The sequence below is a fragment of the Ruegeria sp. BF6 genome, from assembly GCF_056538665.1.
Genome location: NZ_JBQFTN010000017.1, coordinates 1 through 56,968 on the forward strand (window position 1 = coordinate 1; position 56,968 = coordinate 56,968).

General features: G+C 58.2%; 50 protein-coding genes, 1 tRNA gene and 2 pseudogenes. 26 read left to right on the top strand and 27 right to left on the bottom strand.

Translation table 11 applies throughout. The annotated features are described in order from the left end of the window. Positions 1-684: 684 nt before the first annotated feature. From ACR0IM_RS21170 to ACR0IM_RS21185, 4 genes are all read left to right on the top strand, one after another. Complete coding sequence (locus ACR0IM_RS21170) at positions 685-1,404, top strand: TetR/AcrR family transcriptional regulator (RefSeq protein WP_480683155.1); 720 nt, start codon at positions 685-687, stop codon at positions 1,402-1,404. Continuing rightward, positions 1,376-2,974, top strand: coding sequence for a DUF1254 domain-containing protein (locus ACR0IM_RS21175; protein ID WP_480683156.1), 1,599 nt, complete (start codon positions 1,376-1,378; stop codon positions 2,972-2,974). Before ACR0IM_RS21170 ends, ACR0IM_RS21175 begins: the two co-directional genes overlap by 29 nt. Before the next feature lie 828 nt (positions 2,975-3,802). Next, positions 3,803-4,330, top strand: a complete 528-nt coding sequence (mauJ, locus tag ACR0IM_RS21180) for a methylamine utilization protein MauJ (protein ID WP_480683157.1) — start codon at positions 3,803-3,805, stop codon at positions 4,328-4,330. A gap of 245 nt (positions 4,331-4,575) precedes the next feature. Further along, entirely contained in the window at positions 4,576-5,421 is an 846-nt protein-coding gene (locus tag ACR0IM_RS21185; protein ID WP_480683158.1) for a hypothetical protein, read from the top strand. A 680-nt stretch (positions 5,422-6,101) separates the two neighbouring features. Here the strand turns inward: ACR0IM_RS21185 and ureG are convergent. From ureG to ACR0IM_RS21230, 9 genes are all read right to left on the bottom strand, one after another. Further along, positions 6,102-6,746, bottom strand: a complete 645-nt coding sequence (ureG, locus tag ACR0IM_RS21190; protein WP_480683159.1) for an urease accessory protein UreG — start codon at positions 6,744-6,746, stop codon at positions 6,102-6,104. Beyond that, positions 6,743-7,396, bottom strand: a complete 654-nt coding sequence (locus ACR0IM_RS21195) for an urease accessory protein UreF (protein WP_480643382.1) — start codon at positions 7,394-7,396, stop codon at positions 6,743-6,745. The genes ureG and ACR0IM_RS21195 overlap by 4 nt, the downstream gene beginning before the upstream one ends. Next, positions 7,380-7,832: an urease accessory protein UreE gene (locus ACR0IM_RS21200; protein ID WP_480683160.1), complete on the bottom strand. Its 453-nt coding sequence runs from the start codon at positions 7,830-7,832 to the stop codon at positions 7,380-7,382. The genes ACR0IM_RS21195 and ACR0IM_RS21200 overlap by 17 nt, the downstream gene beginning before the upstream one ends. A 34-nt stretch (positions 7,833-7,866) precedes the next feature. After that, positions 7,867-8,091: a hypothetical protein gene (locus tag ACR0IM_RS21205; protein ID WP_480595347.1), complete on the bottom strand. Its 225-nt coding sequence runs from the start codon at positions 8,089-8,091 to the stop codon at positions 7,867-7,869. Between the two features lie 130 nt (positions 8,092-8,221). Further along, on the bottom strand, positions 8,222-9,931 hold the full coding sequence (ureC, locus tag ACR0IM_RS21210; protein ID WP_480683161.1) for an urease subunit alpha: 1,710 nt from the start codon (positions 9,929-9,931) through the stop codon (positions 8,222-8,224). Beyond that, positions 9,931-10,236 (bottom strand): urease subunit beta, encoded by a 306-nt coding sequence (locus ACR0IM_RS21215; protein WP_480595345.1) that lies wholly within the window; start codon positions 10,234-10,236, stop codon positions 9,931-9,933. The genes ureC and ACR0IM_RS21215 overlap by 1 nt, the downstream gene beginning before the upstream one ends. Then, entirely contained in the window at positions 10,233-10,394 is a 162-nt protein-coding gene (locus ACR0IM_RS21220) for a peptidase M23 (RefSeq protein WP_480595344.1), read from the bottom strand. The genes ACR0IM_RS21215 and ACR0IM_RS21220 overlap by 4 nt, the downstream gene beginning before the upstream one ends. Positions 10,395-10,409: 15 nt before the next feature. After that, positions 10,410-10,712, bottom strand: a complete 303-nt coding sequence (locus tag ACR0IM_RS21225; RefSeq protein WP_480595343.1) for an urease subunit gamma — start codon at positions 10,710-10,712, stop codon at positions 10,410-10,412. 1 nt (position 10,713) lies between these two features. Then, positions 10,714-11,511: an urease accessory protein UreD gene (locus ACR0IM_RS21230; protein ID WP_480643385.1), complete on the bottom strand. Its 798-nt coding sequence runs from the start codon at positions 11,509-11,511 to the stop codon at positions 10,714-10,716. Between the two features lie 419 nt (positions 11,512-11,930). Here ACR0IM_RS21230 and urtA point away from each other — a divergent pair, with 419 nt between their 5' ends. From urtA to urtE, 5 genes are read left to right on the top strand one after another with little or no spacing between them, the layout of a single operon-like run. Further along, positions 11,931-13,211 (top strand): urea ABC transporter substrate-binding protein, encoded by a 1,281-nt coding sequence (gene urtA, locus ACR0IM_RS21235; protein WP_480643387.1) that lies wholly within the window; start codon positions 11,931-11,933, stop codon positions 13,209-13,211. A 60-nt stretch (positions 13,212-13,271) separates the two neighbouring features. Then, positions 13,272-15,224, top strand: a complete 1,953-nt coding sequence (urtB, locus tag ACR0IM_RS21240; protein WP_480683162.1) for an urea ABC transporter permease subunit UrtB — start codon at positions 13,272-13,274, stop codon at positions 15,222-15,224. A gap of 3 nt (positions 15,225-15,227) precedes the next feature. After that, the gene (gene urtC / locus ACR0IM_RS21245) at positions 15,228-16,457 is read left to right on the top strand and encodes an urea ABC transporter permease subunit UrtC (protein WP_480683163.1); all 1,230 of its coding nucleotides are present in this window, start codon (positions 15,228-15,230) and stop codon (positions 16,455-16,457) included. Next, a complete protein-coding gene (urtD, locus tag ACR0IM_RS21250; protein ID WP_480683164.1) occupies positions 16,454-17,194 on the top strand; it encodes an urea ABC transporter ATP-binding protein UrtD in 741 nt (246 codons plus the stop codon). Before urtC ends, urtD begins: the two co-directional genes overlap by 4 nt. A gap of 3 nt (positions 17,195-17,197) precedes the next feature. Next, positions 17,198-17,893: an urea ABC transporter ATP-binding subunit UrtE gene (urtE, locus tag ACR0IM_RS21255; protein WP_480595337.1), complete on the top strand. Its 696-nt coding sequence runs from the start codon at positions 17,198-17,200 to the stop codon at positions 17,891-17,893. Positions 17,894-18,492: 599 nt separating this feature from the next. Here the strand turns inward: urtE and gph are convergent. Further along, a complete protein-coding gene (gene gph, locus ACR0IM_RS21260; protein WP_480683165.1) occupies positions 18,493-19,170 on the bottom strand; it encodes a phosphoglycolate phosphatase in 678 nt (225 codons plus the stop codon). 225 nt (positions 19,171-19,395) lie between these two features. On the opposite strand from gph, the gene hemP reads away from it, so the two are divergent. Then, positions 19,396-19,563, top strand: a complete 168-nt coding sequence (gene hemP / locus ACR0IM_RS21265) for a hemin uptake protein HemP (protein WP_480595335.1) — start codon at positions 19,396-19,398, stop codon at positions 19,561-19,563. Beyond that, on the top strand, positions 19,560-20,036 hold the full coding sequence (locus ACR0IM_RS21270) for a hypothetical protein (RefSeq protein ID WP_480683166.1): 477 nt from the start codon (positions 19,560-19,562) through the stop codon (positions 20,034-20,036). Before hemP ends, ACR0IM_RS21270 begins: the two co-directional genes overlap by 4 nt. Positions 20,037-20,087: 51 nt before the next feature. Here the strand turns inward: ACR0IM_RS21270 and ACR0IM_RS21275 are convergent, their stop codons facing one another. The 7 genes from ACR0IM_RS21275 to ACR0IM_RS21305 form a co-directional block, all read right to left on the bottom strand. Beyond that, positions 20,088-23,153 (bottom strand): aminotransferase class III-fold pyridoxal phosphate-dependent enzyme, encoded by a 3,066-nt coding sequence (locus ACR0IM_RS21275; protein WP_480683168.1) that lies wholly within the window; start codon positions 23,151-23,153, stop codon positions 20,088-20,090. A gap of 70 nt (positions 23,154-23,223) precedes the next feature. Beyond that, positions 23,224-24,096 carry an NAD(P)-dependent oxidoreductase gene (locus ACR0IM_RS21280; RefSeq protein ID WP_480683169.1) on the bottom strand — a complete coding sequence of 291 codons (873 nt, stop codon included), beginning with the start codon at positions 24,094-24,096 and terminating at the stop codon, positions 23,224-23,226. Between the two features lie 96 nt (positions 24,097-24,192). Beyond that, positions 24,193-24,582 carry a Cu(I)-responsive transcriptional regulator gene (cueR, locus tag ACR0IM_RS21285; protein ID WP_480683170.1) on the bottom strand — a complete coding sequence of 130 codons (390 nt, stop codon included), beginning with the start codon at positions 24,580-24,582 and terminating at the stop codon, positions 24,193-24,195. Continuing rightward, positions 24,579-27,056, bottom strand: coding sequence for a heavy metal translocating P-type ATPase (locus ACR0IM_RS21290; RefSeq protein ID WP_480683171.1), 2,478 nt, complete (start codon positions 27,054-27,056; stop codon positions 24,579-24,581). The genes cueR and ACR0IM_RS21290 overlap by 4 nt, the downstream gene beginning before the upstream one ends. Before the next feature lie 102 nt (positions 27,057-27,158). Continuing rightward, positions 27,159-27,320 carry a hypothetical protein gene (locus ACR0IM_RS21295; RefSeq protein WP_480683172.1) on the bottom strand — a complete coding sequence of 54 codons (162 nt, stop codon included), beginning with the start codon at positions 27,318-27,320 and terminating at the stop codon, positions 27,159-27,161. A gap of 44 nt (positions 27,321-27,364) precedes the next feature. Next, positions 27,365-27,985 (bottom strand): pyridoxamine 5'-phosphate oxidase family protein, encoded by a 621-nt coding sequence (locus tag ACR0IM_RS21300; RefSeq protein ID WP_480595328.1) that lies wholly within the window; start codon positions 27,983-27,985, stop codon positions 27,365-27,367. 11 nt (positions 27,986-27,996) lie between these two features. Further along, complete coding sequence (locus tag ACR0IM_RS21305; RefSeq protein WP_480595327.1) at positions 27,997-28,461, bottom strand: nuclear transport factor 2 family protein; 465 nt, start codon at positions 28,459-28,461, stop codon at positions 27,997-27,999. A gap of 258 nt (positions 28,462-28,719) precedes the next feature. Between ACR0IM_RS21305 and ACR0IM_RS21310 the strand changes: the two genes are divergently transcribed. After that, positions 28,720-29,283 (top strand): TetR/AcrR family transcriptional regulator, encoded by a 564-nt coding sequence (locus tag ACR0IM_RS21310; RefSeq protein WP_480595326.1) that lies wholly within the window; start codon positions 28,720-28,722, stop codon positions 29,281-29,283. 109 nt (positions 29,284-29,392) lie between these two features. After that, positions 29,393-30,550, top strand: coding sequence for an acyl-CoA dehydrogenase family protein (locus tag ACR0IM_RS21315; protein WP_480595325.1), 1,158 nt, complete (start codon positions 29,393-29,395; stop codon positions 30,548-30,550). Between the two features lie 96 nt (positions 30,551-30,646). On the opposite strand, the gene ACR0IM_RS21320 is transcribed toward ACR0IM_RS21315, so the two are convergent. Then, positions 30,647-31,546, bottom strand: coding sequence for a LysR substrate-binding domain-containing protein (locus ACR0IM_RS21320; protein WP_480595324.1), 900 nt, complete (start codon positions 31,544-31,546; stop codon positions 30,647-30,649). Positions 31,547-31,707: 161 nt separating this feature from the next. Here ACR0IM_RS21320 and ACR0IM_RS21325 point away from each other — a divergent pair, with 161 nt between their 5' ends. The 3 genes and pseudogenes from ACR0IM_RS21325 to ACR0IM_RS21335 all read left to right on the top strand — a co-directional run bounded on the left by ACR0IM_RS21325 (position 31,708) and on the right by ACR0IM_RS21335 (position 36,251). Continuing rightward, entirely contained in the window at positions 31,708-33,900 is a 2,193-nt protein-coding gene (locus tag ACR0IM_RS21325) for a dehydrogenase E1 component subunit alpha/beta (protein WP_480683173.1), read from the top strand. After that, a complete protein-coding gene (locus ACR0IM_RS21330) occupies positions 33,897-34,931 on the top strand; it encodes an ACP S-malonyltransferase (protein WP_480595322.1) in 1,035 nt (344 codons plus the stop codon). The genes ACR0IM_RS21325 and ACR0IM_RS21330 overlap by 4 nt, the downstream gene beginning before the upstream one ends. A 78-nt stretch (positions 34,932-35,009) precedes the next feature. Beyond that, positions 35,010-36,251: pseudogene (locus ACR0IM_RS21335) on the top strand (NAD(P)/FAD-dependent oxidoreductase). Position 36,252: 1 nt separating this feature from the next. Here the strand turns inward: ACR0IM_RS21335 and ACR0IM_RS21340 are convergent. Next, positions 36,253-37,155: a LysR family transcriptional regulator gene (locus tag ACR0IM_RS21340; protein WP_480643410.1), complete on the bottom strand. Its 903-nt coding sequence runs from the start codon at positions 37,153-37,155 to the stop codon at positions 36,253-36,255. A 75-nt stretch (positions 37,156-37,230) separates the two neighbouring features. On the opposite strand from ACR0IM_RS21340, the gene ACR0IM_RS21345 reads away from it, so the two are divergent. The 5 genes from ACR0IM_RS21345 to ACR0IM_RS21365 all read left to right on the top strand — a co-directional run bounded on the left by ACR0IM_RS21345 (position 37,231) and on the right by ACR0IM_RS21365 (position 44,407). Beyond that, positions 37,231-40,443, top strand: a complete 3,213-nt coding sequence (locus ACR0IM_RS21345) for a reductive dehalogenase (RefSeq protein WP_480683174.1) — start codon at positions 37,231-37,233, stop codon at positions 40,441-40,443. Between the two features lie 128 nt (positions 40,444-40,571). Beyond that, positions 40,572-41,438 (top strand): FAD binding domain-containing protein, encoded by an 867-nt coding sequence (locus tag ACR0IM_RS21350; RefSeq protein WP_480643413.1) that lies wholly within the window; start codon positions 40,572-40,574, stop codon positions 41,436-41,438. After that, positions 41,435-41,914: a (2Fe-2S)-binding protein gene (locus ACR0IM_RS21355; protein ID WP_480683175.1), complete on the top strand. Its 480-nt coding sequence runs from the start codon at positions 41,435-41,437 to the stop codon at positions 41,912-41,914. Before ACR0IM_RS21350 ends, ACR0IM_RS21355 begins: the two co-directional genes overlap by 4 nt. Continuing rightward, on the top strand, positions 41,914-44,169 hold the full coding sequence (locus ACR0IM_RS21360) for a xanthine dehydrogenase family protein molybdopterin-binding subunit (protein ID WP_480683176.1): 2,256 nt from the start codon (positions 41,914-41,916) through the stop codon (positions 44,167-44,169). Before ACR0IM_RS21355 ends, ACR0IM_RS21360 begins: the two co-directional genes overlap by 1 nt. Next, a complete protein-coding gene (locus ACR0IM_RS21365; RefSeq protein WP_480595315.1) occupies positions 44,162-44,407 on the top strand; it encodes a MoaD/ThiS family protein in 246 nt (81 codons plus the stop codon). Before ACR0IM_RS21360 ends, ACR0IM_RS21365 begins: the two co-directional genes overlap by 8 nt. Here the strand turns inward: ACR0IM_RS21365 and ACR0IM_RS21370 are convergent. Then, the gene (locus tag ACR0IM_RS21370; RefSeq protein ID WP_480595314.1) at positions 44,404-45,111 is read right to left on the bottom strand and encodes a lysophospholipid acyltransferase family protein; all 708 of its coding nucleotides are present in this window, start codon (positions 45,109-45,111) and stop codon (positions 44,404-44,406) included. The genes ACR0IM_RS21365 and ACR0IM_RS21370 overlap by 4 nt on opposite strands. Before the next feature lie 143 nt (positions 45,112-45,254). Between ACR0IM_RS21370 and ACR0IM_RS21375 the strand changes: the two genes are divergently transcribed. Next, positions 45,255-45,330, top strand: a tRNA-Trp gene (locus ACR0IM_RS21375). Positions 45,331-46,011: 681 nt separating this feature from the next. Here ACR0IM_RS21375 and ACR0IM_RS21380 read toward each other — a convergent pair. The 3 genes from ACR0IM_RS21380 to ACR0IM_RS21390 form a co-directional block, all read right to left on the bottom strand. After that, the gene (locus ACR0IM_RS21380) at positions 46,012-46,533 is read right to left on the bottom strand and encodes a GNAT family N-acetyltransferase (protein WP_480683177.1); all 522 of its coding nucleotides are present in this window, start codon (positions 46,531-46,533) and stop codon (positions 46,012-46,014) included. A 117-nt stretch (positions 46,534-46,650) separates the two neighbouring features. Further along, on the bottom strand, positions 46,651-47,157 hold the full coding sequence (locus ACR0IM_RS21385; protein WP_480683178.1) for a GNAT family N-acetyltransferase: 507 nt from the start codon (positions 47,155-47,157) through the stop codon (positions 46,651-46,653). Positions 47,158-47,181: 24 nt separating this feature from the next. Continuing rightward, positions 47,182-47,439 (bottom strand): YjhX family toxin, encoded by a 258-nt coding sequence (locus ACR0IM_RS21390; protein ID WP_480595311.1) that lies wholly within the window; start codon positions 47,437-47,439, stop codon positions 47,182-47,184. Positions 47,440-48,687: 1,248 nt separating this feature from the next. Here ACR0IM_RS21390 and ACR0IM_RS21395 point away from each other — a divergent pair. Then, positions 48,688-49,107, top strand: a pseudogene (locus ACR0IM_RS21395) (transposase). A 1,525-nt stretch (positions 49,108-50,632) separates the two neighbouring features. On the opposite strand, the gene ACR0IM_RS21400 reads toward ACR0IM_RS21395, so the two are convergent. After that, a complete protein-coding gene (locus ACR0IM_RS21400) occupies positions 50,633-50,917 on the bottom strand; it encodes a hypothetical protein (RefSeq protein WP_480595310.1) in 285 nt (94 codons plus the stop codon). A 33-nt stretch (positions 50,918-50,950) separates the two neighbouring features. Here ACR0IM_RS21400 and ACR0IM_RS21405 point away from each other — a divergent pair, with 33 nt between their 5' ends. Both ACR0IM_RS21405 and lptF read left to right on the top strand, forming a co-directional pair. Continuing rightward, positions 50,951-51,145, top strand: a complete 195-nt coding sequence (locus ACR0IM_RS21405; protein WP_480643595.1) for a hypothetical protein — start codon at positions 50,951-50,953, stop codon at positions 51,143-51,145. A gap of 1,109 nt (positions 51,146-52,254) precedes the next feature. Beyond that, positions 52,255-53,394, top strand: a complete 1,140-nt coding sequence (lptF, locus tag ACR0IM_RS21410) for an LPS export ABC transporter permease LptF (RefSeq protein WP_480643593.1) — start codon at positions 52,255-52,257, stop codon at positions 53,392-53,394. Here the strand turns inward: lptF and ACR0IM_RS21415 are convergent. Continuing rightward, complete coding sequence (locus ACR0IM_RS21415) at positions 53,391-54,218, bottom strand: LysR family transcriptional regulator (RefSeq protein ID WP_480683179.1); 828 nt, start codon at positions 54,216-54,218, stop codon at positions 53,391-53,393. The genes lptF and ACR0IM_RS21415 overlap by 4 nt on opposite strands. A gap of 101 nt (positions 54,219-54,319) precedes the next feature. On the opposite strand from ACR0IM_RS21415, the gene ACR0IM_RS21420 reads away from it, so the two are divergent. Beyond that, the gene (locus tag ACR0IM_RS21420) at positions 54,320-54,910 is read left to right on the top strand and encodes an HD domain-containing protein (RefSeq protein WP_480683180.1); all 591 of its coding nucleotides are present in this window, start codon (positions 54,320-54,322) and stop codon (positions 54,908-54,910) included. Here ACR0IM_RS21420 and speB read toward each other — a convergent pair. Together speB and nspC are read right to left on the bottom strand one after the other, a co-directional pair. Further along, positions 54,907-55,749, bottom strand: a complete 843-nt coding sequence (gene speB, locus ACR0IM_RS21425) for an agmatinase (protein ID WP_480683181.1) — start codon at positions 55,747-55,749, stop codon at positions 54,907-54,909. The genes ACR0IM_RS21420 and speB overlap by 4 nt on opposite strands. Further along, positions 55,746-56,915, bottom strand: coding sequence for a carboxynorspermidine decarboxylase (nspC, locus tag ACR0IM_RS21430; protein WP_480643591.1), 1,170 nt, complete (start codon positions 56,913-56,915; stop codon positions 55,746-55,748). The genes speB and nspC overlap by 4 nt, the downstream gene beginning before the upstream one ends. Positions 56,916-56,968 lie beyond the last annotated feature (53 nt).

Here is a 56,968-nt window from a genome sequence, read left to right on the forward strand (position 1 = left end):
CCGGTAGCTCGTCAGGCTCATAACCTGAAGGTCGCAGGTTCAAATCCTGCTCCCGCAACCAAACTAAACGGTCGGAAAACAAACACTTAGCGCCCCAAGGGGCGCTTTTTGCGTTCTGGACTCCAACGTCCGGTGCTACAGCGGTGCCACGCCAGAAAGCAAACTACGGTAAGCGTTGCATCTGACCCCCAAATTGGCGTCTTCCGGCATAGGCATCTAAAGCCTATATTGGCGCTACGCGCCAATACGGAAACTCATATTTGTGTCCTTCGGCCCTTAGCTGCCGTTGGTCGGTCTCTGTGGTTTCTGCAGTCGCTGCCCGCATTCCAGACATTCGCTGCGGCCGCTCGGTTTGTGGGGAGCTGGATGACTGGATGGCGGACTTTGTTGCCGTTCCCGGCGCTGACTGATGGGTCCGTATTCTGCGCAAAGCTGCCGCTGACCAGATGCGGAACCTCGCACACGCAGCAAGGTTTTCGGGTGTCGTGAACGGCTCGCAGCGGACTTCTAGGATCAAGAACTGAAATGCGTTTTTCGCGTGATGTCGTTCTTGATTTGCAACCGCGCCTTGCCGCCGCGCCGCGCATCGACGGCTAAAAATCCGCAACGCTTGCTAAGATGTATGAAGGCACCCAAGCGTAACTTTTTATGGACAATTGATACCACGTCACTAATTCTGACACGATGTCAGGAAATCAAAAATCCAATCTCGTTCGGAAACAGACGGCGGCAAGGGCTTCGGCACCGAGCAAGGCGGCGCAGACGCGTTCAGCAATTCTGGATGCTGGAAGGGCTTTCTTGGCACGACATCCTTTTCGAGACCTCACAGTCGGTGGCCTGATGGCCGACACCGGCTACAGCCGGTCAGCGTTCTATCAGCACTTCAATGACCTGCACGGGCTGATGGAAGCCCTGCTTGATGAAGTAAAAGGGGGCATCGTCGAAGGTGCGCAACCCTGGCTCGGTGGAGCTGGAGACCCGGTTTCTAGTTTGCAGAAAAGTCTGACCGCCCTTGTAGATGTCGGCCACGAGCACGGATCAATCCTGCGCGCTGTGGCGGATGCCGCGCCCAGCGACGACCGGCTCGAATATGTTTGGCAGTCCTTTCTGGGATCGTTTGACGAGATCGTCGCTGCGAGAATTGCCGAAGACCAGGTGGGCGGGCTGACGCCGGACTTCGACCCCATGCCCGTGGCGCGTGCCCTCAACAGGATGGATGCCAGTTATCTGATCATGGCTTTTGGTGGACCCGAGAAGTCGGACAAGGAAGATGTCCTGTCGGCCATTCGCCGAATCTGGCTTTTGACCCTGTACCCGTTCGATACCGCATCCGTTTTCTTGACCGGAACAGCAAAGGATCCTCCGGAACGCGCCGATGATCACAATCGAAACGACAAATTATGACTGGAAAAACAGGACAATCAGGGAGTTTCCGAAAATGAAAACCATGCAAAGGCTGATAACTCCAGCCATCACCGCAGCTATATTGAGCGCGTCGACGACCGGCATTGTGTCGGCTCAGGATGCTACAGTGTTCGAGTTTACAACGGAGATCCCGGACGGGATAACGACGCCGGACAACATCGAAACCCGGCTCGGTGAACTCAACTTCTTTGACGGCGTGCCGGATGCAGTGTCGACCGAGAAGATCTATAACCTGCTCGATTTCCACCATGCCCTGGAGGCTTATCTCTCCGGTATCAAGATCGCCTCCATGGATGCGATGCGGCGCGGGATCGAGGACTATGGCCCAGCGAACACTACGGTTCTGCAATTCGCGGATTTGATGGACTCTCGGGCGCTGTTCCTAACCCCGAACACCACAAGCGTCTATCAGACAGCGTGGCTCGATCTTGGCGAAGAGCCGATGGTGATGGAGACACCGCCAAATGTGCTCGGCCTGGTCAATGACGGCTGGTTCAAATACGTGGCCGACTTCGGCAATCTCGGTCCCGACGAAGGGCAAGGTGGCAAGTTCCTGATCGTGCCGCCAGGCTACGAGGGCGAGGTGTCCGAGGACGGCTACACCGCCGTGATGCGTCCAAGTACCTTCGGCAACTGGCTCTTGTGGCGAGGCTTTACCGTCGATGGTTCAACCGAGCAGGCCGTGACGCAAACACAGGAGATGTTCAGGCTGTATCCATTGAGCCAAGCTGACACACCGCCGGAGATGACTTTCGTCAACGTGTCGGGCGAGAATTTCAACACGATCCATGTGATGGATGCTCGGATGTTTGAAGAGATCGACACCGTGATCCAGAATGAGCCGCTCGACGGAGAAAGTCCCGAAATCCTCGGCCATCTCGCCTCAATCGGCATCGTCAAGGGCGAGGAGTTTGCCCCGGACGAACGGATGGAGGGCATACTGGACGCGGCCGCCTCCGCAGGGAGTGTGATCGTGAAAACGCTGGTGTCGAAGCCCCGTGACGAACGTGCATTGTGGTATCCCGGCGAAAGCTACTGGCAGAACGCCTTCCCTGGAGGAGCCTACACCTGGATGCTTGACGGAGTGACCCTGCATGATTTCCGCTCGATGTTCCACTTCTATGCAACAGGGATCACGCCGGCGATGGCTGTGAAAGCAGTGGGCAAGGGGTCACAATACGCGTTCACCTATCGCGACGCCGACGGCAATGCGCTCGACGGGTCGAAGTCCTACAAGGTTATCGTGCCGCCTAACCCGCCCGCAGAAGACTTCTGGTCGTTTACCCTCTACGACAACCAGACGCGGTCAATGTTGCAGACCGACATGCAGTTTCCCGCCATTGGAAGCAACACGGCCGGCGTCAAGCAGAACGACGACGGCTCGACCGACATCTATTTCGGACCGGAAGCGCCGGAAGGCTGGGAAAGCAACTGGATTCAAACGATCCCGGGTCGAGGATGGAACACGATCCTGCGCCTCTACGGTCCGCTCGAACCTTGGTTCGATCAGACCTGGCGGCCGGGCGAGATCGAACTTGTAGGAGAATAATCACCATACTCGGGCGCTCCGTTTCTCAATATCGGAGCGTCCGTATCGCTGTTTGCCGGTTTAGGGTAGCTGCCCTTTCGGAAGTTGTCGCGATCTCCCACGCGGTCCCACAAGCAATCACTGCGACGACTTTTTTGCCCATTGGTTGCGTGGGGGCTGCAACATTCGACTAGAAGTACTTGGTGTTCGAGCCATCGGCGAAGGATGACTGCTGGCTGCCGTTCGTACCATCTGTTGCATCCGAGTGAGTTCGGATTTCGCGCTCGCAGCGAACGGCAGCAAGGTCGGCAATCTACCAGTTTGATCAGACCGCAGCATTCGTGACTTTGGGCTCGAAGCCGTCGCTACACCATGCGCAGCATGTCGCCCCATCGCGGCGACCGCCAAACGTAAGGACGGCCCAATCCGGACATCTACCACGTTGCCTAGATGCCGCAGTTGCAGCCTACATTCCGGACTTTCGTTGCGCCTATCAGGTGCAAGGGCTTGCACCCTGCGCCGACAGCCTCAAAGTGGTTGCAATTATTGGTTGAGCAAATTTGAGGCCCCAAATGGCTCGAAGAATAACGGACGAAGAAATTGGCTTGATCAAAGCCTTGTTGGCGCGCGGTGAACGGAACGTGGACATTCAATTCTATTTCAATCGCCAAGACCGCCCAGTTAACTCGGGTAGAATCAGCCAAATCCGAAACGGGACCTACGGTCCCAAAATTCCATCAGCAACGGATCAAGAGCTTGATGCGTTCCTGAACGACTTCAAAGCTGGCGCAGTCGGAGTCGCCATCAACGAACAAGACGCGAAACCACCCACAATCGCTGAAACTGCCATTGCGCTATTTGAACAACATGCTGACGGAAGTTGGAGGCAACCCCGTACCCGTGCCCGTGCCAAGGCGTGACATGGCATCTTCCACAATGATCGAATGGATGTTCTATCGCTCAATGCCGGAAGATGAAACGTTGCTAAATTGCCTTTCCTACTACCGGGAAGGATTGAATGTTGCAGAGGCTGAAATTGCATCACAGGAAGTCCTGAGTTTCTTCAAAGTCTTCGAAATGAGGCGCGACGCTCGGAAGGCAAAGAACTGGATAAAGCGCGTATTCTCGGATGCTTGCGCCGATGTCCATGACCGTACTTTGGAGCAGTTTCATTCAGATAGAAAAGAACTCGAAATTGAGGATTATTGCTACAATAGTCGTGTCGCAGCCGGTCATGTCTCCAAAAAATTCAAATCCGATGCAGATATATCCGCTGAAACGCGTAGGTTATCAGTTGCCGCCGAAATCACGCGGGCTTTGGCAAGGCACTATATACGAACGAAATATGGCTTCTCGGAGACTTACTTGAGCGAATAAAGATCGATAGCCGCCATTCGCGCACATGCCAGAATCGATCAGTTTAGGCTAGGAGCAACCACTGTCTACAGTGGGTACAGATAGGTGGTTTGAGCCCAGAGTTACGCTGTTTCTGCTCTGCGGCCAATGACCGCTTTTCGGAAGATGCTAAGAAATAACACAAGGACTTTCGATCCAGATTTTCTCTTTTTACCTACGAGAACAAGTTCTTTGAAACCTGCGTGCCCACAAGGTAGCGTGGCGCAATGAGCATTCGTATCCGGCCCACTCTTTTCCTCTGCACCAAAAATAGGATGATAGAGCGATACGGGCGCACTGGGCCAGATCAACCTGCATTTGAACTGGATAACTGGACTGTACAGGAAGTAAGGTTCTTAGCCGCAATGTACTTAGGACATGGGGAGAGCTCAGGTGTCAGGCTGTACCCACTACCAATTTTTAGAGACATCGATGAGTGCTCTGTCGATGCTGTCGTAGAAGATGGGGCACTGCTCAAACCGCTTCTTAAAGCAGCGGCAACTGATGACTACTTTATGTCCGGAAATCATGGCTTGCTGCCGAGCAAACTTGCTCAATATCAGTTCTTCGATTGGGATTATCGGCGTTTAGAGCAAGCAACGATCTTTTTCAGAGCAGTCGACGTCGATGATCCTGTACTTATCCGTGGACTTCATGCGCTACTAAAATCGGAAATGCTGTTCAATCACTTCCAATTTCGGGACGCTTCTTTGGCTTCTTCGCATATCGCACTGGACGCTGCTTACAGCGTGATATTGCAAAGACTGAAAAAGTCGGGTGCCAAAAATCCCAGTTCTCATGATGCGCAGGCGTATAAGGACGAGCTCTACGGGGTGCCACACACGAAGCGCAAGTTCTTCGAGGACTATTATTCAGATCGGGTGCGTAACTTTCATACGGACAGTAGATACGGTCCGGAATCAATTCCCTTCTTCAGCATAGATGACATCTGGCATCTGAATTCCGCGTTGAAGGGGCTATTCTACCTTCTAGCAACTGGCGAACTTCATGATGAAAACAGATGGGATCGAGACCAGTACCTAAAACACAACATGATTGAAAACGGACCTTGATCTCCGAATTATGAACGACAGCCATGGTCCGCCAACCTGCCTTAGGTCACTAGTAACACTAATGTCCTAATTGACCCCGTTCACGACTTGCTGCTTGGGCGAAGCCTCAAAGTGCGGTGAAGTTCTGGTAAGGGCTCAGGGCTGCCCACGAACACATAGCTGCGAACGACTGTTAAGGGGCGGACCACAGGGGTGATTTAGGGGGTCAAATGCAACGCTTACAAACTACGGCTACGTATCACATACGAAACTGAGGCTGATTCTTTTCCTAATGAAAACCAATGCGCCTCCACCGTCAGTGCTGTCAGCACCGTCAGCCAAGTGAAACTGCAATACCCGAAGACGTACACATCGGGGTTTTCTCCCTTCCCAGGGTATACGCGGGGCCGGGTATACCCCAGGTAGGGAGAAACTACGGTCCAAGACGATATCTCGAATCGCGGCTGCGAGCCCATACTTCCCGATGCTGCGAGACTTTTGAACGTCTGCTGATCAGCCCCACCTGAGTGGTCCAATTTGATTGTTAGTGCATGACCGGTCTTTGTTCGATCTGGACGATGGTTTCGGGTGCCGGAGGGCGGTAGCCCAGAGCACTTTGTGGTCGTTTGGTATTGTAGTGCTGTCTGACGTGCGTTTTGCGCGTAGTCTCGGTAACAGTGGCTCCAGACGCGCTATCTGAACTAGGATACGACCGCTTCCTCTTTAACCGGTATGTCCAGCCCGCTAATCTGTCCAAGAAGAGTCACAATGGAATCAATGCCCTGTCTCTGCCGCAGGGATGAGAACACAAACGGCCTCCCGTTTCGCATGCGGGTGGCGTCGCGGTCCATTACCTCAAGCGAGGCACCGACATGGGGGGCAAGATCTGTCTTGTTGATGATCAGGACGTCGGATTTTGTGATCGCGGGGCCGCCCTTGCGGGGAATCTCTTCGCCAGCTGCCACGTCGATCACATAGAGCGTGACATCCGCCAGTTCGGGGCTGAACGTGGCCGACAGGTTGTCGCCGCCGCTTTCAATTAGCACCACCTCTACATCCGGGTGCCGCTTTTGCATTTCAGCCACTGCAGCCAAGTTGATTGAAGCGTCCTCGCGGATTGCCGTATGCGGGCAGCCACCTGTTTCTACACCGATGATCCGGTCCTGAGGCAGGACCTGCATACGCATCAGCGCTTCGGCATCCTCGCGGGTGTAGATGTCGTTAGTGATCACTCCGATCGAGACCCTGTCACGCAGCGCCTCGGACAACGCTGCGGTCAGGGTGGTTTTGCCTGCGCCCACCGGGCCGCCGATGCCCACGCGCAGTGGGCCGTTCATACTGCTCATGTTCGGAACATCCTTGAGTATTGAGTTTCGTGTTTCATCGACGCGATGTCGGACAGGAAGGCGGTTGATCCCAGATCGTCCAGCCCTGTCTCAATCGCTTCGCTTGCGGCCCGCTGGCAGAGCGGCGTCAGATCGCGGATCAGCCGTTGTCCATCGGTTTGGCCCAGCGGCACCAGTCGTGTCGCGCAGGCCATCAGATTGGCCATGAAGGCCTGTAGATACATTTGCGCCGTCAGGCCAAGTGGCAGGTCCAGGACGTCTGCGGCATGACCAATGGCGACAGGGTAGGTCAGGCTGCCCATATTCACCGCCCAGACCTCTGAGGTCACACCGCAAAACGCCTCGCCCAGCAGGCGTAACTCCATCAGCCGTTCAGACGAGGCGGAAAACGCCCGCGCGGTCTGGTCGATTTCTGCCAGCGTATCGTAAGAGCCAGCCCGATACGCTGCGGCCAAAAACACACAATCGTTGCGTCCTGATCCATGCTCGATCACGTCCGCAATCCAGTCGCCCGTTTCTGCAATGCACTTAACAGTGCCGCTTTCAATGGCCCATTCCAGCCCGTGCGAATAGGCGAACCCGCCCACCGGGTAAGCGGGTGACAGCCATTGCGTCAGAGTCAGGATTTCAGCTTCAGTGAGAGTGGCCATGGGTCCTGCCGTGGCCATACGCTCCACCTTCGGGAGTGAAGGGTTCGACGGTTTCCCGGATTTTGGCACCGAGTTTCACCAGCATGTCGCGGATAACATGGTCTACCTGGATAAGCAGGCGGCTCTTTTCAACCTGGCAGGGCGTGTGCCGGTTGCCGATGTGCCATGCAATGCGGGTCAGATCGGGGGCAGTAATCTCCAATAGCGCCTCGGGGGCGGCCTGAATTTCGATTTCTCGCCCGTCTTCGAGAATTAATACACCGCCGTGATCAAGAGATGTCGTGTTAGTCAGATCGACAAGTATTTGCTCACCACCATCGCAAGTCAGAACCTTTCGGCGCAGGAAACGGTCTTCATAGGTTAGCGAAAGGTGATCCGCCGGATCTCCGTGCATATGATTGGAATACTGACGAGCAGTGCAAAGAAAGGCGTTCATGCGCACGCCTCCCTCGCAAAGTGAAGCGCGCCAGTCAGATACCCATACGGTCGGCAAACACGTGATGAACAATCCGATCGCGTGCGATACCACGTTTGGCGAGTTCGTCGTCGCTCAGTGATTGCAGGAACTCGATCTTCTTCACGCGAGACTGAGACTCGGCTAACTGCTCTAAGGCCGAATAGATTGACCTTCCGACTGCGGAAAGAATACCGGCAACGGAAAATCCGGAAGTGGTTTGATTTGCTGTATGTGCCATTAGGACCCTCGAAATCTTGAGTTACGTTGGTCCTCCCATGGGTTTTATAATTTGGCATTTCGGTCTCACTGTATAGAGGGTGATTGGTCATGGCCGGGATGCGCATGCTGCAACGCGGCGCAAATTTTGATCAAAATAGAAAGTACCTCTGCGCCATCGGCAGCACTTTGGCGGGATGGCAGATCAGCAGTTCGCCATCGGCGCGCACTTCGTAGGTTTCAGGGTCAACCTCGATATGGGGGGTCGCGTCGTTCAGCAGCAGGTCGCATTTGCCGATGTTGCGGGTGTTTTGCACGGCGACGGTTTGCTTGGCCAAACCAAGTGTATCACCAATCCCCTCGGACTGCGCAGCCTCGGAAACAAAAGTGATCGCCGAATTTTCAACCGAGCGGCCATATGCTCCAAACATCGGCCGGCTGTAAACCGGCTGCGGTGTTGGAATCGAAGCATTGGGGTCTCCCATCTGGGCACATGCGATGGTGCCACCCAGCAGAACCATTTCGGGCTTCACGCCAAAAAAGGCCGGGTTCCACAGGACCAGGTCAGCCCTTTTACCTTCTTCTATACTGCCGATCTGATGGCTGAGACCGTGGGCAATGGCCGGGTTGATGGTGTACTTGGCGATATAACGGCGGACGCGCAGGTTGTCGTTGTCGCCGATTTCTTCAGGCAGGCGACCGCGTTGTTTCTTCATCTTGTCAGCGGTTTGCCAGGTGCGGATCAAAACCTCTCCGACCCGCCCCATGGCCTGACTGTCCGAGGCAATGATCGAGAATGCGCCCATGTCGTGCAGAATGTCTTCGGCTGCAATCGTTTCACGTCGGATGCGGCTTTCGGCAAAGGCGACGTCCTCAGGTATGGACTTATCGAGGTGGTGGCAGACCATCAGCATATCCAGGTGTTCCTCGACCGTGTTCACGGTGAAGGGACGCGTCGGGTTGGTCGAGGAGGGCAGAACGTGGTTCTCGCCGCAAATCTTGATAATGTCGGGGGCGTGGCCGCCGCCTGCTCCTTCGGTGTGAAAGGCGTGGATAGTGCGGCCTTTCATGGCGGCCACGGTGTTTTCCACGAAGCCAGATTCGTTTAGTGTGTCAGTGTGGATCATCACCTGAACATCCATCGCATCCGCCACCGAAAGGCAGCAGTCGATGGCGGCGGGCGTCGTGCCCCAATCCTCATGCAGTTTCAGAGCGCAGGCGCCTGCCTTGACTTGTTCTTCCAATGCTGCTGGCAGTGAGGCATTGCCCTTGCCTGCGAATGCCAAATTCATCGGGAAAGCATCAGCGGCCTGCAGCATCCGCCCGATATGCCAGGGGCCGGGGGTGCAGGTGGTCGCCAGTGTGCCATGCGCGGGACCGGTGCCGCCGCCCAGCATGGTAGTCAGGCCGGAATGCAGCGCGTCCTCGATCTGTTGTGGACAGATAAAATGGATATGGCTGTCGAACCCCCCGGCGGTCAGGATGCGGCCTTCACCGGCAATGGCCTCGGTGCCAGGGCCAATGATAATGTCGACGCCGGGCTGTGTGTCCGGGTTTCCGGCCTTGCCGATCTTGGAAATGCACCCGTCTTTCAGGCCGACATCTGCCTTGTAGATGCCCGAATGGTCCACGATCAGCGCATTGGTGATGACGGTATCCACAGCCCCCTCGGCGCGCGTGACCTGAGACTGCCCCATTCCGTCGCGGATCACCTTGCCGCCACCGAACTTGACTTCTTCACCATAGGTGGTCAGGTCGCGTTCGACCTCAATGACCAGATCGGTATCGGCCAGCCGCAGCTTGTCACCCGTGGTGGGACCGAACATGGCGGCATAGTCAGAGCGTTTGATTTGTGCTGGCATCAAAGCTCCCCCATGACCTTTTGATTGAACCCATAAACCTTGCGTGCTCCGCCGATCGGGATCAGCAAAACTTCACGCTCTTGTCCTGGTTCGAACCGCACGGCGGTGCCCGGTGCGATGTCCAGACGAAGCCCTCGAGCGGCGGTGCGGTCGAACTCCAGAGCCGGGTTGGTTTCGGCGAAGTGATAGTGCGAGCCCACCTGCACCGGGCGGTCGCCAGTATTGGCAACCATCAGGGTCACCGCTTCGGCGTCGGTGTTCAGGGTAATCTCGCCCTCGGCCGGGAAAAGTTCACCGGGGATCATTTCGGCAGTTTCAAAATCAGGATGGTTGCAGCCAATGCGATCACCGCCAGGCCAAGGCCCAATGCGGCATAATCAGTGCCATGGGCGTGGATATGGGCGTCGGTATGAGCAGCGGCGGGACCAGCGAGGATTAGGGCGGGGAAGAGCATACGGATCATGTCTGTGTTCCTTTTTCAGCGGATGGGGTTGTGGACGGTTACCAGCTTGGTGCCGTCGGGAAAGGTGGCCTCGACCTGAACTTCTTGGATCATCTCGGGCACGCCTGTCATGCATTGCTCACGGGTGATCACATCGGCCCCGGCCTGCATCATGTCGGCGACCGAACGCCCGTCGCGTGCTCCTTCGACGACGGCGTCGGTGATCAGGGCGATCGCTTCGGGGTGGTTCAGCTTGACGCTGCGGGCCAGCCGTTTGCGTGCGACCTCGGCGGCCATGGCGACCAGCAGTTTATCTTTTTCTCTGGGGGTCAGGTTCATGTCAGATCATCCAGCATCGGGGAAGAGTGTCGTTGTTCAGGTGCAGTAGCACCGGCATCAGCGCGCGGCGCAGGGCAAAGCTGTTTTTGGCCAGCAGTCGGATCACCAACAGATCGTTCTGGATCAGCGTTGCACCAGCACTGTCGGGCAGCATCCGGCGAACCGGCGCCAACTGCCCCTCTGCCGTGGTAGAGGCAAAGACGACCAGCGCCATGGCTCCGGCACCATTGGCGATATGGGGTTTCGCCAGATGGGCATTCAGGTCACCTTCAAACCGCATGGCATCCAGAAAGACCTGCGCGCCGTCGCGCCTGATCTCGATCCGGTCGCGCAGGCGGATATTGGTCAGCGTCTCGCCCATGGCGTTGCGGCCAAAGACCAGCGGCTCAACCATCAGCGCAGAGGCGGCCGGGGCCAATTCGATAAGCAAGCGCCGGTCCAAAGCGCTGCCGTTGAACAGAATGGTTTCCTGCGGCAGCCAGTTCAGCCTGGCAACAGCATCGGCGTGCAGGTGGTTGGTGATCTGGCCCTGAGAGCCGGGCTGCGCCTTGTAGGCACGCTCGCAGGCTTGGGTCGTCAGGGTTACGGTCGTACCCGCGGCGGCGTGCCCGGTGAACCGGAAAGAGTCGCCGCCGGTAATCCCACCCGCTGTGTTCAGCAGAACCGCATCCAGGCCGGTGTCGTCAGACCGCGGGAACAGGCACTTGAAAGACCCCGACTGGCGAAACCCGTCCAGAACCGATCTGTCGCCCAATTGCTTGGCACTCAGACGAATCGCGCCCTTGGCCCTCGGCGGCATCACGCCCTGCTTGGGCAATATGGAGGCAAGTTGAGTAATGGCGCACCTGCAGAATTCAGACTTCTGCCACTTGTTTCACCGCTGGGGCGTCGGAACTCTATTCCGGGGTGCCGCATTTGGGAGATTTTCCGATGCGCGTGATTAAATTTTAGACGCGAACCTCGCCGGTAGGTCGAAAATTAAGCAGATGGGGTCAAATTTACGAATTGGCAGGGTCTGCAATTTGCCAAGTTTGCCGCAATGCAGAAACCGTATGGGTGCCCGCCGCGGGGACGAACCCAGGGGGTGTGTGACGGCTGCGCGAATTGGACCTCGGACACAACCGCCACACGGAACGCAACAACAGTTGCGGGGATCAGGTAGAAGAAGAATGCGCCTATGCGCAAGCCTTCTGCCACGGAACCCGCCAGGAGGATTAAATGAAATCTCTCAAAGCCACACTCGCCGGTTCGGCGGTTTTCGCAGCCATGGCGACAACTGCCCTGTCGGCCGAAGACACCATCAAAATTGGCGTTCTGCACTCGCTGTCGGGCACCATGGCGATCTCGGAGACCACGCTTAAAGACACCATGCTGATGCTGATCGAACAGCAAAACGCCAAGGGCGGCCTGCTGGGTAAACAGCTTGAGGCCGTTGTGGTCGACCCTGCTTCAGACTGGCCCCTGTTCGCCGAAAAAGCGCGCGAGCTGCTGACCGTGCATGAGGTGGACGTGATTTTCGGCAACTGGACCTCGGTTAGTCGCAAGTCGGTCCTACCGGTGATCGAAGAGTTGAATGGCCTGCTGTTCTATCCGGTTCAGTATGAGGGCGAGGAATCCTCGAAGAACGTGTTCTACACTGGTGCCGCGCCGAACCAACAGGCGATCCCTGCGACCGACTATTTCCTGGACGAACTGGGGGTCGAGAAGTTTGCGCTGCTGGGCACTGACTACGTTTACCCGCGTACCACCAACAACATCCTCGAAAGCTACCTGAAAGGTAAGGGCATTTCGGACGAGGATATCTTCGTCAACTACACCCCCTTTGGTCATTCCGACTGGTCCAAGATTGTAGCCGACGTGGTCGCGTTGGGCGCGGATGGTAAGAAGGTCGGAGTAATCTCGACCATCAACGGCGACGCGAACATTGGCTTTTATAAAGAGCTTGCCGCCGCAGGTGTTTCGGCGGATGACATTCCGGTCGTGGCCTTCTCGGTCGGTGAAGAGGAACTGTCGGGGCTGGACACGGCCAACCTCGTTGGTCACCTCGCGGCATGGAATTATTTCCAGTCGGCGGATACCGAGGCCAACGCTGAATTCGTCGAAACATGGAAAGCCACAATGGGGGACGAGCGCGTGACCAACGACCCGATGGAGGCGCATTACATCGGCTTCAATATGTGGGTGAACGCTGCGACTGAGGCTGGCTCGACCGAAGTCGACGCCGTGCGCGCCGCAATGTACGGGCAGGAATTCCCGAACCTGACCGGTGGAACCGCCGTGATGCTGCCGAACCATCATCTGGCGAAACCGGTTCTGATCGGTGAGATTCAGGAAGACGGTCAGTTCGACATCGTCAGCGAAACCGACGTTGTGCCGGGCGACGCCTGGACCGACTTCCTGCCGGAATCGGCGGTTCTGAAATCGGATTGGAAAGACCTGGGCTGCGGTATGTACAACACCCAAACCGAGACCTGCGTTCAGACCCTGTCGAACTACTAATCCTCTCGCAAGGCGGGTGTGACCACCCGCCTTGCCCCAAAGACATTCGGGTTTCTCCACATGTTACGACTTTTCCTTGCGGGCCTCGCAATCCTGTGCGCCTGCCTGACCGCCAACGCGCAAGAGGGTGGGCTGCAACCGATCCTGCAAGAGCATCGGGAGATCATCGCCAAAAGCTCGCGCAAGACGATCAAGCCGGCGATTGATGCGATTGCCGCCAGTGGTTTGCCGCAGGCGCAAGTGATGCTTGAGACATGGGCCGCCAAGAACATGTGGATGCGCAAGTCGGATGGTCACTATTTCGCAGGCACAAAGGCCGAGGGTCGGTCGTATGAATTGACCGACTTCGATAGCGGCGAGGTTGTCGGCACATTTGAGAAATCCGACCTGAAACAGATGAAACCCAACAGCGGTGTCCGTGCGATGATCGGCACCGCGCTGGTGCAGTTCCAGCTGATGGACCCGAGCCGCGCCAAGCGTTCTGCGGCATTGCGTTCTATTCAGCGTGATCCTGATGGGGCCTTACTGGAACCTCTGCGGGCCTCGATCAACGATGAGCCCGATGCTGACCTGATAGCGCGGAAACAACGGCTCGAGCGGCTGCTGACCATCGGTTATGACGAAGATACGACGGCGCGCGTAGCTGCGATTGAAGAAATGTCGGGCGATCTGGGCGTTGACGTCCGCGCGGCTTTGAACCCTCTGGTTGTGACCAAACGGCAAGTCGCTGTCGAGATTCCAACGGATGCCAACATCTCCGCCATACTTGTGCCGGGCGCAGACGCGCTGAGCGCCGCCGAGGCTTATGACCTGTTGGTTGCGCGCGATCTGGCTGCTCCGCGGGTTTCTCCTGATGATATTCGCATCGCGTTGTCCGCCAATATCGACGGTGGGCGGGTCGGAGGCATCCCTGTCGCGCAATTGAACTCTGACGCATCACGTACGCAAGCCTATACAGCGCTTGCTGAGGCCGGGGTGGTGCCCGATCTGGTCACGCAGGCCGATATTGACACGGCGCTGGGCACGCATGTGTTCTTTGAAACTTATGTGGAGCCTTCGCCTGAAGTCACCGCCGCCGCCGAAAAGGCGCTGGAACAGATCGAGTTGAAGGTCGGCCTGAACCAGACGCTGGACCTGACGCTGGACGCGATCTCACTGGCTTCGATCTATTTCCTAGCCGCTATTGGCCTCGCTATCACCTTCGGCGTGATGGGCGTGATCAACATGGCTCATGGCGAGTTCATCATGATGGGCGCGTACACAGGTTACGTCGTGCAGCAGTTCATCCCCGACCACACGCTGTCGATCATCGTAGCGATCCCGATGGCCTTTGCCGTCACCTTCGCCATGGGCGTCGCGATGGAGCGTCTGGTGATCCGTTGGCTCTATGCCCGCCCGCTGGAAACGCTGTTGGCGACGTTCGGCATCTCGATCGCGCTGCAGCAGTTAGCCAAGAACATCTTTGGCACGCAGGCTCGCCCGCTGACCGCGCCCGGCTGGCTGGACGGGGCATGGGTTCTGAACGATGTTGTCTCGATCAGCTATATCCGTATCGCGATCTTCGTGCTGGCGATGATCTTTTTGGGGCTGTTCCTTTACATTATGAAACGTACCCGGCTGGGGCTTGAGATGCGCGCCGTGACGCAGAACCCGCGCATGGCTGGCTCGATGGGCATCAATCCGGGACGGGTGAATATGCTGACCTTCGGCCTTGGTTCCGGAATCGCCGGAATCGCCGGGGTTGCCATCGGTCTTTTTGCCAAGGTCACCTCCGATCTGGGCAGTGATTATATCGTGCAAAGCTTCATGACCGTGGTCGTGGGCGGTGTCGGCAACATCTGGGGGGCGCTGGCAGGCGCCGGGATGATCGGCTTTCTGCAAAAGGGGATCGAGTGGATGAACCCGTCGAACACCCTTGCAGCCCAAACTTACATGATCATCTTCATCATCATTTTCATTCAATTCCGGCCAAGGGGGATCATCGCCCTCAAAGGCCGCGCGGCGGGGGATTGAGCCATGGAACGCAGCTTTGTCGCCAAGAACCCGTCCGTGTTGGTCTTTCTGGCCATCCTGTCGCTGTTCACGTTGGGCGTAACCGTCCTGTCCGAAGGGTTCGGGATCGGCGTGATCTCGACCAGTTTCGTCAAGACGCTGGGTAAAACTCTGTGCCTGTGCCTGATCGCCGTGGCAATGGACTTGGTCTGGGGCTTCACCGGTATCTTGTCGTTGGGCCATTTCGCTTTCTTCGGGCTGGGCGGTTACATGATCGGCATGTGGCTGATGTACGAACGCACCCGCTTGATTGTAGTCGAATCGTTGTCGCAGGCCGAAGTCCCACCAACACCGTCCGAGGTTGTGGACGCCATCGGAACGCAGATTTTCGGCGTCGTCGGATCGTCGGAATTCCCGCTGATTTGGGCATTTTCCCACAGCCTGACGCTGCAATTGGTGCTGGTCGTATTAGTGCCGGGCCTGCTTGCGCTGATCTTCGGGTGGCTGGCCTTCCGCAGCCGCGTAACGGGCGTGTACCTCTCGATCCTGACACAGGCGATGACCTTGGCATTGGCCCTCTACCTTTTCCAGAACGACAGCGGGTTGCGCGGCAACAACGGACTATCGGGACTTCAGAACTTACCTGGGGTGGCCGCCTCACAGGACGTGGTGTCGATCTGGTTCCTATGGGCCTCGGCGCTGGCCTTGGGGCTGGGCTATATGCTGGCCGCGTGGATCGTGTCGGGCAAGTTCGGCTCGGTCATCCGCGGCATCCGCGATAACGAGGCGCGGGTGCGCTTCCTGGGGTATTCCGTCGAGGTCTACAAACTGGCCGTCTTCACTCTGACCGCCTGCATATCTGCCATCGCGGGCGCGCTGTATTACCCGCAGGCGGGCATCATCAACCCCGAGGAAATGGCCCCCATCGCCTCGATCTACCTCGCCGTCTGGGTCGCAATCGGCGGACGTGGTCGCCTGTACGGAGCCGTCATCGGTGCGGCCTTCGTCAGTCTGCTCAGCACCTGGTTCACGGGCGGGCAGGCACCGGACATCCCGCTGGGGTTCTACACGATCAAATGGGTCGACTGGTGGCAGGTGATGCTGGGTGTGTCCTTTGTGCTGGTCACACTGTTCGCGCCGCAGGGTATAGGCGGGCTGTTCGTTCTGTGGACCAACCGTCGCCATCCGGACCGCCACGGCGCCAATCTGGGCCCAGACGACGGCGCCCTGCGTGAGAAGGAAGCCAGCCAATGAGCACCCTGCTAGAAGTCAGCGGCGTTTCCGTCACCTTCGATGGGTTCCGCGCCATCAACAACCTGTCTTTCCAGATCGGTGAGGCTGAACTGCGCGCCGTGATTGGCCCGAACGGGGCAGGCAAGACCACCTTCATGGACATCGTCACCGGCAAGACCCGACCCGATGAGGGCCGGGTGATCTGGGGTGAGAAATCCGTCTCGCTGGTGCGGATGAGCGAGGCCAAGATCGCACAGGCGGGCATCGGGCGGAAGTTCCAGAAACCTACCGTGTTCGAAGATCAGACCGTGCAGGAAAACCTGCTGATGGCCTTGAAAAACAAGCGCGGCTGGCTGGGGGTGCTGTTCTATCGCCCCTCATCCGAGGATCTGGAAAAGGTCGAAGAACTGGCCGCCGAGATAGGATTGAATGATGAACTGACCCGCAAGTCCGGCGAACTCAGCCACGGTCAGAAACAATGGTTGGAGATCGGAATGCTGCTGGCACAGGAGCCGCGGCTTCTTTTGGTTGACGAGCCCGCGGCGGGCATGACCCCGCAGGAGCGCGAGCACACCACCGACCTGCTGGTTCAGGCCGCCAAAACCCGCGCGGTTGTGGTCGTCGAACATGACATGGAGTTCGTCCGCCGTCTGAACTGCAAGGTCACCGTTCTGCATGAAGGTGCGGTTCTGGCCGAGGGCTCGCTTGACCACGTGACATCAAATCAGGACGTCATCGACGTCTATCTGGGGCGCTAGGCGATGTTGACACTGAATGACCTGACCCTGCACTATGGGCATTCGCAAATCCTCTTCGGTATCTCGATGGAGGCCGCGCAGGGCGACGTGACCTGCGTGATGGGCACCAACGGCGTCGGCAAGACCAGCCTGATCAAGGCGATTTCCGGAACCCATCCGCGCTCGGGCGGTAAGGTGGTGTTGAACGGTGAGGAACTGGGCATCCTGCCTGCGCATAAGATGGCGTGGAAAGGGGTGGCCTATGTTCCGCAGGGGCGTGAGATTTTCCCGCTGTTGACCGTACGCGAGAACCTAGAAACCGGGTTTGCCTGTCTGCCCGCCAGCGAGCACTTCATCCCGGATGAGATATTCGAACTGTTTCCGGTGCTCAAGAAAATGCAGAATCGGCGGGGTGGGGACCTGTCGGGGGGGCAGCAGCAGCAATTGGCCATTGCACGCGCCCTGATCACCAAGCCGCGCCTGCTGCTGCTTGACGAGCCGACCGAAGGCATTCAGCCCAATATCATCCAGCAGATAGGAGAAGTAATCCGCCATCTGCGAACCCAGGACGAAATGGCTATCGTTCTGGTCGAGCAGTATTTCGACTTCGCCTATGATCTCGCCGACCGGTTTGTCGTATTGCGGCGCGGGGAGATCCTGATGTCAGGTCTCAAGGCGGACCTTTCACGTGATCAGGTCTTGCAGGGAGTTTCCGTTTAGAGATCTGCGCGTCGGGCAAAGAGCGCACATTCTGAAAAAATGGTACTGAGTTGGTCCGCCGAACTGAGTACCGTGATCGGGTTTGCCCGAGCGCAGTTAATTCTTCGATCTGGCGACTGGTCCGTTCCAGCTTTGCCCTTGGGATCATTGCGGCAGTATTCTCATTCCTGCAACTCGCGCAGATTGCGCCTCGGGTTGGTTGGTCGCTTCTGCGGTTTTGCGAACTGTTCCCCTAGGCCGGACGATCGCCGCAAACAGGAAGGTATTTTCTTTCGGGCGGCGCGCAGCAATGCTTGCAGAGGCGTCAGGCGGGGTCGTGTCCACCCCGCCATTTTCTTACCGGAGAGGGCATTGCCAAGGAGTTTTCTGATTGCAACCCGATCCGAGACACAAAAAAGCAAAAAATTACCTCGCAATTTCAACGTCCTTTGACGGTCTACGGGAAACCCCCAATACCGGGAAATGGGGTAATTCGTTAACTATAACTTATTGATCGGATCATTTCGAACGATACCACTTTTCCCCTATGAGGGGCTGGCTACATACCCCCTCGGCCGGCCCCTCAGTAAACTGATACAAACCGTTCCGATCCCCCAAACCTACCTACGCGTTTCCCCCAGCGACTGCAGAACGTGCGTGACAAGTGCCGGAAGCTCTGACGCATCGCTGTAGCTGGCGGTGTGCGGAATCTCGGCGACCGGTGATTTGCGATAACCTTCGGTGAACAGAAGAAACGGCACCTGCGCACGGCAGGCCGTTTCTGCATCTACCTCGCTGTCACCCACGAACAGTTGCGGACCAGAGGAGGTGACGGCGGCGAAACTGGCCTCCAGATGAGCCGGGTCCGGCTTGCGGGTGTGCAGGCTGTCGCCACCCAGAACAGCGTCGAAATGATGCGCCAGGTTCATTGCCTCGAGCACATGACGCGCAGGGGTCTCGGGTTTATTGGTGCAGACACCCAACACGCAGCCCATATCGCGCAACTGTTCCAGCGCCCGCATCACGCCGGGATAGACGACGGTTTTGTCACTGGCCGCGGCGTTGTAGTGTGTCAGGGTCTGTCGGGTCAGATCTGCGTGACGGTCCATTGAAAGGTTACAATGCAGGATCACACGTTCCACCAGTTTGGGCAGGCCGTTGCCTACGAATTGTTGAACCTGTTCCAAAGGCAGGGCAGCCACGTCGTTGTCGTGCAACATCCTGTTGGTCGCTGCGGCAATGTCCGCAACGCTGTCCACCAGCGTCCCGTCCAGATCGAACATGATTGTCGCGCTCATCGGCAGCCCCGTCTGATTAATGTCTCGCAAATGACCTCTATCCCGCCTGATTTTTTGACACAATCACATTGGGTTGGAGATTCTGTAAGATCTTGCTTGACATACCTGAGTAAAATAATCAGATTAAACGGGAAGTGAGCAGCCAACCCCATTTCGGGTCAGCCAGATCGAGAAAAACGCGAACAGATCAAGGCATTTCGCCTGAGACCACTTGGAGTTGTCCTGATGAATATGCAGAACCCGAATCCCAGCCAATCCTACGCCGTGTCCTTGCTGCCTGCCCATAAGGCTGAGGACCTGACCAAGGGTGGAAACCTGGCCCATATCGAGCTAGGCGACCAGCTGTACACCCTGCGCATCACTCGCGCCGGCAAGCTGATCCTGACGAAATGAGCGGACGCCACCCTCGCGGCGGGGCGGCCGTTGGTCGCCTTGCCGATCTGAGCCCGGTCGAAGCCGGCGCCGTGTTGTATTTGCGGCTCTGGGGTGACGGTGCGCAGGGTCGCTCGGACGCCGCAAGCGACTTTCAAATCGCGCTGGGCACAGAGAGCGGACACGCCGCGATGATGACGCTGGACCAGTTGTGTTCCTTATGCGCGCATCACGGGCGCCGCCCGCTGATCCGTCACGGGTTGGGCTGTTCCTGTCTGGGCGCGGATGAGAATTGCTTTGCGCAGATGATCGCAGCGGCCTCGGAAGGGGATCGCGAAGACGCGATGATGATGGCATCCCTGATTGTGCGGGCGGATTTCGCGCCCGCGTTGGCCTCATTGTCCGAAGAGCTTGGACTGGCACTGCGTCGCATGACAGCGCTTGTTCCAATGCCCACGACCGGGCACCAACCTCCCGCGGCCATGCTGCAATAAGCAGCAGCCAAGCGTAAAATCCCGGCCTTCCTCGTGCCGGGGTTATTCTTGTCAGCAGCACCCGCATCCGGCGTGGTGGTGATCATGATCGAAGGTCGGGGCAGGGGCATAATCGCCGACTTCGGCCAATACATCCCGCAGCACCCAGAGGATCATGTCCACATCCTCGGCCTCAATGGTCAGAGGCGGGCGGATCTTCAGGGTGTTGTCCTTTGGCCCTTCGCTGCCGATCAGGATGCGGTGATCGCGCATTCGGTTCTTGACGTACTTGCAGATCTCGGTGCCCTCGGACCCGTCGGGGTTGATCAGTTCGACGCCCAGAAACAGACCCATGCCTCGAACGTCTCCGACGCAGCCGAAATCGGCCTCGATCTGGCGCAGGCCGTCCATCAGGAGCGCGCCCATTTCACGGGCGTTGTCCTGCAGGTCTTCGTCATCGACGATATCCAACACCTCTTTGCCGATCCGGCACGAGAGTGTGGAACCGCCGAAGGTCGAGAAGAACTCGATCCCGTTGTCAAAGCTGCGGGCGATCTCTTTGGTCGTCACCAGCACGCCCAAAGGGTGGCCGTTGCCGATGGGTTTGCCCATGACAACGATATCCGGCAGGGCGCCCTGATGTTCAAAACCGAAATAGTATTCGCCCAGACGCCCCAGCCCGGTCTGCACTTCGTCGGCGATGCAGATGCCGCCGGCTGCCCGGATTTTCTCGTATACCGCAGGCAGATAGCCCTTGGGGGGAATGATCTGACCACCGACCGAGGGGAAGGTCTCTGCGATGAACCCGGCCACGCCCTGTTTCTTGTCTTGCAAGGCGGCAATCGCCGGGTCTACGAGGTCAGCGTATTTCCGGGCGCGGTTGGGATCGTCACGTTTGAACGACCCCCGATAATCGTCCGCTACTTCGACCAGTTCGACCCAGTCGGCCTGACCGATCCCGCCCGGCTTGTTGAACTTGTAGGCCGAGATCGCAACCGCCGCGTTGGTGTTCCCATGATAGCCGTGATCCGGCGTTACGATCCCCTTGGCCCCGGTATGGGCCCGGGCCAGCCGGAGGGCCAGTTCATTGGCCTCAGTGCCCGAGTTGACGAAGAAGCAGACATCGAAATGATCCGGCAGTTTCGACAACAGCTTGTCGGCAAACGCGGTTTGTGCCGGGTGCAGATAGCGGGTGTTCGAATTCATCCGCTTCAGCTGATCCGCCGCGACTGCCTGAATGCGCGGGTGTGCGTGCCCCACATGCGGGACATTGTTGTAAGCGTCCAGATAGGGGCGACCCCATTCGTCAAACAGGTGGTGCTTCCATCCGCGCATCAGCATGACCGGATCGTCATAGGTTAGGCTGAGATTGCCCCCGAAGTGATCTTGCCGCCCCTGCAGGATCGTGTGCTTGTCGGTGGGGCGATAGAACACTTTTTCATCCGGCAGGTTCAGCAACGCTGCCGGGTTGGGGCAGATGGCGTGCCACAGCTCTATCTCATCCGGATCGCCGACGCCAGGCCAGTCGTTTTGCATTCCGTCCGTGGTCAGAGCCAGTTGGAAATGCACATGCGGAGCCCAGCCGCCGTTCTGGCTGGCATCGCCCAGTTGGGCAAAGGCCGCGCCCTGTGCCACCGGATCACCCGGGTTCAACCGGTCGCAGACTTCGGGGTCCAGATGACCGTAGAGCGTATAGAACGGATCACCCTCGGGTGTTTCGTGATGCAGGATCACCACCCCGCCATAATCCAGATGCCCTTCGCGGTTCTCGATGGCTTCGACGCGTCCACTCATAGGCGCGTGCAGGACGGTGCCCGCCGGGGCAAACACATCCACCGCCAGATGCACAGTGCGCCGGTCCGACGCCTTCCAAGGCCCCTTGCGGAACCCGGGTTCCGCATAGATCAGCCGGGGTTCGTTGTAGTAACCCAGCCACAGGCCCTCTCCGAACTCCTCACCCACGCGTGCGGCTTCTTCCAGCGGCATGTGAAATGGGTTCTGCGGCCAGGTCGAGCTTTCGACCGACAATGATCCCATGGGAACATCGCTCAGATCCTGGCCGAACATTGGCGCAAACTGGCCGCGATGCTCGGACAGGTAGGCGTGGATGCGCTCAGCCCCGTCTGTGACGGGGAGGTTGCAAGCGGTGCGCAGACGAGCAGGCATCAGGTCACTGTTCAAGCCCGTATTCTCAAGGAACCGCCAGGCCGGGGCCTGGCTGATGGTCACGTAAGGATCGTCCGGGTTATCCTCTGCCATCAGGGTAGAATTCACCACGGACACCGCCAGCCGCATCCGCAGCAACGGCCAGATCAGATCGACCTCATCCGCGCGCAACCGGTTAGACGCGTGATAGCCATGCACCAGCGCCGCCAATGCGCGTTCGGGTTTGGGATGGTCCAGAACGACATAAGCGCCAGCAATCGCCAGATCGCAGATACGCGGGGCCGCGCACATGTCGCCCAGATCAATCAGCCCCGAGATGCTCTGGCGTTGCCCCAACTCACCCTCGACCAGAATGTTATAGTCGTTGGCATCGTTGTGGATGGCCTGTTTGGGCAAGCCCGACAGTTGCCCGGAAATCGCGTCGAATTTGCCGCAAATCTCAGAAAGCAATTCACGGCGCAGGGGATCAGTAATCGCATCCAACTGATCGGCGATCCAGCCCGCCTGCGTCAGGTCCCATTTGAAATCCGCGCGATGCAGCCCTTTATGAGAAAACCGCTCCAGCGCTTTGTCGGTCGCGCCCAAAACACGACCCAGCTTCAGGATCAGTCCTTCAGATTTGGGTGCCGTTTTGGCATAGCACCGCCCCGGCAGGCCTTCGAGCAGCCACGCCAGCCGTACCTCTCCGTGTTGATCGGCGATCTCGGGCAGCAGTAATCCGTTCAGGTCCGGGAAAACCTGCGGGAACGGCAGCCCTGGTGCTTCGTCCGCAATATGCGCCAACGCCTTGACTTGCAGGTCCACAAATTCGGCCTCGCAACCCGCCCGCATGACCTTGAGCACGTAATCCTGACCGTTCGTTGCCCGAACCATAAAGTTCAGGTCGTATTCGCCATCCAGACGCTCCAACTTGGCGTCCAGCCCCCAATGCTTGCGCAGGGCATTCGCCCAGAATTCCGTCATGCCGCTCATGCGATTTCCAGTTCCTTTAATGCCGGGGGCCTCTTCCCCGAGCCAAGAGGGGGCAGACAGCCCCTTGCCATCAGTCCAATGCGCGTAACCGTTTGATCAGCGACGACGTATCCCATCTGCCACCGCCCAGCTTTTGAACATCCTTGTAGAACTGATCGACCAGAGCCGTCACCGGCAGAGACGCCCCGGTCTCATTGGCCGTCTCAAGGCAGATCCCCAGATCCTTGCGCATCCAGTCGACCGCAAAGCCGTGATCGAAGTGGTCGTCCAGCATGGTTTCATAGCGGTTTGCCATCTGCCAGCTGCCTGCCGCACCCTGGCTGATCACCTCAATGACCGAGCGCCCGTCCAGTCCGGCTTTCTCAGCAAAATGCAGCGCTTCGCTGAGGCCCTGAACCAGACCGGCAATTGCGATCTGGTTGCACATCTTGGTCATCTGACCTGCGCCGCTGTCGCCGATCCGGCGGCAGATTTTGGAATAGACCTGCATGATTGGCTCGGCCGCATCATAGGCGGCCTGATCGCCGCCGCACATAATCGACAGCACACCATTCTCAGCGCCTGCCTGTCCTCCCGAAATCGGTGCGTCCACAAAGGCGATCCCTTGCGCCTGCCCTGCTGTGTACAATTCGCGGGTCACCTTGGCGGAAACGGTGGTGTGATCGACGAAAGTAGCACCCTCGGCCATTCCTTGGAATGCGCCATCTTCACCTGTGCAAACCATCCGCAAGTCATCATCGTTGCCAACGCAGGCCATCACGAATTCGGTACCCTGTGCGGCCTCTTTCGGGGTGGCGGCCATGGCGCCGCCATGCTGGGCCACCCAGTCCTCGGCCTTTGCTGCGGTGCGATTGAAAACTGTCACCTCATGACCCGCCGCCTGCAGGTGGCCTGCCATTGGATAGCCCATGACGCCCAGGCCCAGAAACGCAACTTTTGCCATTTGGTGATCCTCTCTGCTGTCCGGTCCCATTTCGTTAAGCAGGCCGGAGTGTTGGGCAGAGACAAAGCAAAGCTGCGCCCAAAGAGCAACCCCGCGTCAGGGCTTGCCGCCCAAATCCCGAAGGATCGGGCAATCGGGCCGATCATCCCCGGCGCAGGCGTCGATCAGATGGCCCAGCGTGTCGCGCATGGCGTTAAGGTCGCTGATCTTGGCCTCGATCTGCGTCAGATGTGCCCGGGCCACCTTTTTGACATCGGCGCTGGCGCGGGTTTCATCTTCGTACAGGGCCAACAGGGTGCGGCAATCCTCGATCGTGAAACCCAAGGCGCGGGCACGGCCCAGAAAGTTCAGCTTGTGCACGTCCTGTGCGCGGAACCGTCGATAGCCGTTGTTGTCTCGCAGGGGTTTGATCAGACCGATATCCTCGTAGTACCGGATCGTCTTGGCAGGCAGCCCAGTTTGGGTTGCTACATCTCCGATATTCATGGCGTGACCTCATGCGTTTCAGGGCCTTGCAGTACCTCAGGCAGGCTGGCCCGCACGCGACGCAGGCGCAGAGCGTTGGAAACCACAAAGACGCTGGATAAAGCCATCGCCCCGGCAGCAAGGGCAGGGGAAAGAAGATGCCCGCTGAACGGATACAGAACGCCCGCAGCAACCGGGATAAGCAGAATGTTATAGCCGAAGGCCCAGCCGAGGTTCTGACGGATGTTGCGCATGGTGCGGCGGCTGATCTCAACCGCATTGGCCACACCGCGCAAATCGCCGGACATCAGCACCACATCCGCCGTTTCAATGGCCACGTCGGTGCCAGTGCCAATGGCCACACCGATATCCGCCGCCGCCAGTGCGGGGGCGTCGTTGATCCCGTCGCCGACAAAGGCCAGCGTGCCGAATTGATCGCGCAACGCGGTGATTGCGGCCAGCTTGCCATCTGGCAGGACCTCGGCCGTGACGTGGTCGATGCCCAGCCTGTCGGCCAGGGCCTGCGCCGTGCGGGCGTTGTCGCCGGTCACCATCGCCAGCGTCAGGCCCATCTCGTGGAGGCGCTGCAGCGCTTGTCGCGTGCCGGGTTTGATCGGGTCCGAAACCGTCAGCAGCGCCGCAGCCTGACCGTCTATCGCGACAAACAGCGGCGTGGCACCTTCGCTGGCGCGCTGGTCGGCCTCGGCGGTCAGGTCGGACAGGTCGACCCCGTGCTGCGCCATCAGGCGGGGCGATCCGATCAGGATTTCGCGGCCTTCGATCGTTGCCTGAACGCCCAGCCCGGTCAGAGATTGGAACTCTAAAGGCGATGGCAAATCTGTCGGTCCTGCGCGGCTTATGGCGGTGGCAATCGGGTGCTCGGATTGCGCCTCGACCGCAGCGGCCAGTCGCAGAACAGTGTCGCGGTCAAAGCCGTTTGTGATGGTGATGCCTTCCAGTTCGGGCCGCCCCAGCGTCAGCGTTCCGGTCTTGTCCAGTGCGATCACCTTGGCCTGTTGCAATTGCTGCAATGCGTCGCCCTTGCGGAATAACACGCCCAGCTCAGCCGCGCGCCCGGTGCCCACCATGATCGAGGTCGGCGTCGCCAACCCCATGGCGCAGGGGCAGGCGATGATCAGGACCGAAACTCCGGTGACCAGCGCCATCGGCAGGGCGGGTGCAGGGCCAAAGATCAGCCAGACCGCGATGGTCAGCAAGGCCACGGCAATAACCACCGGCACAAACCAGGCGGTGATCCGGTCGACCAGCCCCTGAATCGGCAGTTTGGCCCCCTGCGCCTGTTCTACCATGCGTATGACCTGCGCCAGTACGGTGTCGGCCCCAACCCGCGTGGCACGGATCCGCAACGCACCGGTGCCGTTGACCGTACCACCCACGACCTGATCGGCGGGCGCCTTGCCAATGGGCACGGGTTCGCCCGTGATCATGCTTTCATCGACATAAGAAGTCCCGTCGAGCACGTCTCCATCCACCGGTACCCGCTCACCCGGGCGGATTTGCAGGATATCTCCTACCGTGATGTCGGCAATTGGGCGATCGATGATGGCTCCATCCATTTCAACCCGCGCAGTCTTGGGCTGCAGCCCCACCAGTTTACGGATCGCGGCGCCGGTGCGGCCCTTGGCGCGCGCTTCCATCACCCGGCCCAGCAGTATCAGGACCACAATGACCGAGGCTGCCTCGAAATACACATTGGCGCTGCCTTGCGGCAGAAGCTGCGGCGCAAAGGTCGCGGTGACCGAGAACAGGTAAGCCGCGCCCGTGCCCAAAGCCACCAACGCGTTCATGTCCGGTGATCCACGCAGCAGTGAGGGGATACCCTTGTCATAGAACACACGTCCCGGTCCCAGTAACAGCAGTGTGGTCAGAGCAAACTGAATGAAATGGCTGTTCTGCAGCCCGATGGTGGCGTGTACCCAATGGTGGAAGGCCGGGATCATGTGACCCCCCATCTCGAGCACGAACACGGGCAAGGCCAGAACGGCGGCAAGTGCCGTCACTTTGACCAACGTGTGGGCTTCTTCGGTTTTTGCATGGTCGGTCGATGTGCCAGCGCTATCCGCCACACGGGCCGGATACCCGGCGTCTTCAGACCGTTTCGCCAGTGCCTGCGGGTCGGTTGCTCCGTCAATATAGGTGATCGTCGCGCTTTCTGTGGCCAGATTGACCTGCGCCTCGATTACGGCTGGATCAGCTTTCAAAGTGCGTTCGACTTTGGACACGCAAGAAGCACAGTTCATGCCGCCGATCTTCAGCGTTGTTTCCCGTGTCGCTGCCGGGTAACCGGCGAGGCTCAGCGCTTCGGTCAGCGCCCCGATCTGACCGTCATATGTCACCTGCGCGGTTTCGGTCGCGATATTGACCGAGGCCTCTGACACCCCCGGCACGTCGCGCAGCGCGGTTTCCACCCGCCCCACGCAAGACGCGCATCCCATGCCCGAGATTTTCAGCTGAATTGTCTGCGGCGTGGCCATCCGACTCATCCTGTAGAGAACTTCTCCCTCCAGATGGGGGTTCCAGTCACGGGAAGGTCAAGGGGTCATGTTAGATTTATAGGAAATTTACTAGCGGGGGAGTCAGCGGTCGAAAAGCTGATCTAACAGCAGGGAATCGTACATCATGGGCAGAGAACTGCGCACAGATTCCGGCGAGGCAAAGAAGGCCAACGTCAGGGCCGCGACCAATAGCAGAGCGCCAATCGCGCAAAAGCTGGCAATGTTCAACGCAGATCGCAGCATGTGTAGGGCTCCTTACATTTGTTGTGACCAGTCCAGTCAGGGAGTCAGGACCGCTGGGCCAATTGCTGTTTCAGTTTTTCGTTCTCGGATTGAAGCTGCGCCAGTTGCTGCCCAAGCGCGTTCAGATGCGGGCGCAGCTCGGCCTCGGTAAAGCGCGGAGTGATGTGGCGCGGGCAATTCCAGTCCAGCGCTTCCACCCGGATGAGGGCGGCACGCTCGGCGGGGGCTTCGGCACCGTCGGGGTACAGGCTTGCCGCTGCGGCCTCACCCTCGGAGAACTCTACCCGGCCAAGTATCTTGAGCCGCCGTTGGTTGGCATAGTCCATAAGGATCAGCGCAATCCGGTCGTTCCCGTCCAGATTCCCGCGCGAGATATACTGTTTGTTGCCGGAAAAATCTGCATAGCCGATGGTTTGCGGGCCCAGCACCTTCAGGAATCCGACAGGCCCGCCACGGTACTGGACATAAGGCCAGCCGGTTTCGGACACGGTGGATTGATAAAAACCGTCGCGCGCCTGGATGAATGCCTTTTCGGTCGGTCCGATCTGATGCCCTTGCTGAGGGCCGCCTTCGATGAACTTGGCGTAGGTCCCGGCCGAGCCCATCCTCTCCTGATGCGCCCGGACGGCCGGGGTAAAGGTCAGTTCGGAAAAGGCGCGTGGCATGTTCTATCCTTTCACAGGCCTAATTCGGTCAGGCTGGGGTGATCGTCGGGACGGGGACCCAGTGGCCAATGGAACAGGCGGTCGGCCTCCGAAATTGGAAGATCGTTCAACGAGGCATGACGCTTGGCCATTCGGCCATCCTCGGCGAATTCCCAGTTCTCGTTGCCGTAAGAACGGAACCACTGTCCACTGTCATCCCGCCATTCATATGCATAGCGTACGGCGATGCGGTTGCCGGAAAAGGCCCAAAGTTCCTTGATCAGTCGGTACTCCAGTTCTTTGTTCCACTTGCGGGACAAAAAGGCGTGGATGTCAGTGTGACCAGTCAGGAATTCGGTGCGGTTCCGCCATTGGCTGTCATCTGTATAGGCTGGCGTGACCACGTCAGTGTTGCGGCTGTTCCAGGCGTTTTCCGCCATGCGGACTTTCCGAGTGGCGGTTTCCAACGTGAAGGGGGGCAGAGGGGGGCGGTTCATTTTTCAGTCTTTCATGTCAAAACGGCTGCAATCATCGCCAGGGCCAAAATGACCGGGACATATTGAGAAGAGAAAAGGCTGGAATGGCGTCTCATCTGATTACTCCAAAGTTAACAGATCGGTACATCTTGCACTCAATATGTACCGATCGGTAAACTTTTGCAAATATTATTTTGAAACCTTGCGTAGGCTCTCTCGGAGGTTGTGATTTAGGCAATCGGTCATTATGTACTGACCTGTACACTCAGGAGTTCGTATATGCGCCCGAACAAACGTGACGAACTGGTCCGCAAAGCCCTGCAGGTTTTTTACCGTGATGGGTTTCATGCCACCGGAATGGACAAGCTGGTGGTTGAAACGGGGGTGTCCAAGACCTCGATGTACAAGCATTTTCGCACCAAAGAGGACCTGATTCTTGCTGCGTTGCAGCTGCGGGACGAGAGCTTTCGCGAGGATTTCCTGCACCGTATCAGCGAGTTGTCCGACACTCCGGCCGGGCAATTGATCGCCAGTTTCGATGCGCTGGGCGAGTGGTTCAGTGAGGAAGAATATCGCGGCTGCATGTTCATCAAGGCCGGCGCAGAATACCAGGAGGAGGATCATCCGATCCACAAACAGTCGGCGGAACACAAGCAGATATTGCTGGATCATTTCACGGACCTGGCCCACAAGGCCGGTGTGCGCGACCCGGAACATCTGGCCTGTCAGATTGTGCTGTTGCAGGAGGGCGCGATTGTCGCGGCGGTGTTTCTGAAATCCTGTGATCCGGCACACGATGCCAAAGCGGCCGCACAGGTTCTGTTGGAAAACGCGCTGGTCTGAACCGGGCCTGATCATCAAAGCGACGTTGCGTTGCGTTGCCTCGGGGCGGATTGGAATGCGAAACCTCTAAAGCTAGGCTGTTCAGGCAAAAGCAAGGGAGGGATGTCGTATGCCACTGTTTACCACCACCGCAGGTTGGGTGACTGAAGAGCATCAGATGTTTGCCGAAATGGCGGACCGGTTCATGGGGGAAGAACTGACACCCAATCTCGACCGCTGGAACGAAAACGGCGTTGTTGATCGTGACATGTGGCGCAAGGCGGGTGAAATGGGGTTGATGGCCGGTGCGATTCCGGAAGCCTATGGCGGTGTGGGGGGTGGTATCGGGTTTGATGCGGTGACGCTCTACGCCCAGGCCTCGCACGGGGATTCAGGGTGGGGTTATGCGATCCAAACCATCGTCGTTCACTACATCAACGCCTATGGCAGCGAGGATCAAAAGCAGAAATGGCTGCCGCGTCTGGCCTCGGGTGAGATGGTCGGTGCGCTGGCCATGACCGAGCCTGGAACCGGCTCGGATGTGCAATCCATTCGGACGACCGCAGACAAGGATGGCAATTCCTACCGGCTGAACGGGTCCAAGATTTTCATCACAAACGGTCAGTCGGCGGACCTGATCCTTGTGGCTTGCAAGACCGACAAGACGCAGGGGTCAAAGGGTGTCTCTTTGATAGCTGTGGAGACCGAAGGCGCAGAGGGTTTCCGCAAGGGTCGAAACCTGAAGAAACTGGGGATGAAGGCCAATGACACGGCCGAGTTGTTCTTTGAAGACGTCAAGGTGCCGATGACCAATCTTCTGGGCGCGGAAGAGGGGCAGGGCTTTTATCAGATGATGAAACAATTGCCGTGGGAACGTCTGACCATCGGTATCGGGGCGCTCGGCGCGATAGATTTCGCCATCGCGGAGACGGTGAAATACACGCAGGAGCGTAAGGCGTTCGGCCAACGGGTGATGGATTTTCAGAACACCCGCTTCAAACTGGCCGAGTGCAAGACCAAGGCCGAGGTCCTGCGCAGCTTCGTCAATGACTGTATCGCGCGGCTCGAGGCGGGAACGCTTGATGCTGCCACGGCCTCGATGGTGAAGTATTGGGGATCGGAAGTTCAGAACGAGGTCATGCACGAATGCCTGCAACTGTTCGGCGGTTACGGGTTCATGATGGAATACCCGATCGCCCGCCTTTACGCGGATGCGCGGGTTCAGATGATCTATGGTGGTACCAATGAGATCATGAAGGAACTTATCGCCCGGTCTCTGGATACTTAACAATTCCGGGGGTTTTCCCGTCCGTCGCCAGTGTTTCTGGCCCAACGGAAGGAGAACGCAAGGCCGAAGGCCGCGCTGGGAACTCCAGTGCATATCTTACAACTGTGGTACTTGATCAATTTGACCTTGCAGCCACACGCGAAATGACCTGAGCGGTTCGGATTCCGCGCGCGATTGCGGCCAGACAAGATAGAAATCCCCAAGGCTCACCCCCGGTCCGCGCCAGGCCGGTACGAGTCGACCCGCCTCTAGGTCTGCTTCGATCAGGTAGCTTGGTAGCAATGCCACGCCTAGCCCGTGTATTGTTGCCTGCCCCATGGTCGAGAACTGATCGAACAACATACCGTGTATTCCGGTAGCCTCATGGCCTTGTGTGGTGAACCACCTTTCCCAAGCGTCCGGGCGTGTTTCAAGGTGCAGCAAGGGGGCCGCCGTCAGCCATCCGATGTCATCGGCGTCATCGGGCAGCAGGTCGGGTGAACACACCGGCAGCACATCTTCTCGCATGATACGCAGGTAATTCACACCGGCCCAGTCGCGCTGGCCGAAGTGGATCGCGGCGTCGAAATGCTCGGCGTCAAAGTCAAACGGGCGCAGGCGGGTGTTCAGGTTCACCGTGACCTCCGGGTGGCGACGAGCGAAATCTTGCAAGCGCGGGGCCAGCCAGTGCATGCCGAAGGCGGGAAGGATCGACAGGTTCAGCGATCCTCCGGTGGGGTTGGCTTTCAGCTTCAGCGATGCCTGCGCCAGATGGGTCAGTGCAACGCGCGCAACTTGCACGTATTCTTTGGCCGCTGGTGTCAGGTGCAACCGCATTTGGCTGCGCTGGATCAAGTCCACACCCAATTGTTCTTCCATCGACTTGAGTTGCCTGCTGATCGCGCTTTGCGTCAAGGAAAGCTCTTCGGCGGCGGCAGAGGCGCTGCCGAGGCGGTCAACAGCCTCAAGCGCAAGCAAAGACGGGATCGAGGGCAGGAAGCGACGCGGGGCGATCATATGACATATCCTCATACCTTTCGGATGGAATATCACTGGCATTTGCCGCGCACCAGCCCGATACACATACAGGCTTTTCTTTTGGGTGACCGGTTAAGAACCCGCGTGCTATCCAAGATGAAACCGCCCACCTGAAGAATTCGAAGACCGGGGAACAGGCCATGGATCGCGCTCAGATCGTTCACGAAAACTTCCTGACCCGGGTCACGAAACGTGACTATCCCAAGGGTGCGCCGCCTCGTCCTGGCCTTAGAAACACTGACGCGGTATCGCTGTTTCGCTCTCAGGTTCTCAGCCGGGCGCTGGATCGCACCAGCCGAGCAATGCAGAAGGCGGGGCAGGGGTTCTATACAATCGGCTCATCCGGTCATGAGGGGATGGCGGCTGTGGCCCATGCCCTGCGCCCGACCGATATTGCGTTTTTGCACTATCGTGATGCGGCGTTTCAAATCGCCCGGGCCGAGCAAGTGCCGGGTCAGCAGATCGCCTGGGACATGCTGCTGAGTTTTGCGTGCTCGAAAGAGGACCCGACCTCGGGCGGGCGGCACAAGGTTCTTGGCTCCAAGGCGCTGATGATCCCGCCGCAGACCTCGACCATTGCCAGCCATCTGCCCAAGGCCGTTGGCGCGGCCTATAGTCTGGGCGCCGCTCGACGGCATGATCCTGAACATCGGGAGTTGCCCGAGGATGGAATTGCAATGTGTTCCTTTGGAGATGCTTCTGCCAACCATTCGACGGCGCAGGGGGCAATCAATACCGCTGGGTGGACCAGCGTGCAATCCACGCCGCTTCCTCTGCTGTTTGTGTGCGAGGACAACGGGATCGGGATCTCAGTCAAAACGCCCAAGGGCTGGATACAGGCGTCGATGGAGCATCGCCCGGGTATCAGGTATTTTCAGGCCAACGGGTTGGACATCTATGAGACTTACGCCGTGGCGCAAGAGGCCGCCGACTATGTGCGTACCCGCCGTAAACCTGCTTTCCTGCACCTGAAAATCGTGCGGCTTTATGGCCATGCGGGGGCGGATGTGCCGACCACCTACCTGTCGAAGTCCGAGGTTGAGGCGGACGAGGCTAACGACCCCTTGCTGCACTCTGTACGTTTACTCGACCAGGCTGGTGCACTGTCCCCGGCCGACGCGCTGAAAATCTATGAAGACACTTGCGCCCGCACGGACCGGGTCGCGGCCGAGGCAGCAACGCGTCCGCATTTGGCCAATGTAACCGAGGTGCTGGCCAGCCTGATCCCGCCGAAACGTCCCTGCAAGCGCACCAATGGCCCCAGCGCCGAGGCCCGAGCCAAGGCCTTTGGCGGAGATATGCGCGCGATGGAAGACCCTCAACCCATGAGTCGCCTGATCAACTGGGCGCTGACCGATCTAATGCTACAGCATTGTGAGATCGTCTGTATGGGTGAAGACGTTGGCCGCAAGGGAGGCGTCTACGGCGTGACCCAGAAATTGCAGCAAAGGTTTGGACCGGACCGGGTGATCGACACGCTGCTGGACGAACAGTCCATTCTGGGGCTTGCCATCGGCATGGGGCATAACGGGTTCATTCCGATCCCCGAGATTCAATTCCTCGCATATCTCCACAATGCCGAGGATCAGATCCGGGGCGAGGCTGCGACCCTGCCGTTTTTCTCGAACGGTCAGTTCACCAACCCTATGGTGCTGCGGATTGCCGGGCTGGGCTATCAAAAAGGGTTCGGCGGGCATTTCCACAACGACAACTCTCTGGCCGTGCTGCGGGATATTCCGGGTGTGATCATTGCCTGCCCCTCTACCGGCGCGGACGCGGCGCAGATGCTGCGTGAATGCGTGCGGTTGGCGCGGGAAGAGCAGCGGGTGGTGGTGTTTCTGGAGCCGATTGCGCTCTATCCGATGCGAGATCTGCATGAGGCCCAGGATGGCGGGTGGATGACCACCTATCCCTCACCCGATCAACACATTGCGCTAGGTGAGGTGGGTGTGCACGGGGATGGTGCCGATGTGGGCATCGTGACCTACGGCAATGGGCATTATTTGTCGAAACAGGCCTTGCCTGAACTGGAGGCCGCTGGCGTGAAGACCCGGATCATTGACATGCGCTGGCTCGCGCCTCTGCCGGTTGAGGCCCTGCGCGAGGCCACCAAACCCTGCGCTCATGTTCTGGTCGTTGATGAATGCCGCCGCACCGGCAGCCAATCTGAGGCGCTGATGACGTTCTTTACCGAGGAAAGCCCCGATACGCCAACCGCCCGCGTTGTGGCAGAGGATTGCTTTATTGCCACTGGCCCGGCCTATGCCGCTCCGTTGCCGTCGAAAAACGGCATTGTTGCCGCCGCGTTGGCTCTGACCGGAGGCCGCGCATGACCCGCACCGCTGTCGTTATCTGCCCCGGGCGGGGGACATACAACAAACCCGAACTGGGTTATCTGCACCGTCATCACAGGCAGCGGATGGGTCTGTTTCAGAGCTTCGATACCATCCGCGCCGAAGCGGGGCAGGAGGCCGTGACCGCGCTGGATGGCGCCAGTCGTTACACTGTCAGCAAGTATTCCCGCGGAGATGTGGCCTCGCCCCTGATCTATGCAGCATCGCTAGCCGATGCACAGGCTGTAGCCGAAGACATCGAAGTGGTCGCGGTCACAGGCAATTCGATGGGTTGGTACATCGCCTTGGCCGCAGGTGGTGCCCTGTCACCGCAGGACGGGTTCCGCGTGGTTAACACGATGGGCACGCTGATGCAGGACCAGCTGATCGGTGGGCAGCTGGTTTTTCCGTTCGTGGGTGAAAACTGGGAAGACGATGCCACCCGTAAAGCTGAATTGCTGGCCGACGTGGCGCGGATCAACGCGTCCGATGGGTGCGATTTGGCGCTGTCCATTGATCTGGGCGGGATGCTGGTTCTGGCGGGGAATGAGGCAGGGCTCAAGGCATTTGAGGCTGCGCAGCCAATGATACAGGACCGTTTCCCGATGCGGCTTCCCAATCACGCGGCCTTTCACACTGCATTGCAGGCTCCGGTTGCGGCCGAAGGGAAAGCCCGGTTGGGCGCTGAGATGTTTGGCCAGCCAGAACGTCCTCTGATCGACGGGCGCGGAAAAATCTGGTGGCCGGGTGCCACGGACACGCATGCACTTTGGGATTATACGCTGGGCCATCAGGTGACCGAGACCTATGACTTTACTCGCGCGATCCAGACCGCCGCGCGCGAGTTCGCACCTGACCTATTCATTGTGACAGGCCCCGGTGCGACTCTGGGTGGGGCCGTGGCGCAATCGCTGGTTCTGGCCGACTGGCGCAGTATGTCCGACAAGGCACCATTCCAGAAACAACAGGACGCGCAGCCTTTCTTGATTGCGATGGGCCGCGACGATCAGAGAACGCTTGCAACCGGCTGATCCAGCCCTGATGATCCGCGCGCATTCAAGGAGCCCCGCGTGAGCGACCACAACCAGCCCCTCTGGCTGAACACCTGTATGGAGCAGTTCGATAGCCTTCCCCTGACCGACGACCTGACCGTTGATCTGGCGGTGATTGGAGGTGGCTATACAGGTTGTTCCGCAGCGCTGACGGCCGCTCAGGCCGGGGCATCAGTGTGCCTGCTGGAGGCGGAGGAGATCGGTCATGGCGGCTCGGGCCGCAACGTTGGGCTTGTGAACGCGGGGTTGTGGCTGCCGCCCGACGACATTCGTCAGCATCTTGAGGACGAAGCGGGGGGAAAACTGATTGAACTTCTGGCCGCCGCGCCCGGTGAAGTGTTTGATCTGATCGAAAGGCACGACATCAACTGCGGACCGGTGCGGAATGGCACCCTGCATTGTGCGCATTCCGCCTAAGGGCAGCGTGACCTGAAGACCCGGCACGCGCAGCTGTCCGCTGCGGGTGCGCCGGTTGAATTACTGTCTGCAGACCAGACGGAACAACGCACCGGCAGTACGGCGTTCCATGGTGCCCTGTTCGATCCCCGCGCGGGGACGATCCAGCCGCTAAGCTACGTCCGGGGCCTTGCCCGCGCCGCTGCCGAGGCCGGGACGCAGATCGCGACCCAAAGCCCGGTGCAGTCCATGCAGTACAGCGATTGCGTTTGGACGCTGAAAACCCCTAAGGCCACCGTACGTGCGAAATCGGTGATCCAGGCCACCAACGCCTATCATCAGGGGCTGCAGGCATCGGCACCGGAATATGTGCCGGTTTATTACTTCCAGTTCTCGACCGCGCCACTGTCGGACAATCTGCGCGCCAGTATTCTGCCGGGCGGAGAGGGGTGTTGGGATACCGGCCTGATCATGACCTCGTTCCGGATGGACGCCGCGGGCCGCTTGATCATCGGCGCGATGGGCGATCTGGGTCAGGCGGGCCGCGCTGCCCATACCGCCTGGATCAGACGCAAACTGTCCGAGCTTTTCCCGCAACTGGCCGGCCAGCCGCTGATCGAGGGGTGGCACGGGCGGATTGCCATGACCTCGGACCATATTCCCAAGATCACGCAGATCGGCCCCAACGCCCTGTCGGTTCATGGGTATTCCGGGCGTGGGATTGGGCCGGGCACCGTGTTTGGCCGTCTTATGGCAAAAAGTCTTCTGCAGGATGATCTGTCGCTGCTGCCTGTTCCTGCGGTCGCGGAATACCACGAAAGCTGGACAGGCCTGCGCCGTACCTATTTCGAAACCGGAGCGGCACTGACCCATTTCGTCAAGGCGCGGTTCTGGTCACGGTGACTCAGCCCTGCAATTTCGCGGCAACTGCCTCGATCCGGTCCCGCAACCAGCGATGGGCCGGATCGTTGGTCGAGCGCTGATGCCAGACCATGTAGATCGAGACCGGGTCGCAATCGAACGGCAAGGGCGCGCAATCCAGCGCCGCCAACGGCCCATGTTTCATCAGCAATGTGTCGGTCGAGATCAGATCGCTGCCCTTCACGAAGGAAGGTATTGCGTTGAAATGCGGCAAGGTAACGGTGGGTGGTCGGATCTGGCTCTGGTCCACGCCGCGCATCACTGCGCGGGAACTGCGCCCGTCGGCAAAGCGCACTTCGACATGTTCGGTTTCGCAATAGCTGTGCCAACTGTCCGGAGTATTGCGCCGCGCTGCGTCGTAGAAGATCATCAACGGGCTGATCAGCACGCGTTTTTGGAAAATGTCCGGCCCATCGGGGGGCAGGGGGGTCAGCATCAACTGGCACCGGTCACTGCGCAGCAAGTCCGGGTCAGGGACGCCTGAGGGGATGAATCCCAGCCTCAGCCTGACGCCTTCAGCCCTAAGCGCGTGTAGCAGTGGTGGAAAGATCAACTCTCGCGGCATGTCGTTGGTGGCAATCTGGATACTGATCTCTTCGGCCAGAGGGTCAAACGGGCGGTCATCGGTCAGTGCGCGCATACCGTCCAGCACTTGTTGAACGGGCTCTTTCAAGGACAGGGCGCGTTCAGTTGGCGTCAGCCCCTGACCCGAGCGCACGAACAGCGGATCACCCAGCACCTGTCGCAGCTTGGCCAGCGTATGGCTGATCGCAGACTGCGTCACGCCCAGACGGTCAGCGGCCTTCGAGACCGAGCTTTCCTCGAGGATGGTCAGAAAAGTCCGCAGGACCTTGCCGTCCAGATCGGTGAAATCAGTTTTGCTCATACCATCTATGACTAGTCATGAATGGATTCGCAGTCCAGCGCGCATTAGGTGACAGTCATCATCAGGAGGCACGCGATGGGAATCCGCTTTTTCTCGGACAAAAACCGGCCGGTCCATATGGGCCCTTATCCGCTTGAGCGGTTGGCGCGGCAGGCGCTTCTGCCTGACTTTTCTGCGGTGAAACCGATGCAGACGATCGGCTTTCATCGTGCGGATCACCCCGAAAGCATTGTTAACGCGATGGGTGAATTCCAGGCGATGATGGACACGATCCGCGACGGGTTTGTGAACCCGGTGGTCTCAGAAATCCCCGACGATCCGTCACAGCGTGCCAATCACCTCAAGGCGTTTGGCTATTTCAATGATGCGTCCATGATCGGTTGTGGTCCCCTGTCGCCCGAAGCGATGCTGCCCGAACCCCGCCGTAATCCCGATATCGACCGTCTGGCCCATGCCTTGAAAACGCGGCAGACCAAGACGCTGGCCTCGGGGATCGACCTGATCATGGCCGATCTGAAAGACAGCATGGAGGCCGCCCCCAAGTCGATGAACACGCATCGCCACGCCATCGTCTTCCTATATGAACACAACCGCGACCCTGATCCGAATGAGCCCGGCGCGGAGTGGATCATCGACGCGCAGGATCATCGCGCCTGTCTGCTCGCGACCGAGAACGCGGTAGTCATCGCCAACTATATCCGTCTGCTGGGCTTTGACGCGCGGGCGCATACGGCAATGTCATCCGACGTTGATCTGGGCAAGCTGGCGGTGGCGGCGGGTTTGGCCTCGGTCGAGGATGGAGACATCGTGGCCCCGTGGTTGGGCAGGCGGTTCGGTCTGGCCGCCGTGACCACCGAGATGGAGATCGCCCATGACCAGCCCCTGCAGCCGATGGCGCAGCAACCGTGGTTCCGGACAGAAGGACCCGCCTGGTGGCTGGGCGCTGGGTTTGCCAAGAATGCGCTGAACCGTGACCCCTATGCCAAACGGCGTTACGAAGACGGGGCGCATCCGTTCGAGAACCTCAAGCGGGTTGATGCGCCGACCACCTATATCGACGAGGAAAACGTGGCCCGTGTGCCCAAACGCGCCGACATGTTTGCGCGGGCGCAGTTTGGCGATATGGGCAAGCCCCTGCAGGATGCGGCGAAGGGTGGATATTACGTGCGCAAGTCCGCCCCAAGTTGCGCGCAGCGCCGGGCGCTGGGCGCGTTTGTATTGCTGCAGGACGGTGAGAGCGCAGACGCCGCGCCCCCCACCAATGCCGCGCGCAATACCGCTAATATCAAGGCAACGACCTATTTCCTTGGTGTTGATGCAGTTGGCCTCAGCCGGTGTCCGGACTGGGCATGGTATTCCCATGACGCAACGGGCGAGGAGATTACCCCTCCTCACGATCAGGCCATCAGCATGATCATTGATCAGGGCTATGAAACGATGGAAGGCGCCAGCGGTGACGACTGGATCAGCGTCGCCCAGTCGATGCGCGCCTATCTGCGGTTCTCGCTATTGGGTGGCGTGATCGCGCAGCAGATCCGCAACCTCGGCTACAAGGCCAAGGCGCATACTGTAATGGATGGCGAAGTACTGCAGCCTCCGCTGTTGCTGTTGTCCGGGTTGGGCGAAGTCAGCCGGATTGGAGAGGTGATCCTGAACCCTTATCTCGGTCCGCGCCTGAAATCTGGTGCAGTGACGACGGATATGCCGATGGTGCACGACAAGCCGATCGATTTCGGGCTGCAAACGTTCTGTGAAAGCTGCAACAAATGCGCGCGCGAATGTCCTTCGGGGGCAATCACCGCCGGGCCTAAACTGATGTTCAACGGCTATGAAATCTGGAAGTCCGACAGCCAGAAATGCGCCACCTACCGGGTAACCACTCTGGGTGGAGCAATGTGCGGGCGGTGCATGAAGACCTGCCCGTGGAACCTTGAAGGCATCTTTAAGGAACGCCCGTTCCGCTGGGCTGCGATGAACATCCCTCAGGCCGCGTCTGCGTTGGCGAAACTGGATGATGCGGTTGGCAATGGTGACTTGAACGACATCAAGAAATGGTGGTGGGATATCGAATTGCAGTCAGATGGCGCTTATCGCCCCACCGAACACCCGCTGAACCGGCGCGGTCTGCAAACCGATCTGGACCTGACATACCAAGATCAGACACTGGCCGTCTACCCCGCTTATCTGGCGCCACACCCTTGGCCCTATCCGTTTGCCATGGACCGCGAGGCTGGGATCGCCGCCTATCAGGCAATGGTCACGGCCGAAGAATACAAGACCCGAAAGGCTGCAGGCGATATGTCAGTCATCCACCGCTATACCATCGCCGGGGATGCGCCCGTCATGCAGGTTGAGCTGACCAAGGTCGACAAGATGACGGCGGATGTGACCAAGTACGAATTCTCGGCGCTTAACGGAGCGCCGCTTCCGGAATGGACCGCGGGTGCGCATCTGGACGTGCTGGTCGCGCCGGAATTCCTGCGGCAGTATTCCATGTCGGGCGATCCGTCTGACCGGACGACCTATCAAATCGGTGTGCTGCGTGAGGATGAAGGGCGCGGCGGCTCAGCGCTGTTGCATCGTATCTTCAACGAGGGTCGCAAGGTCTTCGTCTCGAAACCGATAAACCATTTCGAACTGGATGAAACGGCGACCAAGACATTCCTGATGGGCGGTGGCATTGGCATCACCCCCATGATCGCCTTTGCCCACCGCCTTCACGCGCTGGGCAAGCCATTCGCATTGCACTATTCCGCCAGTACCCGCGACGCGGCGGGGTATCTTGACGATCTGGCTGCAATGCCTTGGGCGGAACACGTGCATTACCATTTCTCGGACGAAGGCACGCGCGCTGATCTCGACTCGATCCTGTCCGGCTATGAGGACGGCTGGCATGTCTATACCTGTGGCCCGGACCGCTATATGGACGGCGTCATGCAGGCGGCGGAACGGCAGGGTTTCCCCGAGGATGCGCGGCATCTGGAGTATTTCTCGGTTCCCGAACAGCCGGATTATGAAAACCACCCGTTCACCCTGAAGCTGGCGCAGTCGGGGCGTGAGCTGACGGTGCCAGCCGAAAAAGATGCCGCACAGGTGTTGAACGAGGCCGGAATTCACGTGGACGTCAAATGCTCGGACGGCATTTGCGGGGTCTGCAAATGTGGTGTGGTATCCGGCGAAATCGAACATCGCGATTTCGTTCTGTCAAACAAACAACGCGAGAGCGCTATCATCCTGTGCCAAAGCCGGGCTGCGCAACCCGATGGCATGATCGAACTCGACCTCTGACATAAGGTCAGGAAACGACATCCGATAACAGAAAAATTGGTCGCTCCTGCCATGGACGTCGGGGGGTTGCTGCACTAACGTCCCCTGCGAACCCAGTGAATCCTGATCAACAGGTGCGAGGTATTTTCATGGATTATCACAGCCCCGCCAGCTTTGCCGAGGCGTCGGCTCTGGCCGCAAATGCGACGGGCATTACACGGTTTCTGGCAGGCGGCACCGATGTTCTGGTGCAGCTGCGCTCGGAGTTAGTGACGCCCGATACGCTGATCGACATCAAGAAAATTGACGGGGTGCGCGACATCACCCGCAACGCCGACGCCAGCTGGTCGCTGGGCGTCGCCGCAACGGGGGCCGAGATGAGCGAGCATCCCGATCTGGGTCGCGACTGGCCCGGCGTGGTCGAGGCGATGGACCTGATCGGCTCGACGCAGGTGCAGGGACGCGCGACGTTGACGGGCAACCTGTGCAATGGCTCTCCGGCCGCGGATTCAGTGCCAGCGATGGTGGCGGCGGGCGTGACTGTCACCGTGACCGGCCCCGAAGGAACCCGCGAGGTTGCCGTAGAAGACATTCCAACCGGCCCCGGCAAGACCTCGTTGGCGAAGGGAGAGGTGATCTCAGCCGTCAACATCCCCGCACGGGGGGAGAATGGCGGCGACGCTTATCTGCGGTTCATACCGCGCACTGAAATGGACATTGCCGTGGTCGGTGTGGGGGTTAACCTGCGTCTGGACGGCGATATCATTACCGAAGCACGCGTCTCGCTGGGGGCCGTTGCCCCAACCGTTTTGCTTGCTGAAGGCTGCGCCAAGGCCATCATCGGCAGCACGCTGGACGATATCGCACTGGACGCACTGGCTGCTGCAGCGTCCGCCGCCTGCAACCCGATCGACGACAAGCGCGGCACCATCGCATTCCGCACCGAGGTCGCTGGCGTTCTGGCCAAGCGCGCCGCGAAAATCGCCTATGCCCGCGCCAAGGGAGAGCAAGCATGAGCAAGTTCCACGTATCCACCACCGTGAACGGGGACGCGGTCGAATACCTGTGTGACCCGCGAGAGACCCTGCTGGATTGCCTGCGCGACAAGCTGAACCTGACCGGCTCGAAAGAGGGCTGCGGCACTGGCGATTGCGGCGCGTGTTCGGTCACAGTCGATGGCCGTCTGGTCTGTTCCTGCCTAATGTTGGGTGTTGAGGCCGATGGCAAAACCATCGAAACTGTTGAAGGTATTGCGGATGGGGACGTTCTGCACCCGCTGCAGAAAAAGTTCATCGAACATGCTGCCCTTCAATGCGGTATCTGCACGCCGGGGATTCTGATTGCGGCCAAGTCGCTTCTGGAGAAGAACCCAAACCCGACCGAAGAGGAAACCCGGTACTGGCTGGCAGGAAATCTCTGCCGCTGCACCGGTTACGACAAGATCATTCGCGCTGTGATGGAAACGGCCGAAGAAATGCAGGAGGCTTTGTAATGGCTTTGGATGATCGTAAGTCTGAATTCACTTTCGTTGGCACCCGTCCGGACCGCCCGGATGGGCTGGATAAGGTAACAGGTCGTGCCAAGTTCGGGGCCGACGCCTATGCGCCTGGCATGCTGCACGGTGCCATCCTGCGGTCTCCACACGCCCATGCGCGGATCGTAAAGATCGACGCGTCCAAAGCAGAGGCGCATAAGGACGTCAAAGCTGTCGTGACACGCGCGGACTTCGCCGAAGTGCCGTTCAAGCCCGGTCTGGAAGGCGAGTTCTGGAACGTGCTGGAAAACGTCATGGCGGGCGAAAAGGCGCTGTATGACGGGCACGCGGTGGCAGCCGTTGCGGCAACGTCGGCTCTGGCCGCGCGCGATGCGCTGAAGCTGATCGAGGTCGAATACGAGGTCCTGCCCCATGTTACTGATGTAGACAAGGCAATGGCTCCGGATGCGCCTGTCATCCGCGAAGGTGCGGCGGACTATTCCGTGCCCGAAGGGATGCACCCGAACGTGGTCCGATATCATGAAAGCGGCCATGGCGACGTCGAAGCCGGTTTTGCCGAGGCCGATCTGGTGATGGAAGACAGCTTTGTGACCGAAGCGACCCACCAGGGTTACATCGAACCGCACGCCTGTCTGGGAATGCTGGGAAATGACGGCAAGGGTGAGTTGTGGTGCACCACCCAAGGCCATTGGATCGCGCAGAAAACCTGTGCGGCTTTGTTGGGCATCGAGACTTCGCAACTGCGCGTCACGGCTTCGGAGATTGGCGGCGGTTTCGGCGGCAAGACAACCGTTTTTATCGAACCCGTCGCGCTGGCGCTCAGTCGCAAGGCCAACCGCCCGGTCAAACTGGTGATGGCCCGGTCCGAGGTGTTCCGGGCGACCGGCCCGACCGCCTCGGCCTCGATGGATATCAAAATCGGCATGAAGAAGGACGGTACAATCACCGCGGCCCGTGGCGATTTCCGCCTGCAAGGCGGTGCGTTTCCGGGTGCTCCGGGCGATATGACCGCCATGTGTGCTTTCGCAGCGTACAACCTGACCAATGTCAAACAGATCGGCTATGACGTCATGGCCAACCGCCCCAAGCAAGCCGCCTACCGGGCACCCGGTGCGCCAATGGGGGCCTTTGCCGTTGAGTCGGTCATTGACGAGATGTGTAAAAAGCTGGGCCTGGACCCTATCGACGTCCGGCTGAAAAACGCAGCGCACGAAGGCACAAAAGCCAGCTATGGCCCGCGGTATGAGCGCATCGGCCTGGTCGAAACGCTTGAAGCAGCCAAGGCGCATCCGCATTACACTGCCCCGTTGAAACCGGGGCAGGGTCGCGGGATCTCTTGCGGGTTCTGGTTCAACCACGGTGGCGAGACGTCGGTGTCGCTGGCCCTGTCCGAGGACGGCTCGGCCCAGCTGATGGTTGGTACGCCGGATATCGGTGGTTCCCGCGCGTCGATGGCGCTGATGGCAGCCGAGGTTCTGGGTATTCCCTACGAGAATATCCGCGTCACCATCGCCGACACCGCAACGCTGGGCTACAATGACGTCAGCCACGGCTCACGCGTGACCTACGCGTCGGGTCTGGCGACAATCAAGGCGGCTAAACACGCGGTTGAGAAACTGTGTGAACGCGCCGCGGCCAAGTGGGGTATCCCGGTGGATGCAGTGAAATGGGAAAATGGCTGCGCGGTGCCTTCGGGGCCCAATGCGGGCGATTTCGACCCGATGCCGCTGGCCGATATCACCTCTGATATGGGCGTAACCGGAGGCCCGATCTCGGGGCATTTCGAGGCCACCCCCGAGGGTGCGGGCGTGTCTTTCGGTACCCATATCGTAGATGCAGAGGTTGACCCGGAAACCGGCAAGACATCAATCACCCGTTACACGGTCATTCAGGATGCGGGCAAGGCGATCCACCCGACATATGTGGAAGGCCAATACCAGGGTGGCGCCGCGCAGGGTATCGGCTGGGCGCTGAACGAGGAATACATCTATGGCGAAGACGGTCGCCTGCAGAACTCGATCTTCCTCGACTATCGCATCCCAGTTGCCAGTGACCTGCCGATGATCGACACTGTGATCGTCGAAGTGCCGAACCCTGGCCACCCGTTTGGTGTGCGCGGCGTGGGCGAAACCGGCATCGTGCCGCCTCTGGCGGCCATCGCCAACGCGGTGTCTCACGCAGCGGGCGTTCGCATGAAGCAGCTGCCGATGTCGCCACCGCGCATTCTGGCGGCGCTCAAGGACAATGGTTGAGGTCCACCTCTGGTCCGGCCTTCGGTCCTTGACCGGGGGCCAGCAGGTGGTGGAGGTCGAGGCCAAAACCACCGGTGAACTTTTGCGGGCACTGGTAAGGCTGCACCCGCAGCTTCAGGGGCCAGTAGATGCGGGTGTATCCATCGCCATTGACGGGCGCGTCATTGCCAGCGGATTGACCGAACCGATCCCCGAAGGCAGCGAGGTTTACCTTATGCAGCGTCTGAGGGGCGGTTAAGCCTCGGGCGACCACGGTTCGCGCCCGACCATGCGGTCGGCCTCGGCGGTAATGTCGTTCATATGCTGCTCAAGGCTTTGACGCAGCTCTTCGATTTGCTCTTCGGATGCTTTGCGCGGCACGGTTTCGGTCCACTCGCGGCATAGAAATACGCCCTTGTTCCGCCAGGGACGGGGCATCAAAAGGCGATCCCATGTACCCGCTTCGCCGCCATATTGCGCGGAAAAGGTGATGCCGAAAACCCGTTTGCCCGAGGTGCGCGCCCATACCAGCGGTACCGTGGAAAGCACACGCTCCGGGCCACGTGGCCCGTCGGCGGCGATGCCGATGGAAATCCCTTGCTTCATCTTGCCGAGCACTTCTCGCGACACGGCAACGTTGCTCTTGTGTTTGCTGGCCATGGCGATCGTGTCCATGCCAAACAGTTTCTGCACCCGGCCTACCATGCTGCCTGCTCGAGCAGACGAAGTGATCGAGCAGATGCGCCCTTTGTCCAACGGGAAGAAATACGGCGACTGCGCCAACCGTTGATGCCACAGAACCACGATGATCGGCTCACCCTCTTCGGCCAGTTGATCCAGTTCCTCGTACCCGATGCGCTGCCACGTAGTGTTGCGGTTGACCATTCGGATATAGCTCGCAATCCGTCGAGCAGCCCAGTTCAGGACGGCTTCGCTGTCGGCAATCTTTTTGCGAATGCTCACGGTTGGGGTCCTTTGTGCTGACCAAACCGTGTCTTATAGAACTCAACGCCGCACGCAACTTGTTTGTCGGGGGCATTAGTGGCGCGGAATCTGAAAAAGCCTCTTGAGTCCGCCGCGCGGCTGGCATATCTGAGGCGCACCTTAGGGGTATAGCTCAGTTGGTAGAGCGACGGTCTCCAAAACCGTAGGTCGCGGGTTCGAACCCTGCTGCCCCTGCCATTAAAATCAATCACTTACATGAGTATCGGTTTTCAAGCGCCAAGAAAATTGTGCGTTCTTCTGAAAATGCGTGAATCGGGCAGTTGCTCTGGGCTGAGCAACTCGTTTTGCTGGACGCTAGAATCCTGACCATAACAGAGCGAATGCCAGGTTTTTCATGTCGGTCCTCAAATGCAGGATGAACCCCAACCCTCACCGACAAGCGGCAAATGAACCCTGGTTCTTTCCATGGTACTGGAAAGCAATTGCATTCCTGGCTCTGAACATAAACTGCCTGACAGTTGGGTTTTCACTCGCTTTTTCCCGTTGGAAAATGACGCATTGCCCATTTTTTTGGTAGATGCTGGCCAACGGCAAAATCCGCTCTGCTGCCAAACTCGAACGATGCTCTGAACCCTAGAATCCCATCAGTAGCTGCCGCGATAGCAAAAAAGCCAGATCCACTGTAGGGCGCATAGGTTACCGTGACCGGTTAATGAAACAACTGCCCGACAAAGTACTGAACCGGTAATAGGTTCCTAGTGTGAACTGCTGGCTCTTCGCGGGCAATGCGATCCTGTGGAATGCGACCTTGCGCCAGACTCATTCCCCTGCATCATCAGCAAAGCCCGATGTCCACAATGCGCAACGAACCAAACATTCGACCGACAACGCCGATTGTCTGGTTCAGGGTAGCTGGCGTCACTCGCGTCCGGAAGTATCCCACCAATGCGGTTGCATGAACTGTGGGATCGCCTTTGTTTTGCCGTTCAGGCTGTTGAGCGTGCCAGCTGTAAGCTCAAGAGACATCCATGCTTCATGCGCCGTCAACAGGTTCGGGTACGGCGTCTGTTTGTCGGTCGGGGCAAAACCATACCGAGGGTAGAAGGTCGGGACGCCCAGAACGAATACAGCGTCTGTTCCAATGGACTTAAGGTGTTCGATGCTGGTTTCTATCAGTTCCTTGCCGACGCCTTGACCCTGATACTCCGGCGATACGCCACAAGGGGCGAGCAGGTAGCATTTTTTGTCTGGGTGGTCCTCAAAGACAAACGGGGTGAATAGCACATTAGCTACAACCTGCCCTTCTCGTTTGACACTGATCGAAATCGTGTCTGGGTGGTCAAGGAAGTCTCTGGCGAGTTGGGCAGTTTCTTTGCCTTCTGCTTCACCAAAAGCCTGTCTGTGGACTTCCGAGATTGCGTCAATTTCTGTTCGATTCATATTACATTTCTTTTATTGTTTCATTTGTCGGCGCACCAGAACGCCACCCCAGGTCGGAGGCTCGTTTTGCGGTGTGTTAAGCATAGTTTCGTCGCCTGGGTTTATGAGAGCTCGGCTTTATACTTGCTCGCTTGGATGCCCCCGCATGAGCGGCACAGAATATGGGCCGGTCACGCTGGATGTGCTTTCTCCGATGCCATCCAAAGCGCCCGGAGTCAGCTCGCGCGCAAACCAACACTCAAGAGGGGCCTGCGTTCTTACAGGCGGCAGGACTTTGTGGGGGTTGTTGTATCTGTTCCCATAGTGGAAAGGTTCACCCATCACAAAGATAACATCAGCATCAAGTTGCCGTTCTGCCTCTTCCATCAGGCGCGTGGCATAGCCCTTTCTTTGATATTCGGGCAGCACAGCTAACGGAGCGAGAACAAAGCACTTCAAGTGTGGTGCCTTGTCGATTGTGAGCGGGGTATAGCAGGCATGTGCAACCCCCTCATACACGATGGAAAAGCTGCCATCTTCGATCAGGTCATCCGCAAAGTCGGCATACAGTTTGGCATGACGTTCATCGTACAGGCCTCCGGCAGCAGCGAATGCCTCGTATTGGATTTGATGGGGCGTTTTCATAGAAAACCCTCCTTCTTGATTGGTTTATCGTTGGTTCATTTGCGCGCGAACGGACTGGTTCCCTAAATGGGTGATCCGATAGGGGCGGCCATTTTTCGATTTGATGAAGCGCTTGTCTTTTAGGCGTTTGAATACGTCCATCGTGCAGGCAGGGAAGACAAAGCCGTCACGAGTGTAACATTCGACGGACTGCACCTTACCATTGTCGGCGCGCGCGTATTTTATCTCACCACCTAAGGCGAGTTCATGCAAAACACGTTGCTCGTGCTTTGAGATGTTCATTGGGATGTCTCGATATTACGAAAGTACAGAAACAGGACACTCAGCGTCGCGCGTGAGTGTGCCTATCAATGTTGGTGTTCCTGAATTTGCTTCGCCAGGAACGGGCGTTAGGCCCGGGTCTCTTTCATAAATTCTCCATTGCGAGAGGCGACTAACCTCAAGCGTGCGGCTTAGTTAGTCTTCGATTTTAGAAACGTCAACCGACGTAGGGCAAGGTAGGGATGCATTGCGAGTAAATCTCGTCAGTGAAAGCGGGAGAAATAGCTGCGGTGCGGGTTTGCGTGGGTTCGAGGGCCCGTAGATTCTCGAAGAGCATCCCCATTATGTAACTTTCGCATCTCATTGTTGATGCTGTTTATCCGAACTAGTCACCACCAGCCGATTGAGGCTGCTCGCATCTCTCCGAAATTCACCGCGTTTTGTTTGAGGTTGATATAGTGACTGTGCCGGCGGAAAGCCGCGCCCTTTTCACAAGTGTCTAGGTCGCTGAGAACCAACCGAACCTCGACTGATTGATTAACGCAGAAACTTTCTCAAGCCTCGAGTTCTCATATGATTTCTCAAGTGCCTCGGCATTCAAACGAGGGACGTTTCTTGCCAAAAGCGCCAGTGGTGCTATTGCCAGGTCGGCTTGAGGAATTCAGTTGAAAGTCTTCTTCAAAATTTTGTCTCCGCTTGTGTGACCCGCATCACTGACGGTCCCGCCAGATCAGCCAATACTGACTACAGTTAATGAGTTGGCGTTCAAGGTATTATAAGAGCGCAGTATTTTTCATTATCCTCCCTGCGGACTGGGCGCGCTGAAATCATGCGCGCCCCCTTTTTTTAGTGATCGATCCACCAAGCGGGCAACACGCCCGACGATACAATGCGGCTACACGTCAAGCATCAGACGCCGAAACAAACACCGCACGCAGCTCCCGCTTTCATGGCATGGGCAAATATGTGCCGCCAGCGTAGCAAGTTTTCGCTACGTAAGCATGCAGCGACTATGCAAAGCGCGAAGTTTGACGTACTCCGAGGAAACCATTTTGATGGGGCTCAAAATGAAACTCAACGCACTTGAAGTTTGTTGCATCTTACTGGCCAGCGCAGTGGCCGTGGCCGGGTTTGTCGAAGCGGCAAACGCTGTGATTTCTGCCATCTGAACTTCTCAAACCCTAAGACCCCTGATGGCATCCCCAGGGCTAGGACACGCTTATTTATGTCTGGTGGTGTGATTCACCGTTCAAAAAACGAGCGGTGAAAATGTCTGATCCTTTCCGGCTGACAGATGTGCGGATAGCACGTCGTGAGCCCTGTTTTCCGCAGTCCCGCGGCAGACTTCGCGTAGATGGTCGGCGTGTAGTGAACGGAATTATCCTTATTAACCGTGGTGGTTTACGCTAGCGAGATGCACCCAAGGAGTACGGACCGCTCGGGGATAGAGGCTGCGATGCCAATTGCCTCAGAGAAGCCCTGAATTGGGACACGCGCATGTGCCCCTGGCCGGAAGCAACGCAAGGCCACCGACAAATATGACGAACACTCTACAAGCGGCATAACCGGATAGAGATCATGTTCGGCAGGCTCAAGGGCCGGAGGCGTGTCGCAACCAGACAAGATAGGTGCCCAAAGGTAATCCTTTCCGCCATCTCTTTCACCGCAACTGTCATGTTCTGGCTATGAAACAAGAATGAGTCCGAACCTTAGCCGCTAATTCACCTGTTGGCGAATACGTTAACTGCAGCCTACTGCGAGAAGGCTAACTTTGCTGGAATCAATATGGCTTGGGAAAGGACAGCTTTTCCGTTCGAAGTAAGACGTTGGATGGTGGCGGGTCCATGGAAACTTCATGCCGCGCGAAGTGGCAATAGGTAACGCTTACCGCTTCCCTGTATCCGCCTCATATCGGATCTATGGCCAAATGACTCAATCGATTCCCCCGTGACTTCCACAAGGAACTAGAAACCCGCCCAGTCGACGATTGGTAGGCGGCGTTGCACGTCTGGGCAAAGCATCACGGGTTCGGGTTGAAGCTGCAATGGTGGTGACCGTTACCGGGCGTAACCGGCGACTTGAATTTGAGACGGTACAACGCGCGAACCTAAGATCATTGGGCGGCGACTTAAGATTGGATAATGCGCAATACTGTCCTTAGCCGGAAAATTGTAGGGATGGTCTCAGAAAAAAATAGGGGCTGGACGAGGGGGTAAAGCCAGCCCCTATCTTTTTCTCAAGGGGGTGTGTGGTATTTATGATTCTAAAATACCCAGTTTACGCAAAGCCCGATATTGGGGGTTTCCCGTAGGGACTTGGATTCTAGCGAATCGAGCTGTTTCCGGGATGCGAACGGTGAGTTTCACAATGAACCGTGGACACAATTTAGACACAATGCGATCTTGGCAACGTGGGCGGCATGTCTTTATTTTAGAACGTTCTGGTTTTTCAAACTGGATTAGAGGGGGTTAGTTAGTTCGGCATGTCGCCCCACGAACGCTGTAGTTCTCTGAAAATTGATCGAATTGCGGGTTTTGAATGCTGGTGCAACGCTGCATTTTTAATCTAAGCGTCGCAATTGGAACAAGTAGCTCTGGCATCAGTTTCGAGCGGCGCGCCTTATAGGGGTTTGCGATTTCAACGAGGGGGTATGAGTTCGGCGCGTCGCACCCCAAACACGCGCAGTCAAACTCACTTGGCACCCCGGAACAGGGTCACACTCGCCCCAATTCTCTTTCCTACTTGCGCGCCCGTTCGATCAAAACGGCGCATGAATTCAACGCCGGTCTCACCTTCAGTTCGAACCAAGGTGACAGTTTACTTGAAACCTGATTACGCACCAGTTTATAGGACCGGGGGGGCCACTGAGTTCTACTTGGCAACACCAAGCAAATCTGCTGAGCGCAGTGTTTTGTCGGCGGCTCCAAATCGGAGGAGGCTCAAGCTGGTGCGCCAATAGTTGGCTATTGCGGCATGGCCGAGGGGGAATGTCCGGCTGCGAATGTGCCCGTGAATGGACAGACGGACTACCAATAGACTGATGGCGTCTTACGCGTTGCAACAAATGGACAGCCAAGGGCATTCGCAATCGGTCGCGTAAATCTCAGCCCCTTCATCGGCGGATGGAACCCGGTCTCGATTCCTCGCTTCTGCACCAACCTTGAGCCTTTCCCAATGATTGCTTTTCAGCACACCACGCCCAGAATGGGCGCAGCTAACTGACCACAGCACCGACCCCGGATCGGCGACGACTTTTTGCTGACGTGAGACTGGAAGTCCTGACCGTGATGGAAAGAAAGCTCGGTCGCCCGAAGGCGCCAATGCGGTACTTTGCCCAAACATCCCAAACAGATTGTATGTCATGCCAATCCCGCAACTCGTCCTCTCGCGCTGAATTATAGGCGCCGAACGATTCTGAAATGGTTTTGGTGCTGTTGTCTGAGCGCACGGTACGAGTTTGTGCTTTGCCTTCCTCAGCCGCCTTGCGGGCTTCCTTCACGCTGATATCCGGGAACGTGCCAAGGTTTTAACGATGGCGGCGCTGACCGCGCGGAATAGCTACTTCTCAGAAATATTTGCTGCGCTTGCCAATTCTCAGGACCAGCCCGCGTACAACTTTGTCGCGGACTTCGTAACCCTTATCCTCGGACTTCAGGACCTCTGGTTTGCTTTCGCTCAGACAGAATTTGATCTTTTTTGTGCGTTGGACAGGTATGCCCTCGACTAGTCACAGAAAGCTAAATCCCGCAATTTCATACTGTTAGGTGCGGGCAGATATCCAGCGGTAGATAATTCCCGCAAACTCCAAAACCGTAGATCGCGGGTTCGAACTCTGCCACCCCTGCCATTCCACCAGTCCCATGGAAATAGCATTGCCTGCAGGGGCAGGGGGCATTGCGTAGTGCGTCTGGAATCTGTGTTAATCAGTACCGCCCTGGTAATGAAAAACTCAAACTCAGAAATTTTCACCACAAAGAGGCTGGCCACCTTGTTCCTCGGGCCGGCAATGCCAGATCCCCGACGCTTGTGTCATGCCGTGAGGGCATTGTATTCGCGTCCTGACCATCGATTGTCAGAGAGAGGTCCTTGTAGAAAACCTTGCTGTCGAACCGCCTGCGATGGGATGTGGTTCTGCTGCGTTTTCCCTCCGGAACATCGCGCTTGTATTGTGCGGCGCAATAACGTGGACCTTGGGTTTGGGAGACATCCCCAACAGTGGCAATATACCGTCGTCAACAAAATGGGGTTCGACTGTTTTGGCGTCGTCCCGATCCCGGTCATAGGTGTGAAGTGATCCATCGCTGGGCCAGTCACACGCAATGACCGCGCCATAGTAGGCATTGGGCCTGACGCCGGATTCTGTTTTCTCCAAACGATCCAGCATGTCCTTCTGGCTGGTGTTGAAGCCGTAAACACAGATCAGGCCCGCCTTGTCTCTGCCTTGTTAAAGCACAAGGCCTAGCCATTTCGCCTTTTGACTATGCTGCCCTTGCGAATGCTGCCATCCGCGTTCTTTTTCGTAATGTTGACGTATCTCGTTTTTACCGCTGGTTTCAGAGTGAATTTTTTCTTCTCGGAATTGTAAGTGCGGTGGGAAATAACAGTGCCATATAAAAACTCCATTCTGCGTAATCCCCAAATTCTGACACGAAAGGACGTTTCCGCAAAATCCCAGGCGTTGAGCGTAACAGTAGAGAAAACTGCCCGGTTTCGTGCAACGGGCTGCGGAAACGCTTAAGGGGTAATATCGGTTGGCGCGATCCGGCCAATCCCGGTTTCCTCTGCCACCGGAATGGCATAAGGTCCTGCCCACTACGAACACGCGGATGAGGATACATGTCGCGCTTTGATGGATACTTCCTGCGGCAATTGCTGATTCTGTTCGGCTTTTTCACCCTGGTTCTGGTCGGCGTATTCTGGATCACCCGATCCGTCAGCCTGTTTGATCGCGTGATCAGTGGCGGGCAATCGGCCATGGTGTTTTTGGAATTTACCGCCTTGACCTTGCCGACGCTGATCCGGACGGTGATGCCAATGGCAGTGTTCGCCGCTGCTGTCTATGCCACCAACCGTCTCAGCCGCGAAAGCGAGATGACGGTGATGTTGGCCACCGGCTCAAGCCCTTGGCGTCTGGCGCGGGCTGTCTTTCTGTTTGGTCTGGTGGCCGGGTTGATGATGGCCGTCATCAGCGTTTTTCTACGCCCGGCCTCGGTCGAGCAGCTTGAACAGCGTCAGGCCGAGGTTGCCGGCGACGTCACGGCGCAGTTGCTGAACGAGGGCGAATTTCTGCACCCCGCCTACGGTGTCACGGTCTATATCGGCAAGATCGATCTGGACGGCACCTTGTCCGAAGTGTTTGTCTCGGACCGGCGTGATCCGCTGAACCCGGTCAGCTACTCATCAAAGACGGCGTATCTGGTCAACAACGATACCGGCATTCACCTTGTTATGCTGGACGGGATTGCACTGCGTCTGGATCAGCAGGGGCTGACCTTGTCCTCGACCCTGTTCGAAGACGCCTCGTACGATATTTCCCAGCTGACCAATTCCACCAATATGGCCAAGCGCAGCCTTGAAGCCATTCCAACGATCGAGCTTTTACAGGACCGAGATACCATTAGCGCGGCAGAAGAGTTCACCAAAGGTGAGCTAATCGACGAATTGCACCAGCGGTTTTCCTGGATTGCCATCTGTATTGCAGTTGCGCTGGCCGGGTACGCAACGCTGATGCTGGGCAGTTTTTCACGTTTTGGACTGTGGCCACAGATTTTGGGCGCTTTTACCATTCTGGTCCTGCTTGAAGGCGTGCGTGGCTTTGTTTCGCCCGTTGTGATTGACGATCCGAACCTGTGGGGCTTGCTGTATCTGCCGGCGGTCATTGGTATAGCTATCTCGAGCCTGTTCCTGCTGATCGCGGGGCGACCTTTGATGCGCAGACGTTACAAGGATGCGCCGGGCGCGCTGTCCCGGGGTTAGTTCGTAGCGCGTAGATCGGTTAGACAGTTCAGGATGTCCTCGCAAGTGGCGCTGTCGTGGCGGGTCACCAGGTACAGCGGCAGCATCAGGTCGATGGCTCCGGTTACCGGGATCAACTCACCTGCCGACAGGTGATCCCTTATGACATATTCCGGGAAATAACCGGTCCCGCCCCGCCGCAGGACATAGCGCAAGGCCATCAGGCAATTGCCCAGAAACACGGTTTGCCCCGCCGCTTGACGCGCTGCCGCGCGTACGTGATCCTGATACACCTCGCCCAGTTCTAGATTGATAAAGACCGGATCGCCCGTGGCCGGGGTTTCAACCAGCATCAGACGTTCGGGGTTCAACTCGTGCGCCTGAATGCGCGGGTCAGTGGGCTGTTCGTGGGTCAGCGCTGCGTCCAGAACCTGGGTGGCGACCGCGTCTATCATGTTCAGGTCGTGATCATAGTTCAGCGTCAGCAACAGATGCCCAACGCGCTTTTCGAACCGCACGGCCAAATCAACCAGTAACGGGTCCCAGATGCTCAGCTGCGCTCCAAGGCGCAGAGCCACCCGGTTCTGCGTTTGCGCGGGCAGGTCATTAGAGGCAAAGGACCACAGCGACAGCATCTGTTCCGCATAGGGCCGGAACTGTCGCCCGAAATCGGTCAGACTAGTGCCACCGGCGCCGCGCGTGAAAAGCGGCTTGCCGGTTTCCTCTTCGATAAGCCGAATGCGGGCGCTGACGGCCGTCTGGGTTACGTTCAGCTTGCGGGCCGCGGCGTGAAACCCACCGGTCTCGGCCACGCATAGAAAGGTCTCGATTGCCTTGAGTTGCATATCGAAAGTATTTTTTCATCAGTCTGATAAAATCAATTTATTTTTTTGAGTATCAGATACGAGCTATTCTGATGCCAACCGATTAGCCAAAGGACCGCGCCATGCTGGACAAAAGCCACAAACCCACCTGGACCAGTTTTGAAGAGGCCACAAAGGCCGACTGGGACGCCGTTATGGAGTATGAAGAAAGCTTCAACGCCGCCCTGCCAAACCGGATTCTGGATGCGATCCGCTCGTTGGACGAAGACTGGACGCCCTATCCGGTCAACCGTTATCAGCACAGTCTGCAGGCCGCGACCCGTGCCTATGAAGACGGAGCGGATGAGGAACTGGTGGTTGCGGCCCTGATCCATGACACTGGCGATATCTTGTCGCCCTATAATCATGGTGAGCTGTCGGCGGCGATGATGAAGCCCTATGTCAGCGAGAAGACCTACTGGATTCTCAAGCATCACTGCGTGTTCCAGGGCTACTACTACAACCACCACCTTGGCGGTGACCGCAACGCCCGCGACAAGTACCGCGACAGCCCCTATTGGGAGGACTGCCGCTATTTCTGCCATGAATACGATCAGAAAGCGTTCGACCCGAACTACCCGACCAAACCGCTTGAGTTCTTCGAACCCATGCTGCGCCGCATCCTGAACAAGGGCGAGGGGCACATGGAACTCAATGAGATCGCCGAAGATTAACAGGCCGCCATCAGGCGATAGACGATCTGAGCTGCAGTGAAATCCCAGGCGGCATTGCCGTCCGGGGCCAGCTCGACCACGTCGAAGCCTACGCATTTGCGGCCCTTCAGGGCGTGCTCGACCAGCCGCAGCGCCTGGTAGTAGCCCAGCCCGCCGGGGACCGGTGTTCCTGTGGCGGGCATCTGTGACGGGTCTAGACCATCAACGTCAAAGCTGACGTAGACCAGCGCGGGGAAATCCTCGGGCAGGTCAACGGCGTGGATGTTGCCGGTGACCAGTTCCTCGGCATCCACATGGAAGACGTGGTTCTTCAGGCGGCTTTTGGCCTCTTCAGTGGAAAAGGCGCGGACGCCGAATTGCGCCAAACGGACACCTTCCTCGACCAGCAGATGCATGACTGAAGCGTGAGAGTGTTTTTCACCCTGATAGGCATCGCGCAGGTCGGCGTGGGCGTCGATCTGAACGATGCCGATCGGCTGGTTCAGAGCGCGGGCCACCCCCATGACCGCGCCGTAGCTGAGCGAATGCTCACCGCCCAAAGTGACTGGCACCTTGCCCGCGTGGATAGCGGCCTCGGTGCGCTGGGCGAGGCGCTCCATGATTTCGGACAGCGACGCATCACAATCCACGGGCTCTTCGGTAAATATGCCTTCGACACAGGGCTCGGCATGGCCGGTGATGCGTTCCAACTCGTTGCTCGCCTCGAGGATGGCTTCGGGGCCTTTGGCCGTGCCCGAGCCGTAGGACACCGTGCGTTCCAGAGGCACCGGGATCACACGGAATTTTGCGTCTTCAGTACGCTCGGACGCAGCCAGTTCACTGCCGAGGAAAATGCTCATGAGAGTCGGTCCCTAAAGTCGTCATAGCCGAACTGTTTGATGATCTTCAATTCGTCCGTTTCGCTGTTCCACAGGGCAATTGTAGGAAGCGGAACGCCGTTGAACGTGTTGGTCTTGACCATCGAGTAATGCGCCTGATCGAGGAAGGCAAAGCGCTGCCCGATATCCAGCGGCCTGTCCCATGTGTAATCGCCGATCACGTCGCCAGCCAGACAGGATGGTCCACCCAGACGATAAGTGTGACCGGCATCCGCCTCGTCCATCAGCGCGGGGCGATAGGGGGCCTCGATCACGTCGGGCATGTGGCATGTGGCCGAGATATCGGTGATCGCGAGGGTCATGCCATTGGTGGGCAGGTCGAGGATTTCTCCGACCAGAATTCCGGCATCCAGCGCCACGGCCTCACCGGGTTCCAGATAGATATCGATGCCATATGATTCACGGATGCCCTTGATGAAAGCGACCAACCCGTCGCGGTCATAGTCATCGCGGGTGATGTGGTGGCCTCCGCCGAAATTCAGCCATTTGAGCTGGCCGATATAGGGCGCAAGTTTGGGTTCCACTGCGGCCCATGTGCGCTGCAGCGGTTCGAACCCCTGTTCGCAGAGTGTATGCATGTGCAAACCGTCAACTCCGATCAAGGTCTCGGCGGTCAGTTGGCTGACCGGCATGCCCAGACGCGAGCAGGGAGCGCACGGGTCGTATTTCGCGACCTCGCCCTCGGAATGTTCCGGATTGATGCGTAGGCCGACCTGGACACCGGCGGCCTGAGCCTTGGCGAGGAACCGGTTCTTTTGTGCCGGAGTGTTAAAAATGATGTGGTCGGACAGCGACAGGATTTCGTCCATGTCGGCGTCCTTGTACCCGGCGCAAAAAGTTGCGACCTCGCCGCCGTACTCCTCACGGCCCAGACGCGCCTCGTAGATGCCGCTAGCGCAGGTGCCGTCGAGGTGCTGGCGGACCAGCCGGGCCAGCGAGAACATGGAAAACGCCTTGAGCGCACTCAGCACATGCGCGCCGGATCGGTTGCCGATATCGGCGAGAATTGTCAGGTTGCGTTCGACGGCCTTTTCATCGACCACGAAACAGGGAGTGGGCACGCGGCTGAGGTCGAAATTGCGGAAGGCTCCGGCATCCCCGGCCTGTGTGGTCATCATATCTGCCATAATCGGCGTCTCCGTCGAGTGGAGAGGCCGGGGGCTTTGCCCCCGGACCCCCG

Excerpts from the sequence above, each read along its gene's own strand:
- ACR0IM_RS21170 (WP_480683155.1), top strand. The coding sequence starts at position 685 with ATGTCAGGAAATCAAAAATCCAATCTCGTTCGGAAACAGACGGCGGCA.
- ACR0IM_RS21175 (WP_480683156.1), top strand. The coding sequence starts at position 1,376 with ATGATCACAATCGAAACGACAAATTATGACTGGAAAAACAGGACAATC.
- ACR0IM_RS21185 (WP_480683158.1), top strand. The coding sequence starts at position 4,576 with ATGAGCATTCGTATCCGGCCCACTCTTTTCCTCTGCACCAAAAATAGG.
- ureG (WP_480683159.1), bottom strand. The coding sequence starts at position 6,746 with ATGAGCAGTATGAACGGCCCACTGCGCGTGGGCATCGGCGGCCCGGTG.
- ACR0IM_RS21195 (WP_480643382.1), bottom strand. The coding sequence starts at position 7,396 with ATGGCCACTCTCACTGAAGCTGAAATCCTGACTCTGACGCAATGGCTG.
- ACR0IM_RS21200 (WP_480683160.1), bottom strand. The coding sequence starts at position 7,832 with ATGAACGCCTTTCTTTGCACTGCTCGTCAGTATTCCAATCATATGCAC.
- ACR0IM_RS21205 (WP_480595347.1), bottom strand. The coding sequence starts at position 8,091 with ATGGCACATACAGCAAATCAAACCACTTCCGGATTTTCCGTTGCCGGT.
- ureC (WP_480683161.1), bottom strand. The coding sequence starts at position 9,931 with ATGCCAGCACAAATCAAACGCTCTGACTATGCCGCCATGTTCGGTCCC.
- ACR0IM_RS21215 (WP_480595345.1), bottom strand. The coding sequence starts at position 10,236 with ATGATCCCCGGTGAACTTTTCCCGGCCGAGGGCGAGATTACCCTGAAC.
- ACR0IM_RS21220 (WP_480595344.1), bottom strand. The coding sequence starts at position 10,394 with ATGATCCGTATGCTCTTCCCCGCCCTAATCCTCGCTGGTCCCGCCGCT.
- ACR0IM_RS21225 (WP_480595343.1), bottom strand. The coding sequence starts at position 10,712 with ATGAACCTGACCCCCAGAGAAAAAGATAAACTGCTGGTCGCCATGGCC.
- ACR0IM_RS21230 (WP_480643385.1), bottom strand. The coding sequence starts at position 11,511 with ATGCCGCCGAGGGCCAAGGGCGCGATTCGTCTGAGTGCCAAGCAATTG.
- urtA (WP_480643387.1), top strand. The coding sequence starts at position 11,931 with ATGAAATCTCTCAAAGCCACACTCGCCGGTTCGGCGGTTTTCGCAGCC.
- urtB (WP_480683162.1), top strand. The coding sequence starts at position 13,272 with ATGTTACGACTTTTCCTTGCGGGCCTCGCAATCCTGTGCGCCTGCCTG.
- urtC (WP_480683163.1), top strand. The coding sequence starts at position 15,228 with ATGGAACGCAGCTTTGTCGCCAAGAACCCGTCCGTGTTGGTCTTTCTG.
- urtD (WP_480683164.1), top strand. The coding sequence starts at position 16,454 with ATGAGCACCCTGCTAGAAGTCAGCGGCGTTTCCGTCACCTTCGATGGG.
- urtE (WP_480595337.1), top strand. The coding sequence starts at position 17,198 with ATGTTGACACTGAATGACCTGACCCTGCACTATGGGCATTCGCAAATC.
- gph (WP_480683165.1), bottom strand. The coding sequence starts at position 19,170 with ATGAGCGCGACAATCATGTTCGATCTGGACGGGACGCTGGTGGACAGC.
- hemP (WP_480595335.1), top strand. The coding sequence starts at position 19,396 with ATGAATATGCAGAACCCGAATCCCAGCCAATCCTACGCCGTGTCCTTG.
- ACR0IM_RS21270 (WP_480683166.1), top strand. The coding sequence starts at position 19,560 with ATGAGCGGACGCCACCCTCGCGGCGGGGCGGCCGTTGGTCGCCTTGCC.
- ACR0IM_RS21275 (WP_480683168.1), bottom strand. The coding sequence starts at position 23,153 with ATGAGCGGCATGACGGAATTCTGGGCGAATGCCCTGCGCAAGCATTGG.
- ACR0IM_RS21280 (WP_480683169.1), bottom strand. The coding sequence starts at position 24,096 with ATGGCAAAAGTTGCGTTTCTGGGCCTGGGCGTCATGGGCTATCCAATG.
- cueR (WP_480683170.1), bottom strand. The coding sequence starts at position 24,582 with ATGAATATCGGAGATGTAGCAACCCAAACTGGGCTGCCTGCCAAGACG.
- ACR0IM_RS21290 (WP_480683171.1), bottom strand. The coding sequence starts at position 27,056 with ATGGCCACGCCGCAGACAATTCAGCTGAAAATCTCGGGCATGGGATGC.
- ACR0IM_RS21295 (WP_480683172.1), bottom strand. The coding sequence starts at position 27,320 with ATGCTGCGATCTGCGTTGAACATTGCCAGCTTTTGCGCGATTGGCGCT.
- ACR0IM_RS21300 (WP_480595328.1), bottom strand. The coding sequence starts at position 27,985 with ATGCCACGCGCCTTTTCCGAACTGACCTTTACCCCGGCCGTCCGGGCG.
- ACR0IM_RS21305 (WP_480595327.1), bottom strand. The coding sequence starts at position 28,461 with ATGAACCGCCCCCCTCTGCCCCCCTTCACGTTGGAAACCGCCACTCGG.
- ACR0IM_RS21310 (WP_480595326.1), top strand. The coding sequence starts at position 28,720 with ATGCGCCCGAACAAACGTGACGAACTGGTCCGCAAAGCCCTGCAGGTT.
- ACR0IM_RS21315 (WP_480595325.1), top strand. The coding sequence starts at position 29,393 with ATGCCACTGTTTACCACCACCGCAGGTTGGGTGACTGAAGAGCATCAG.
- ACR0IM_RS21320 (WP_480595324.1), bottom strand. The coding sequence starts at position 31,546 with ATGATCGCCCCGCGTCGCTTCCTGCCCTCGATCCCGTCTTTGCTTGCG.
- ACR0IM_RS21325 (WP_480683173.1), top strand. The coding sequence starts at position 31,708 with ATGGATCGCGCTCAGATCGTTCACGAAAACTTCCTGACCCGGGTCACG.
- ACR0IM_RS21330 (WP_480595322.1), top strand. The coding sequence starts at position 33,897 with ATGACCCGCACCGCTGTCGTTATCTGCCCCGGGCGGGGGACATACAAC.
- ACR0IM_RS21340 (WP_480643410.1), bottom strand. The coding sequence starts at position 37,155 with ATGAGCAAAACTGATTTCACCGATCTGGACGGCAAGGTCCTGCGGACT.
- ACR0IM_RS21345 (WP_480683174.1), top strand. The coding sequence starts at position 37,231 with ATGGGAATCCGCTTTTTCTCGGACAAAAACCGGCCGGTCCATATGGGC.
- ACR0IM_RS21350 (WP_480643413.1), top strand. The coding sequence starts at position 40,572 with ATGGATTATCACAGCCCCGCCAGCTTTGCCGAGGCGTCGGCTCTGGCC.
- ACR0IM_RS21355 (WP_480683175.1), top strand. The coding sequence starts at position 41,435 with ATGAGCAAGTTCCACGTATCCACCACCGTGAACGGGGACGCGGTCGAA.
- ACR0IM_RS21360 (WP_480683176.1), top strand. The coding sequence starts at position 41,914 with ATGGCTTTGGATGATCGTAAGTCTGAATTCACTTTCGTTGGCACCCGT.
- ACR0IM_RS21365 (WP_480595315.1), top strand. The coding sequence starts at position 44,162 with ATGGTTGAGGTCCACCTCTGGTCCGGCCTTCGGTCCTTGACCGGGGGC.
- ACR0IM_RS21380 (WP_480683177.1), bottom strand. The coding sequence starts at position 46,533 with ATGAATCGAACAGAAATTGACGCAATCTCGGAAGTCCACAGACAGGCT.
- ACR0IM_RS21385 (WP_480683178.1), bottom strand. The coding sequence starts at position 47,157 with ATGAAAACGCCCCATCAAATCCAATACGAGGCATTCGCTGCTGCCGGA.
- ACR0IM_RS21390 (WP_480595311.1), bottom strand. The coding sequence starts at position 47,439 with ATGAACATCTCAAAGCACGAGCAACGTGTTTTGCATGAACTCGCCTTA.
- ACR0IM_RS21405 (WP_480643595.1), top strand. The coding sequence starts at position 50,951 with ATGGCGGCGCTGACCGCGCGGAATAGCTACTTCTCAGAAATATTTGCT.
- lptF (WP_480643593.1), top strand. The coding sequence starts at position 52,255 with ATGTCGCGCTTTGATGGATACTTCCTGCGGCAATTGCTGATTCTGTTC.
- ACR0IM_RS21415 (WP_480683179.1), bottom strand. The coding sequence starts at position 54,218 with ATGCAACTCAAGGCAATCGAGACCTTTCTATGCGTGGCCGAGACCGGT.
- ACR0IM_RS21420 (WP_480683180.1), top strand. The coding sequence starts at position 54,320 with ATGCTGGACAAAAGCCACAAACCCACCTGGACCAGTTTTGAAGAGGCC.
- speB (WP_480683181.1), bottom strand. The coding sequence starts at position 55,749 with ATGAGCATTTTCCTCGGCAGTGAACTGGCTGCGTCCGAGCGTACTGAA.
- nspC (WP_480643591.1), bottom strand. The coding sequence starts at position 56,915 with ATGGCAGATATGATGACCACACAGGCCGGGGATGCCGGAGCCTTCCGC.